The sequence below is a fragment of the Micromonospora vinacea genome, from assembly GCF_015751785.1.
GTDB classification, from domain to species: domain Bacteria; phylum Actinomycetota; class Actinomycetes; order Mycobacteriales; family Micromonosporaceae; genus Micromonospora; species Micromonospora vinacea.
This window is the reverse complement of record NZ_JADOTY010000001.1, coordinates 1,361,267-1,415,962: the sequence shown is the minus strand read 5'-3', so window position 1 is coordinate 1,415,962 and position 54,696 is coordinate 1,361,267. Positions and strand designations below refer to the sequence as shown.

62 protein-coding genes and 1 pseudogene (2 of these 63 only partly in view) are annotated in these 54,696 nt (G+C 71.3%); 30 read left to right on the top strand and 33 right to left on the bottom strand.

Going from position 1 to position 54,696, the window contains the following annotated elements; all coding sequences use genetic code 11:
- Window positions 1–427, top strand: partial view of a DUF402 domain-containing protein gene (locus IW249_RS06910; protein WP_196919989.1) — the 3' portion only. It extends 80 nt beyond the left edge of the window; the window shows 427 of its 507 coding nt (coding positions 81–507); its start codon lies off the left edge, out of view; it ends in the stop codon at window positions 425–427.
- Window positions 428–449: 22 nt separating this feature from the next.
- Here the strand turns inward: IW249_RS06910 and sigJ are convergent, their stop codons facing one another.
- Entirely contained in the window at window positions 450–1,415 is a 966-nt protein-coding gene (sigJ, locus tag IW249_RS06905) for an RNA polymerase sigma factor SigJ (protein ID WP_196919988.1), read from the bottom strand.
- 190 nt (window positions 1,416–1,605) lie between these two features.
- Between sigJ and IW249_RS06900 the strand changes: the two genes are divergently transcribed.
- From IW249_RS06900 to IW249_RS06890, 3 genes are all read left to right on the top strand, one after another.
- Window positions 1,606–2,547 (top strand): PPK2 family polyphosphate kinase, encoded by a 942-nt coding sequence (locus IW249_RS06900; RefSeq protein ID WP_196919987.1) that lies wholly within the window; start codon window positions 1,606–1,608, stop codon window positions 2,545–2,547.
- Window positions 2,548–2,674: 127 nt separating this feature from the next.
- Entirely contained in the window at window positions 2,675–3,301 is a 627-nt protein-coding gene (locus IW249_RS06895; protein ID WP_053655020.1) for a DUF47 domain-containing protein, read from the top strand.
- A gap of 10 nt (window positions 3,302–3,311) precedes the next feature.
- On the top strand, window positions 3,312–4,319 hold the full coding sequence (locus tag IW249_RS06890; protein ID WP_196924668.1) for an inorganic phosphate transporter: 1,008 nt from the start codon (window positions 3,312–3,314) through the stop codon (window positions 4,317–4,319).
- Window positions 4,320–4,377: 58 nt separating this feature from the next.
- Here the strand turns inward: IW249_RS06890 and IW249_RS06885 are convergent, their stop codons facing one another.
- Window positions 4,378–5,346 (bottom strand): Gfo/Idh/MocA family protein, encoded by a 969-nt coding sequence (locus IW249_RS06885; RefSeq protein WP_196919986.1) that lies wholly within the window; start codon window positions 5,344–5,346, stop codon window positions 4,378–4,380.
- 292 nt (window positions 5,347–5,638) lie between these two features.
- On the opposite strand from IW249_RS06885, the gene IW249_RS06880 reads away from it, so the two are divergent.
- A complete protein-coding gene (locus IW249_RS06880) occupies window positions 5,639–6,472 on the top strand; it encodes an NUDIX hydrolase (RefSeq protein WP_196919985.1) in 834 nt (277 codons plus the stop codon).
- Window positions 6,473–6,547: 75 nt separating this feature from the next.
- Here the strand turns inward: IW249_RS06880 and pstB are convergent, their stop codons facing one another.
- The 7 genes from pstB to IW249_RS06845 all read right to left on the bottom strand — a co-directional run bounded on the left by pstB (window position 6,548) and on the right by IW249_RS06845 (window position 13,674).
- Window positions 6,548–7,324, bottom strand: coding sequence for a phosphate ABC transporter ATP-binding protein PstB (gene pstB, locus IW249_RS06875; RefSeq protein ID WP_196924667.1), 777 nt, complete (start codon window positions 7,322–7,324; stop codon window positions 6,548–6,550).
- Window positions 7,325–7,341: 17 nt separating this feature from the next.
- Window positions 7,342–8,430, bottom strand: a complete 1,089-nt coding sequence (gene pstA, locus IW249_RS06870; RefSeq protein ID WP_196919984.1) for a phosphate ABC transporter permease PstA — start codon at window positions 8,428–8,430, stop codon at window positions 7,342–7,344.
- A complete protein-coding gene (gene pstC, locus IW249_RS06865) occupies window positions 8,427–9,518 on the bottom strand; it encodes a phosphate ABC transporter permease subunit PstC (protein WP_196919983.1) in 1,092 nt (363 codons plus the stop codon). Before pstC ends, pstA begins: the two co-directional genes overlap by 4 nt.
- Before the next feature lie 34 nt (window positions 9,519–9,552).
- The gene (gene pstS, locus IW249_RS06860) at window positions 9,553–10,659 is read right to left on the bottom strand and encodes a phosphate ABC transporter substrate-binding protein PstS (protein WP_196919982.1); all 1,107 of its coding nucleotides are present in this window, start codon (window positions 10,657–10,659) and stop codon (window positions 9,553–9,555) included.
- Between the two features lie 291 nt (window positions 10,660–10,950).
- Window positions 10,951–11,877, bottom strand: a complete 927-nt coding sequence (gene mshD / locus IW249_RS06855) for a mycothiol synthase (protein ID WP_196919981.1) — start codon at window positions 11,875–11,877, stop codon at window positions 10,951–10,953.
- 58 nt (window positions 11,878–11,935) lie between these two features.
- Window positions 11,936–12,799 (bottom strand): polysaccharide deacetylase family protein, encoded by an 864-nt coding sequence (locus IW249_RS06850; protein ID WP_196919980.1) that lies wholly within the window; start codon window positions 12,797–12,799, stop codon window positions 11,936–11,938.
- A 155-nt stretch (window positions 12,800–12,954) separates the two neighbouring features.
- Window positions 12,955–13,674 carry a winged helix-turn-helix transcriptional regulator gene (locus IW249_RS06845; protein WP_196924666.1) on the bottom strand — a complete coding sequence of 240 codons (720 nt, stop codon included), beginning with the start codon at window positions 13,672–13,674 and terminating at the stop codon, window positions 12,955–12,957.
- Window positions 13,675–13,915: 241 nt separating this feature from the next.
- Between IW249_RS06845 and IW249_RS06840 the strand changes: the two genes are divergently transcribed.
- The 5 genes from IW249_RS06840 to IW249_RS06825 all read left to right on the top strand — a co-directional run bounded on the left by IW249_RS06840 (window position 13,916) and on the right by IW249_RS06825 (window position 17,429).
- Window positions 13,916–14,974 carry a hypothetical protein gene (locus IW249_RS06840; protein WP_196919979.1) on the top strand — a complete coding sequence of 353 codons (1,059 nt, stop codon included), beginning with the start codon at window positions 13,916–13,918 and terminating at the stop codon, window positions 14,972–14,974.
- 105 nt (window positions 14,975–15,079) lie between these two features.
- Window positions 15,080–15,868: an LmeA family phospholipid-binding protein gene (locus IW249_RS06835; protein WP_196919978.1), complete on the top strand. Its 789-nt coding sequence runs from the start codon at window positions 15,080–15,082 to the stop codon at window positions 15,866–15,868.
- 105 nt (window positions 15,869–15,973) lie between these two features.
- Window positions 15,974–16,051: an Ms5788A family Cys-rich leader peptide gene (locus tag IW249_RS35160; RefSeq protein WP_310503780.1), complete on the top strand. Its 78-nt coding sequence runs from the start codon at window positions 15,974–15,976 to the stop codon at window positions 16,049–16,051.
- Window positions 16,052–16,257: 206 nt separating this feature from the next.
- Window positions 16,258–17,106 (top strand): sulfurtransferase, encoded by an 849-nt coding sequence (locus IW249_RS06830; RefSeq protein WP_196919977.1) that lies wholly within the window; start codon window positions 16,258–16,260, stop codon window positions 17,104–17,106.
- A gap of 2 nt (window positions 17,107–17,108) precedes the next feature.
- Window positions 17,109–17,429, top strand: a complete 321-nt coding sequence (locus tag IW249_RS06825; protein ID WP_091402852.1) for a DUF1416 domain-containing protein — start codon at window positions 17,109–17,111, stop codon at window positions 17,427–17,429.
- Between the two features lie 71 nt (window positions 17,430–17,500).
- Here the strand turns inward: IW249_RS06825 and IW249_RS06820 are convergent, their stop codons facing one another.
- Entirely contained in the window at window positions 17,501–18,250 is a 750-nt protein-coding gene (locus tag IW249_RS06820) for a PH domain-containing protein (protein WP_196919976.1), read from the bottom strand.
- Window positions 18,240–18,425 carry a hypothetical protein gene (locus tag IW249_RS06815; protein ID WP_196919975.1) on the bottom strand — a complete coding sequence of 62 codons (186 nt, stop codon included), beginning with the start codon at window positions 18,423–18,425 and terminating at the stop codon, window positions 18,240–18,242. The genes IW249_RS06820 and IW249_RS06815 overlap by 11 nt, the downstream gene beginning before the upstream one ends.
- Window positions 18,426–18,797: 372 nt before the next feature.
- Between IW249_RS06815 and IW249_RS06810 the strand changes: the two genes are divergently transcribed.
- On the top strand, window positions 18,798–19,253 hold the full coding sequence (locus IW249_RS06810) for a winged helix-turn-helix domain-containing protein (RefSeq protein ID WP_196924665.1): 456 nt from the start codon (window positions 18,798–18,800) through the stop codon (window positions 19,251–19,253).
- Between the two features lie 73 nt (window positions 19,254–19,326).
- Complete coding sequence (locus IW249_RS06805) at window positions 19,327–20,190, top strand: hypothetical protein (protein ID WP_196919974.1); 864 nt, start codon at window positions 19,327–19,329, stop codon at window positions 20,188–20,190.
- A gap of 19 nt (window positions 20,191–20,209) precedes the next feature.
- On the opposite strand, the gene IW249_RS06800 is transcribed toward IW249_RS06805, so the two are convergent.
- From IW249_RS06800 to IW249_RS06790, 3 genes are all read right to left on the bottom strand, one after another.
- Window positions 20,210–22,264: an amylo-alpha-1,6-glucosidase gene (locus IW249_RS06800; RefSeq protein WP_196919973.1), complete on the bottom strand. Its 2,055-nt coding sequence runs from the start codon at window positions 22,262–22,264 to the stop codon at window positions 20,210–20,212.
- Window positions 22,261–22,641, bottom strand: a complete 381-nt coding sequence (locus tag IW249_RS06795; protein WP_196919972.1) for an SCP2 sterol-binding domain-containing protein — start codon at window positions 22,639–22,641, stop codon at window positions 22,261–22,263. The genes IW249_RS06800 and IW249_RS06795 overlap by 4 nt, the downstream gene beginning before the upstream one ends.
- Before the next feature lie 79 nt (window positions 22,642–22,720).
- On the bottom strand, window positions 22,721–23,083 hold the full coding sequence (locus IW249_RS06790) for a DsrE family protein (RefSeq protein WP_196919971.1): 363 nt from the start codon (window positions 23,081–23,083) through the stop codon (window positions 22,721–22,723).
- Window positions 23,084–23,106: 23 nt separating this feature from the next.
- Between IW249_RS06790 and mtfM the strand changes: the two genes are divergently transcribed.
- On the top strand, window positions 23,107–23,211 hold the full coding sequence (gene mtfM / locus IW249_RS34715; protein WP_030327764.1) for a small membrane protein MtfM: 105 nt from the start codon (window positions 23,107–23,109) through the stop codon (window positions 23,209–23,211).
- Between the two features lie 2 nt (window positions 23,212–23,213).
- The gene (locus IW249_RS06785) at window positions 23,214–23,804 is read left to right on the top strand and encodes a heme-binding beta-barrel domain-containing protein (RefSeq protein WP_196924664.1); all 591 of its coding nucleotides are present in this window, start codon (window positions 23,214–23,216) and stop codon (window positions 23,802–23,804) included.
- A gap of 17 nt (window positions 23,805–23,821) precedes the next feature.
- On the opposite strand, the gene IW249_RS06780 is transcribed toward IW249_RS06785, so the two are convergent.
- A complete protein-coding gene (locus IW249_RS06780; protein ID WP_196919970.1) occupies window positions 23,822–24,700 on the bottom strand; it encodes an aminotransferase class IV in 879 nt (292 codons plus the stop codon).
- 69 nt (window positions 24,701–24,769) lie between these two features.
- Here IW249_RS06780 and IW249_RS06775 point away from each other — a divergent pair, with 69 nt between their 5' ends.
- The 4 genes from IW249_RS06775 (at window position 24,770) to IW249_RS06760 (ending at window position 28,212) form a co-directional block, all read left to right on the top strand.
- Window positions 24,770–25,198 (top strand): Fur family transcriptional regulator, encoded by a 429-nt coding sequence (locus IW249_RS06775; protein ID WP_124820328.1) that lies wholly within the window; start codon window positions 24,770–24,772, stop codon window positions 25,196–25,198.
- On the top strand, window positions 25,195–26,307 hold the full coding sequence (gene ygfZ, locus IW249_RS06770) for a CAF17-like 4Fe-4S cluster assembly/insertion protein YgfZ (protein WP_196919969.1): 1,113 nt from the start codon (window positions 25,195–25,197) through the stop codon (window positions 26,305–26,307). Before IW249_RS06775 ends, ygfZ begins: the two co-directional genes overlap by 4 nt.
- Before the next feature lie 23 nt (window positions 26,308–26,330).
- Entirely contained in the window at window positions 26,331–27,158 is an 828-nt protein-coding gene (locus IW249_RS06765) for a beta-keto acid cleavage family enzyme (RefSeq protein WP_196919968.1), read from the top strand.
- A 94-nt stretch (window positions 27,159–27,252) separates the two neighbouring features.
- Complete coding sequence (locus IW249_RS06760; RefSeq protein ID WP_196919967.1) at window positions 27,253–28,212, top strand: asparaginase; 960 nt, start codon at window positions 27,253–27,255, stop codon at window positions 28,210–28,212.
- A 7-nt stretch (window positions 28,213–28,219) separates the two neighbouring features.
- Here IW249_RS06760 and IW249_RS06755 read toward each other — a convergent pair whose 3' ends face one another.
- Window positions 28,220–29,017 (bottom strand): alpha/beta fold hydrolase, encoded by a 798-nt coding sequence (locus IW249_RS06755; protein ID WP_196919966.1) that lies wholly within the window; start codon window positions 29,015–29,017, stop codon window positions 28,220–28,222.
- Window positions 29,018–29,129: 112 nt separating this feature from the next.
- Between IW249_RS06755 and IW249_RS06750 the strand changes: the two genes are divergently transcribed.
- The 6 genes from IW249_RS06750 to IW249_RS06725 all read left to right on the top strand — a co-directional run bounded on the left by IW249_RS06750 (window position 29,130) and on the right by IW249_RS06725 (window position 33,339).
- Complete coding sequence (locus tag IW249_RS06750; protein ID WP_196919965.1) at window positions 29,130–29,717, top strand: helix-turn-helix domain-containing protein; 588 nt, start codon at window positions 29,130–29,132, stop codon at window positions 29,715–29,717.
- Window positions 29,714–30,349: a hypothetical protein gene (locus IW249_RS06745; protein ID WP_196919964.1), complete on the top strand. Its 636-nt coding sequence runs from the start codon at window positions 29,714–29,716 to the stop codon at window positions 30,347–30,349. The genes IW249_RS06750 and IW249_RS06745 overlap by 4 nt, the downstream gene beginning before the upstream one ends.
- Before the next feature lie 72 nt (window positions 30,350–30,421).
- The gene (locus IW249_RS06740) at window positions 30,422–30,736 is read left to right on the top strand and encodes a DUF2516 family protein (protein ID WP_030327754.1); all 315 of its coding nucleotides are present in this window, start codon (window positions 30,422–30,424) and stop codon (window positions 30,734–30,736) included.
- Window positions 30,733–31,620, top strand: a complete 888-nt coding sequence (locus tag IW249_RS06735; protein ID WP_196919963.1) for an alpha/beta fold hydrolase — start codon at window positions 30,733–30,735, stop codon at window positions 31,618–31,620. Before IW249_RS06740 ends, IW249_RS06735 begins: the two co-directional genes overlap by 4 nt.
- Before the next feature lie 11 nt (window positions 31,621–31,631).
- On the top strand, window positions 31,632–32,369 hold the full coding sequence (locus tag IW249_RS06730; RefSeq protein ID WP_124820337.1) for an alanyl-tRNA editing protein: 738 nt from the start codon (window positions 31,632–31,634) through the stop codon (window positions 32,367–32,369).
- Window positions 32,370–32,424: 55 nt separating this feature from the next.
- The gene (locus IW249_RS06725; RefSeq protein WP_196919962.1) at window positions 32,425–33,339 is read left to right on the top strand and encodes an SDR family oxidoreductase; all 915 of its coding nucleotides are present in this window, start codon (window positions 32,425–32,427) and stop codon (window positions 33,337–33,339) included.
- Here the strand turns inward: IW249_RS06725 and IW249_RS06720 are convergent.
- The 5 genes from IW249_RS06720 to IW249_RS06700 are packed head-to-tail and all read right to left on the bottom strand — an operon-like array spanning window position 33,330 to window position 37,895.
- Entirely contained in the window at window positions 33,330–34,298 is a 969-nt protein-coding gene (locus IW249_RS06720; RefSeq protein WP_196919961.1) for a helix-turn-helix transcriptional regulator, read from the bottom strand. The genes IW249_RS06725 and IW249_RS06720 overlap by 10 nt on opposite strands.
- A gap of 23 nt (window positions 34,299–34,321) precedes the next feature.
- Complete coding sequence (locus IW249_RS06715) at window positions 34,322–34,963, bottom strand: response regulator (RefSeq protein WP_196919960.1); 642 nt, start codon at window positions 34,961–34,963, stop codon at window positions 34,322–34,324.
- Window positions 34,960–36,228: a sensor histidine kinase gene (locus IW249_RS06710; RefSeq protein WP_231392430.1), complete on the bottom strand. Its 1,269-nt coding sequence runs from the start codon at window positions 36,226–36,228 to the stop codon at window positions 34,960–34,962. Before IW249_RS06710 ends, IW249_RS06715 begins: the two co-directional genes overlap by 4 nt.
- 11 nt (window positions 36,229–36,239) lie before the next feature.
- A complete protein-coding gene (locus IW249_RS06705) occupies window positions 36,240–36,974 on the bottom strand; it encodes an ABC transporter permease (RefSeq protein WP_196919958.1) in 735 nt (244 codons plus the stop codon).
- Window positions 36,975–36,986: 12 nt separating this feature from the next.
- A complete protein-coding gene (locus IW249_RS06700) occupies window positions 36,987–37,895 on the bottom strand; it encodes an ABC transporter ATP-binding protein (RefSeq protein WP_196919957.1) in 909 nt (302 codons plus the stop codon).
- Window positions 37,896–38,095: 200 nt separating this feature from the next.
- Here IW249_RS06700 and IW249_RS06695 point away from each other — a divergent pair, with 200 nt between their 5' ends.
- Window positions 38,096–38,887 (top strand): EI24 domain-containing protein, encoded by a 792-nt coding sequence (locus tag IW249_RS06695; protein ID WP_196919956.1) that lies wholly within the window; start codon window positions 38,096–38,098, stop codon window positions 38,885–38,887.
- 1 nt (window position 38,888) lies between these two features.
- The gene (locus IW249_RS06690; RefSeq protein ID WP_196919955.1) at window positions 38,889–39,404 is read left to right on the top strand and encodes an O-acetyl-ADP-ribose deacetylase; all 516 of its coding nucleotides are present in this window, start codon (window positions 38,889–38,891) and stop codon (window positions 39,402–39,404) included.
- A gap of 151 nt (window positions 39,405–39,555) precedes the next feature.
- Here IW249_RS06690 and IW249_RS06685 read toward each other — a convergent pair whose 3' ends face one another.
- The 8 genes from IW249_RS06685 to IW249_RS06650 form a co-directional block, all read right to left on the bottom strand.
- Entirely contained in the window at window positions 39,556–40,461 is a 906-nt protein-coding gene (locus IW249_RS06685) for a GNAT family N-acetyltransferase (RefSeq protein WP_196919954.1), read from the bottom strand.
- 1 nt (window position 40,462) lies between these two features.
- Entirely contained in the window at window positions 40,463–40,876 is a 414-nt protein-coding gene (locus tag IW249_RS06680) for a RidA family protein (protein ID WP_196919953.1), read from the bottom strand.
- Between the two features lie 234 nt (window positions 40,877–41,110).
- On the bottom strand, window positions 41,111–42,118 hold the full coding sequence (locus IW249_RS06675; RefSeq protein WP_196919952.1) for a LacI family DNA-binding transcriptional regulator: 1,008 nt from the start codon (window positions 42,116–42,118) through the stop codon (window positions 41,111–41,113).
- A gap of 19 nt (window positions 42,119–42,137) precedes the next feature.
- Window positions 42,138–43,532 carry a GH1 family beta-glucosidase gene (locus IW249_RS06670; protein WP_196924663.1) on the bottom strand — a complete coding sequence of 465 codons (1,395 nt, stop codon included), beginning with the start codon at window positions 43,530–43,532 and terminating at the stop codon, window positions 42,138–42,140.
- A gap of 50 nt (window positions 43,533–43,582) precedes the next feature.
- The gene (locus IW249_RS06665; RefSeq protein WP_196919951.1) at window positions 43,583–44,416 is read right to left on the bottom strand and encodes a carbohydrate ABC transporter permease; all 834 of its coding nucleotides are present in this window, start codon (window positions 44,414–44,416) and stop codon (window positions 43,583–43,585) included.
- Window positions 44,413–45,411 carry a carbohydrate ABC transporter permease gene (locus tag IW249_RS06660; protein WP_196919950.1) on the bottom strand — a complete coding sequence of 333 codons (999 nt, stop codon included), beginning with the start codon at window positions 45,409–45,411 and terminating at the stop codon, window positions 44,413–44,415. Before IW249_RS06660 ends, IW249_RS06665 begins: the two co-directional genes overlap by 4 nt.
- Window positions 45,412–45,481: 70 nt before the next feature.
- A complete protein-coding gene (locus IW249_RS06655) occupies window positions 45,482–46,786 on the bottom strand; it encodes an ABC transporter substrate-binding protein (RefSeq protein ID WP_196919949.1) in 1,305 nt (434 codons plus the stop codon).
- Window positions 46,787–47,002: 216 nt separating this feature from the next.
- Complete coding sequence (locus IW249_RS06650; protein WP_196919948.1) at window positions 47,003–47,761, bottom strand: maleylpyruvate isomerase family mycothiol-dependent enzyme; 759 nt, start codon at window positions 47,759–47,761, stop codon at window positions 47,003–47,005.
- Between the two features lie 69 nt (window positions 47,762–47,830).
- On the opposite strand from IW249_RS06650, the gene IW249_RS06645 reads away from it, so the two are divergent.
- Complete coding sequence (locus IW249_RS06645) at window positions 47,831–48,913, top strand: UDP-N-acetylmuramate dehydrogenase (protein WP_196919947.1); 1,083 nt, start codon at window positions 47,831–47,833, stop codon at window positions 48,911–48,913.
- A 132-nt stretch (window positions 48,914–49,045) separates the two neighbouring features.
- On the opposite strand, the gene IW249_RS06640 is transcribed toward IW249_RS06645, so the two are convergent.
- From IW249_RS06640 to IW249_RS06630, 3 genes are all read right to left on the bottom strand, one after another.
- Window positions 49,046–49,834: a class I SAM-dependent methyltransferase gene (locus tag IW249_RS06640; RefSeq protein WP_196919946.1), complete on the bottom strand. Its 789-nt coding sequence runs from the start codon at window positions 49,832–49,834 to the stop codon at window positions 49,046–49,048.
- Window positions 49,835–49,896: 62 nt separating this feature from the next.
- Window positions 49,897–50,658, bottom strand: coding sequence for an SDR family oxidoreductase (locus tag IW249_RS06635; protein WP_196919945.1), 762 nt, complete (start codon window positions 50,656–50,658; stop codon window positions 49,897–49,899).
- Between the two features lie 82 nt (window positions 50,659–50,740).
- Entirely contained in the window at window positions 50,741–50,908 is a 168-nt protein-coding gene (locus IW249_RS06630; RefSeq protein ID WP_196925105.1) for a hypothetical protein, read from the bottom strand.
- On the opposite strand from IW249_RS06630, the gene mshA reads away from it, so the two are divergent.
- The 3 genes and pseudogenes from mshA to IW249_RS35320 all read left to right on the top strand — a co-directional run.
- Window positions 50,864–52,228, top strand: a complete 1,365-nt coding sequence (gene mshA / locus IW249_RS06625; protein ID WP_196919944.1) for a D-inositol-3-phosphate glycosyltransferase — start codon at window positions 50,864–50,866, stop codon at window positions 52,226–52,228. The genes IW249_RS06630 and mshA overlap by 45 nt on opposite strands.
- A 57-nt stretch (window positions 52,229–52,285) precedes the next feature.
- Window positions 52,286–52,801 (top strand): type III secretion system chaperone family protein, encoded by a 516-nt coding sequence (locus IW249_RS06620; protein WP_091403565.1) that lies wholly within the window; start codon window positions 52,286–52,288, stop codon window positions 52,799–52,801.
- 561 nt (window positions 52,802–53,362) lie between these two features.
- Window positions 53,363–54,178, top strand: a pseudogene (locus IW249_RS35320) (hypothetical protein); the annotation flags it as partial.
- A 365-nt stretch (window positions 54,179–54,543) separates the two neighbouring features.
- Here the strand turns inward: IW249_RS35320 and IW249_RS06610 are convergent.
- A protein-coding gene (locus IW249_RS06610) for an MFS transporter (protein ID WP_196919942.1) crosses the window boundary here: on the bottom strand, window positions 54,544–54,696 show its 3' end. The gene runs 1,146 nt beyond the window's last position; 153 of the gene's 1,299 nt are visible here — the last part of the coding sequence; the start codon falls outside the window, past its right edge — the gene reads right to left on this strand; its stop codon occupies window positions 54,544–54,546.

Below are 54,696 nucleotides of genomic sequence, written 5' to 3'. Positions count from 1 at the left end.
CGAGGACGATCTCGGCATCTGGCTCGGCGTGCCCGAGGGCACCGAGTCCGTCTACCACGGCCGGCCCTCGGTGGAGAAGATCCCGTTCGTGCTGCTGGTGCCACATCGCGCCTGGTGGACGGCCATGTTCAACCCCCCGCCCCGCACCAGCGAGGTCTACTGCGACATCACCACCCCGGCCCGCTGGGAGTCCGACGACGTCGTCCACCTGATCGACCTGGACCTGGACGTCGTCCGGCGTCGGGCCACCGGCCTGGTGGAGCTGCTCGACGAGGACGAGTTCGCCGAGCACCGGGCCCGGTTCGGCTACCCGGACGACGTGGTGGCCGAGGCCGAGGCCGCGGCTCAGCGGCTGTTCGGGGCCCTGGGCGACGGCACCGAGCCGTTCGCCACCGCGTACCGCAAATGGTTGGCCCTGGTGGTCTGAGGCCGCGCCCGGTCGCGCCGGCTCACCAGCGTGGTGGCCAGCCGTCGGCGGCGTCCAGCGCCGGCAGGTCGGTCAGCTTCTCCGGGTTGAGCTGGTTGTAGATGGCGGTGATCCGGCCCTGGTCCACGGCGAACGCGGTGACCAGACGGATCGGCCGCCCGTCGCTGTGTGCCGTCTCCAGTTGGAGGCCGAGCGCGCCGTCGACGAGGACGGGCCGAGCCAGCACCCGGTCGGCGTACCGGCCGGTCCGGCCGAACAGGCCGAGCGTGAGGCGGCCCACGGCGTCCGCGCCGAGCACCGGCCGGCGGGCTGCCGGGAAGTGCCCGCCCGAGTCGCCGACGAAGACCACATCCGGAGCGAGCACCTTGAGGAGCTGGTCCAGCTCACCGGACTCGGTGGCGGCGACGAACGCCTTGAGCACCCGGCGCTGCTCGGCCGGGTCGGCGGTGTGCCTTGGCACGTCCGGCGCGCTGACCGCCCGACGGGCCCGGGAGGCGAGCTGCCGGGCGGCCACCTCGGTGGTGCCGAGCACCCCCGCGACCCGGGCGAACGGCAGCGCGAACACGTCGTGCAGCACCAGGGCGACCCGTTGCTCCGGCGCGAGCCGCTCCAGCACCACCAGCAGCGCCGTGCCGACCTGGTCGGTGCGGACCGCCCGCTCCGCCGGGTCGGGCGCGTAGCCGTCGGCCGGCGGTCGGTCGCCCAACTGGCTCACCACCGGCTCCGGCAGCCACTGCCCCGGGTACGCCTCCCGGCGGACCCGGGCCGAGCGGAGCACGTCCAGGCAGATCCGGGCGCAGGCAGTGGTCAGCCACGCGGACAGGTCACGGATCTCGGCGCGGGCCGCCGGGTCGGCCAGCGCCCCGGCGTAGCGCAGCCAGGTCTCCTGCACCGCGTCCTCGGCCTCGCTGCGGCTGCCCAGCATCCGGTGGGCCACCGCGAGCAGTCGGCCCCGCTCGGCCTCGAACTCCGTCGCCAGTTCCCGCACGACCCACCACCCCTTCCGGTCGGCGTCCCCGGCCTACATCCTCCCGCCGAGCGGGCGCGCCGGCAGCCCCGCGACGGCCCGGCGGGCCGAAACCTTCGGCGGACGGAGGTTGGGGGCGCCGGTCGGCGGGCCAGGTCCGGGGGGTGGCGCCCGGCGGGCGGAATGGCGGTGGTTGGGCGATGATCCGTGCATGAGCGAACCCCAGCAAGGGCGGATCGCGGCACCGGACGCCGGCTCCGTGCGGGACCTGCTGCGGGTCACCGCGCCGGTGGATCTCGGCGCGATCGACCCGCGGTCCATGCCCGGCCTGCCAGACGCCGCGGGCCGTGGTGAGCACCGTAAGACCTGGGCCCGGGAGCAGGTGGAACTGGTCGGCGAGGAGCTGGGCCGGCAGCAGGAGATGCTCTTCGCGATGGCGAAGACCGGGTCGGAGCGGCCGGGGCACCGGGTGCTGCTGGTGCTCCAGGCCATGGACTGCGGCGGTAAGGACGGCACGATCAAGCGGGTGGCCGGCGCGATGAACCCGCTGGGCCTGCACATCCGCTCGTTCGGGCCGCCGACCCGCCAGGAGTTGCGGCACGACTTCCTCTGGCGGATCCGCCGGGAGCTGCCGCCGCCGGGGTACGTGGGGATGTTCAACCGTTCGCACTACGAGGACGTGTTGATCGCCCGGGTCGGCTCACTGGTGCCGGAGACCACCTGGCGGGCCCGCTACGACGAGATCAACTCGTTCGAGCGGGAGTTGACTGAGGGCGGCGTCACAGTGATCAAGGTGATGCTGCACATCTCGTACGACGAGCAGGGCAAGCGCCTGCTGGACCGGCTCACCGACCCGCGCAAGCACTGGAAGTACAACCCCTCCGACATCGACTCGCGGGGGCACTGGGACCACTACCAGGCCGCGTACGCCGAGGCCCTGAGCCGGTGCGGCACGGACGCCGCGCCCTGGTTCGTGGTGCCGGCGGACCGCAAGTGGTACCGGGACTGGGCGGTGGCCCACCTGCTGCGTGAGACGTTCGACACGCTCGATCTGGGGTATCCGGCTGCCGATTTCGACGTGGCGCGGGAGCGGAAGCGCCTGTTGGCTGGGGGAGCGGGTGCGGGTGGGGCAGCCGAGATGAACGGCAGGTGAACGAGCGGTGAATGGTGCCTGGCCAGGGGTGGGCCGGCGAATTCCCCGTTCTGCCGTTTCCTAGCATTCACCGAGCGGGCGCTCTCGGGTGCCGCCACCCTTCCACCGACGCGACGAGGTCTGTGCTGTGAAGTTTTCCTTCCGCCCCACCGAGGGCGCCTTCTACGAGCTCTTCACCAGGGCCGCGCAGAACCTGGTCCGGGGTACCGCGCTGCTCAACGAGCTGGCCCTGCCGGGCGTGGACGTGCAGTCGGTCAGCGAGCGGCTGACCGAGGTCGAGCACGACAGCGACCAGATCACCCACGACCTGTACAAGAAGATCAACTCGACCTTCATCACCCCGTTCGACCGGGAGGACATCTACCGGCTCGGCTCGCTGCTGGACGACGTGATGGACCACCTGGAGGCGGTCGGCGACCTGCTCTACCTGTACGGGCTGACCGAGCTTCCGGCGCTGCCCCGCGAGCTGCACGAGATGGTCAACGTGCTCGACCAGCAGGCCAAGCTGACCGCCGACGCGATGCCCCGGCTGAAGTCGATGAAGGACCTCGAGGACTACTGGATCGAGTGCAACCGGCTGGAGAACGAGGGCGACCGGATCAACCGGCAGCTGCTCGTCCGGCTCTTCTCCGGTGAGTACGACGCGTTGACGGTGCTGAAGATGAAGGAGGTCGCCGACGAGCTGGAGGCTGCCTGCGACGCCTTCGAGCACGTGGCCAACACCGTCGAGACCATCGCGGTCAAGGAGTCCTGATCCTGTGACTGTGACACCCGAACTCATCGCCGTGCTGGCGGTGATCGGGGTAGCCCTGGCGTTCGACTACACCAACGGCTTCCACGACGCCGCCAACGCGATCGCGACAAGCGTCTCCACCCGGGCGCTGACCCCTCGGATCGCCCTCGGGCTCGCCGCGGTCGGCAACTTCATCGGCGCCCACTTCGGCGCCGGTGTGGCCAAGACCGTCGGCGACGGCCTGGTCACCCTCCCCACCGGGGTGAGCAGCCTCGGTGTGGTCTTCGCCGGGGTGCTCGGGGCGATCGCCTGGAACCTGATCACCTGGTACTTCGGGCTGCCCTCGTCGTCCTCGCACGCGCTCTTCGGCGGCCTGGTCGGCGCGACCCTGCTGTCCACCGGCGGCATCGTGCAGTGGGTCAACATCGGCGAGAAGGTGCTGTTGCCGATGGTGCTGTCGCCGATCGTCGGCCTCACCCTCGGTTACCTGCTGATGCTGGCCATCCTGTGGCTGTTCCGGAAGGGGCAGCCGGGCAAGCTCAACCGGGGCTTCCGCTGGGCGCAGACCGCCTCGGCGGCCGCCATGTCGGTCGGCCACGGCATGCAGGACGCCGCCAAGACCATGGGCATCGTGGTGCTGGCGCTCTACACCGGTGGTTTCCAGGAGAGCAAGACGCACATCCCGGGCTGGGTGTTCTGGACCTCGGCGACGATGCTGGCCCTCGGCACGTACGCCGGCGGCTGGCGGATCATCCGCACCCTCGGACGCAAGATCATCGACCTGGGGCCGCCGGAGGGCTTCGCCGCCGAGACCGTCGCCAGCGCGGTGCTGTACTTCAACGCCCTGGTGCTGAAGGCACCGATCTCCACCACCCACACCATCACCTCGGCGATCATGGGTGTGGGCGCGACCAAGCGACTCTCCGCGGTTCGCTGGAACGTGGCCGGCAACATCGTGCTCGCCTGGATCATCACGTTCCCGGCCGCCGCGTTGATCGCCTGCGTCACGTACCTGCTGGTCCGGCCGCTCTTCGGCTGAGTCTTTCTAAAAGGGCCCCCGGTCACGGCGAGACCGTGACCGGGGGCCCTTTAGCTGTTCACACGTAGCGCACGCCGATCTGCTCGCGGACCGTGTCCAGCAGGGCCATCACCTCGAGGGTCGTGGCGTGCGGCACCGCCGGGCTCTCGGTCAGGCCGGCGGCCAGGCAGCGCTGCACCTCGATCGCCTCGTACTGGTAGCCGTTGCCGGCCCCGTCGGCGACGATCGTCTCCGGCTCCGCGCCGGCCCGGTGCACTGTCACCGAACCCGGCCGGAAGAACGGCTCCGGCAGGTCGATCCGCCCCGTGGTGCCGGTGATCGAGGCGGTCTGGCCGCTCAACCCGACCATGCCGCAGCTCAGGGTCGCCAGCGCGCCGCTGTCGTAGCCGAACAGCATGCCGGTGTTCTCGTCCGTCCCCTCCGGGCCGAGCTGCGCCCAGGACCGGATGTGCTGCGGCACCCCGAGCAGCAGGTGAGCCAGGCTGATCGGATAGATCCCCAGGTCGAGCAGGGCGCCCCCGCCCAGCGCCGCGTTGCGCATCCGGTGCTCCGGCGGGAACGGCCCGGCCACCCCGAAGTCGGCGCGGACGCCGGTCACCGTGCCGATCGCCCCGTCCGCGATCAACTCGACCACCCGCAGGATCAGCGGGTTCAGCCGCATCCACATGGCCTCCATCAGGAAGACCCCGGCGGCGCGGGCAGTCTCGATCAACTCGGTGCTGGTGGTCAGGTCGAGGGTGAACGGCTTCTCCAACAGCACCGCCCGCCCGGCGGTGAGGCAGGTCATCGCCGCCTCGTAGTGCGCGGAATGCGGGGTCGCCACGTAGATCGCGTCCACCTCCGGGTCGGCGGCCAACTCCACCCAGGAACCGTAGGCGCGCTTCGCGCCGTACGTGTCGGCGAAGCGCCGGGCGCTCTCCGCGGCGCGGGAACCGACCGCCACCAACTCGGCGTCCGGCACCAGCCGGAGGTCTTCGGCGAAACGGCTGGCGATGTGGCCGGTGGCCAGGATGCCCCAACGAGTCATGCCGGAACGCTAGCCGAGCCAGGTGAACCCCCCGCTGCCCGGCCGCCGGCCGTCTCATCCGTCGGGGCCCGCCGCGCTCTTGGCCGCCCGCCGTGCTTCTGGCCCCCTGTCGCATCCCGCGGTCGCCCAACCACCCTTACCCACGTCCTTTGCTCTGCTTCAACCGGCGCAACAGTGACCGGGCGTTTTTGTTGCCTCTGTTGAAGCAGAGCAAAGGACGCGTGTGGGGGTCGCGTCTGCTGGCCCGCGTCTGCCGGCCAGCGCCGGCTGGCCGGGGAACTAGGCTCGTGGCATGACGATCGACAGTGCCGGCTTCGTCGCCCCGGCCGCTCTGGTCGAGCACGCCCGCCGGTTCCAGGCCGAGGGCGGCACTCCGGCCACGCCGCGGGTCGCGGCCACCGTGCTGCTGCTGCGTCCGACCGACGCCGACTTCGAGGTGTACGTCATCCGCCGGGTCGCCGCGATGACCTTCGGCGGGATGTACGCCTTCCCGGGCGGCGGGGTGGACCGTTCCGACTCGGAGGCGCACCTGGACTGGGCCGGCCCGACACCGGGCGAGTGGGCGGACCGGCTCGGAGTGGCCCCGCAGGCCGCGCAGGCGGTGGTCTGCGCCGCCGCGCGGGAGGTCTTCGAGGAGGCCGGCGTACTGCTCGCCGGCCCGAACCGGGAGACCGTGGTGGGCGACGTCAGCGGCGACGACTGGGAGGCGGCCCGGCAGGACCTGGAGGGCCGCCGGCTGGGCTTCGCGGCGCTGCTCGCCGACCGTCAGCTCACCCTCCGGTCGGACCTGCTGCTGCCGTGGAGCCGGTGGATCACTCCCGAGTTCGAGCCGCGCCGCTTCGACACGTACTTCTTCATTGCCCTGTTGCCGGCGGGACAACGGACCCGCGACGTCTCCGGCGAGGCCGACCACACCCTGTGGATCCGCCCGGCGGACGCGCTGGCCCGCGCGCAGGCCGGCGAGCTGACCATGCTGCCGCCGACAGTGGTCACGCTGGCCCAGGTGGCGGCGGCCGGCGACCTGGCCGGGGTGGCACGGGCGGCGGCCGACCGGGACGCCGCCAGCCCGGTCACCCCGCGCCTGGACCTGCCCCCGAACGGCGAACCCCGCTTCGTCCTGGGCTGACCGCGTGTCGGCGGCGGACATGGCACCGGCGCCCACGCCGGGAGGGCGGGGCGCCGGTGACCGGACGTGGTCGGCTCAGCCGAAGCGGCCGGTGATGTAGTCCTCGGTCTTTTTCACGCTCGGGTTGCTGAAGATCTTCTGGGTGTTGTCGTACTCGATCAACCGGCCCGGGTCGCCGGTCTTCTCGATGGAGAAGAAGGCGGTCCGGTCCGACACCCGCGCGGCCTGCTGCATGTTGTGCGTCACGATAATGATCGTGAACTTGTCCTTGAGCTGGAACATCAGGTCCTCGATCGCCAGCGTGGAGATCGGGTCCAGGGCGGAGCACGGCTCGTCCATCAGGACGACCTGCGGCTCGACCGCGATGGTCCGGGCGATGCAGAGCCGCTGCTGCTGACCGCCGGAGAGGCCCGCGCCGGGCTTGCCCAGCCGGTCCTTGACCTCGCCCCACAGGTTCGCGGCGCGCAGGGCCTTCTCGGCCGCGTCCTCCAGGATCGACTTCTTGCGGACCCCGTTGAGCTTCAGCCCGGCCACCACGTTCTCGAAGATGCTCATGGTGGGGAACGGGTTCGGCCGCTGGAAGACCATGCCGATGGTGCGCCGGACCGCTGTGACGTCCACGTCCCGGTCGTAGATGTTCTGGTCGTCGATGGTCAGGCTGCCCTCGACCCGGGCCCCCGGCAGCACCTCGTGCATCCGGTTGATCGACCGCAGGAACGTCGACTTGCCGCAACCGGACGGCCCGATGAGGGCGGTGACCGTCTTCGGCTCGACCGTCAGGTTGATGTTCTCGATCGCCTTGAAGCCGCCGTAGTACGCGGTGACGTTCGAGGCGGAGACGCGCTTGGCCATGGTGGTACCTCCGGGGTTCATCGGCTGAGCCTGTTGCGACGGGCCAGCAGCTTCGCCGCGATCGTCAGGATGAGCACGAGGGCGACCAGGGTGAGTGCCGCGGTCCACGCCCGTGCCGGGGCGTACTTCGACGCGTCGCCGGCCTGCTGGTAGACGAAGAGGGACAGCGACGACTGGTTGTTCTCGAAGGGGTTGGTGTTGATCGCGGCGCCACCGCCGGCGACCAGCAGCACCGGCGCGGTCTCGCCGGCCGCGCGGGCGATGGCGAGCATGACGCCGGTGACGATGCCGGGCAGCGCCGTCGGCAGCACCACCCGCAGGATGGTCTTCCACTTGGGTACGCCCAGCGCGTACGCGCCCTCGCGCAGGGGCGCCGGTACGAGGCGGAGCATCTCCTCGGTGGACCGGACGATGGTGGGCAGCATGAGCACGCTCAGCGCGAGCGCGGCGGCGAAGCCGGAGAAGCTGGGCCGGCCGTCGTTGAACCACGGCGACACGATCAGCACCCAGAACGCCAGCACGAAGAGGCCGGAGACGATCGACGGGATGCCGGTCATCACGTCCACGAAGAACCGGATCGCGAAGGCGAACTTGCCCCGCCCGTACTCGACGATGTAGATCGCGCAGAGAACGCCGAGCGGGACGGTGATCAGGGTGGCGATGCCGACCTGCTCCAGCGTGCCGACGATCGCGTGGTACGCGCCGCCGTTGGCGTCCCGGGCCCCGATGTTGTTCATCGAGGTCTGGAAGAAGTTGACGTCCAGCCGGTCGGCACCCTTGCTGACCAGCGTCCAGACCACCGACACGAGCGGCAGCACCGCCAGCACGAAGGCGGAGTGGATCAGTGCGCTCCAGGTGCGGTTGCGGGCCGATCGGCGCCCCTCGACCGCGTTGGCGGCGGCGAAGAGCCCGACCAGGTAGAGGATCGCGCCGAGGACGACCACGAGGACGGGGCCGCCGATGCCGGCGCCGTAGACGATCACGGCGGAGAGCGCCAGGGCCGCCACGGCGATGGCCGGGGCGGCGTACCAGGGCAGCCGCCTGGCCCGCAGCGAGTCGGGCTGGGCCGGCGGCCGGGTGCGGTGGGAGGTGGCGGTTGTGGTCATGCGGCCGACTCCGTGAACTCCCGGCGGCGGTAGATGATCGCCCGCGCCGTGATGTTGACGATCAGCGTGATGGCGAACAGCACCAGGCCGGAGGCGATGAGCGCGCCCCTGCCGGTCTCGTTCGCCTCGCCGAACGCGTTGGCGATGTTGGCGGCGATGGTGTTGCCGCCGTTCTGGATCAGGTTGAACGAGATGCCGAAGGTGATACCGAGGGTCAACGCCAGGGCGATGGTCTCGCCGAGCGCCCGGCCGAGGCCGAGCATCATCGCGGCGATGATGCCGGGGCGGCCGTAGGGGAGCACCGCGGTGCGGAGCATCTCCCAGCGGGTGGCGCCCAGGGCGAGGGCGGCTTCCTCGTTCGCCGTCGGCGTCTGGAGGAACACCTCGCGGGAGAGCGAGGTGATGATCGGCAACACCATGATCGCGAGGACCAGGGCGCCGAGCATGACGGACGCCCCGAACGGGCCGTCGCCGCCGAAGAGCGGGATCCAGCCGAAGTGCTGGTTCAGCCAGACCGAGAAGTCCCGGACGGGGCTGCTGAAGACGTCCCGTCCCCAGAGGCCGAAGACCACGCTCGGTACGGCGGCGAGCAGGTCGACCAGGAAGCCGAGCGCGGTGCCCAGCCGGCGCGGCGCGTAGTGCGAGAGGTAGAGGGCGATGCCCAGTGCCACCGGCACCGCCATGAGCAGTGCCAGCGCCGAGCTGAGCACGGTGCCGAAGGCGAGCGCACCGATGCCGAACTTCGGCTCCGTCTCGTTGGGCGACCAGCCCTCGTAGGACCAGAAGTTCTCGGTGTTGGCGCGTAGGGCCGGCACCGCCTTGACGACCAGGAAGATCGCGATGGCGGCGATGATGACCAGAACGGCGGTGCCGGCGGCCAGGGTGAGACCGCGGAAGGCCCGCTCGGCGCCGAACCTGCGGCTGCGCGGCAGCGCGCCGCCGCCGCCCAGCCCGGTGCCGCCCGGGGAACGGGTGCTGACTGGTGCCTCGGCCACACGCGCCGAGGCACCGGCGGGCCACTCGTGACTCTGGGTCACGCGCGTCCCGCCGGTGCCGGCGTCGGCCGAGCGGTGGGGGGTGTCACCCATCTGCTCGCTCGATTCGATTGCGGAGTGGTGTCGGTCAGGAGATGTTCTTGACTGCGGCCTCGACCTTGGTGCGGACGCTCTCCGGCAGCGGGGCGTAGCCCAGCTCGGTCATGGCAGCCTGGCCCTCGGTGCTGGCGGCGTAGCCCAGGAGACCCTTGACCAGCGGCAGCTTGTCGGCCGCGAGGCCCTTGCTGCAGACGATCTCGTACGTCGCCAGGACGATCGGGTAGGCCCCGGCCTCCTTGGTGTTGTAGTCGATCGACAGCTTGAGGTCGTCGCCCTGGCCCTCGACCTTGGCGCCGGCGATGGTCTTGCCGGCCGCCTCGGCGGTCAGCGCGGCGAACTCACCCGCACCGTTACCGATCTTGGACATCTTCAGGCCGGCGTTCTCGGCGAACGACCACTCCATGTAGCCGATGGAGCCGTCCGCACCCTTGACCCGGCTGGCCACGCCGTCCGAGCCCTTGGCGCCGGTGCCGCCCGGGGCCTTCCACGCCTTGGCCTTGCCGAGGGTCCAGTCGGCCTCAGCGGTCTTGGAGAGGAAGTTGGTGAAGTTGTCGGTGGTGCCCGACTCGTCCGACCGGTGGACGGTCTGGATGGTGGTCGCCGGGAGCGTGGCACCCGGGTTGTCGGCCTTGATCGCCGCGTCGTCCCACTTGGTGACCTTGCCGGCGAAGATCTTCGCCAGGGTGGCCGGCTTGAGCTGGAGGTTGTCCACGCCGCTGACGTTGTAGGCGACGGCCACCGGGCCGATCACCATCGGCAGGTGGATGGCCTTGCCACCGACGCACTTGGCGTCGGCCTGCGGCTGCTCCTCCGGCTTGAGCGCGGAGTCGGAGCCGGCGAAGTCGGCCGTCCCGGCGATGAACGCCTGGATGCCGGCGCCCGAACCGCTGGGCTCGTAGTTGATCGTGACACCCTGGCACTTCTGCTGGTACGCCTTGATCCATTCGGCCATGGCGTTCTTCTGCGCCGACGAGCCCTGGGCGTTCAGCGTGCCGGTAGCGCAGTCGACCGCGGCGGCCGAGCCCGAAGCGCTGGCGCCGGGGGTGGGCTCGTTGTTGTCCGAGCCGCATGCGCTGAGACCGAGCGTCGCAGCAAGGGCGAGGCCGGCAATCGCGCCGTACCGCTGGAGCTTCACCTGAGGGGTTTCCCTTCGCGTCTGACTTGGCGCCCCGATCCCGGGGCCCGAGGACCGGCACTGACCGGCTGACACGAAAGTTAGAAGTGCCAGGTAGCCGGTTCGCCGGTCGCAAGTGAACGCAAGGTGAACACGTACGGCCCTCGAGGTGACCGCTTGCTGAGGGTGAGTTGTCCGTTAAGTGAACCGGGGTACACCTGTCGGAAGTATGGGTATATTTCCGGTTCGTTGTTATGCCGCCGACGCCCGGCCGTTACCAGCCGGTGACCCGGTCGGAGCGACGGCCGACGGTCAGCCCAGGTGGTAGTTGATGTGCGCGGACCAGCGGGCGAAGCCCAACCGCTCGTAGAGCGCGACGGCCCCGGTGTTCGAGTCGTCCACGTAGAGCATCACCCGGTCCAGGCCGCGCTTGTCCCGCAGATGGGCCAGCCCGGCGGTGGTCAGGGCCCGGCCGAGCCCGCCGCCGTGCGCCGTCGGCTCCACCCCCAGGACGTACACCTCGCCGATCCGGGCCGAACCCGGCCGCTCGTGCACCTTGGTCCAGTGGAAACCGAGCAGCCGACCGGTCGCGGTCTCCTCGGCGAGGAGGAAGCCCTCCCTGTCGAACCACGGCTCGGCGAGGCGGACCCGCAGGTCGTCCGACGTCCACCGGCCCTGCTCGGGGTGCTCGGCGAAGGCCCGGGCGTTGAGGGCCAGCCAGGCGGCGTCGTCAACCCCGGGTCGGAACGCACGCAGCGTCACCCCGTCGGGCAGGCGCGGCTCACCCAACGGGGCGGCCAACGGCCGGCGCAACTGCCAGAGCACCCGGGCGCGGGTGAAGCCGAGATCCACGGCGAGCGCGGCGGCCGAGGGGTGGTCGCCGTGTGCCCACGCCCGCAGCGGCCCGGTGGCCGAGGCGAGTACGCCCCGGGCGAGCGCACGTCCGGTGCCCCGTCGCCGGTACCCGGGGTGCACCACCAGCTCGACCCCGATCCCGCCGACCGGGTCGGTGGTGTCCAGGTGCGCGTACCCGGTGAGGGTGCCGTCGTCGGCCCGGGCGATCAGATGCACGGCGGGGGCATCGGGGTCGCGCAGCCGGAGCAGGACGTGTTCGTCGAGCGGGTCGGCGCCGTCCGTGTCACCCGCGACGCTGACGAGGGCCAGTACGTCGGCGATCTCCGCCGACGCCAGTCGGTCGCTCCGGGTCACCTGGTCGCTGGTCGGCTCCGCGCTGCTCATTCCGCCACCGTATCCGTTGCGTGTCGTGACGCCCGGACCGTCGCCGCAAAGCCGCGGCTCAGGTCGGGTCGGTGGGGAGTGCCTCCAGCTCGAACCGGGCGGTCAGGTCGGGCAGGATCCGGCGCAGCGCCTCCACCGTGCCCTGCCGGTCCCCGCCGGCGTCGTGCAGCAGCACCACCGAGCCCGGTTCGGCCTGGCTCAGCACCGTCGCGGTGATCTTGCTGGCGCCGGGGAGTTCCCAGTCGGAGGGGTCCACCGACCAGTGCAGCGGGGTCATGCCGAGCTGCTGGGCCACCGACACGACGGGGTAGGTCCAGGCCCCGCCCGGCTGGCGGTACCAGACGATCGGGGCGTTCGGCACCGCTGCCCGGATCGCCGCGTTGGTGCGCAGGAGGTCGGAGCGGATCGCGTCGGCCGATCGGGCGCCCAGGCCGACGTCGTGGTGCCAGGAGTGGTTGCACAGGGTGTGCCCGGCGTCCACGATCGACTGGACCAGTTCGGGGTGGTTCTGCGCGTTCTCGCCGACCACGCAGAACGTGGCGCGCACGTCGTACTCGCTCAGCAGGGCGAGGACCTGCGGGGTGTAGCGGGGGTCCGGCCCGTCGTCGAAGGTCAGCGCGAGCCGTGGGGTGCCGGTGGTGGAGTGCGCGCCGAACAGGTTGTCGCCTCCGGCGTCCCGTCCGGACCCGTCCTGGCCGGCCTCGGCCGGGCCGGCGCTGCTGCTCGGGGCTGCGCCCGGCTCGCCAGTGCTGGGCTGGTCGGCGTAGTGCGGCCCGTCGGCGCTCGTGGTGGCACCGGTGGAGTGCGGAGGCGGCTGGTCGGAGACGAGGCTGCGGCCCAGCACGTACGCGGAGCCGAGCAGCCCCGCCACCACCAGTGTCACGATCCCCGCGGCCCGCGCGGTGGAGCTGCCCCGCGTCACGACGTCCGCCCGGCTTGCCGGTCACGCCGGCCCGTCGCCCCCGTGGTCAGTGCGCGCACCGTCGCCCCTTTCTCCGACAAACCCGGCAGTCAGAATAAAGCCGCCAAGCTGCGCAAAAAGGGCATATGGGAAATCGCCCGGAACCGGTCTGCGGGTCAGACCGGCAGGGGCGCGTGCTCCGCTTCGGGAAGCGACCGCGACGGGGGAACGACGAACTTGTAGCCGACCTGGCGGACGGTGCCGATCATCGACTCGTACTCCGAGCCGAGTTTGGCGCGCAGCCGCCGGACGTGCACGTCCACGGTGCGGGTGCCGCCGAAGTAGTCGTAGCCCCAGACCTCACGCAGGAGCTGGTCCCGGGTGAACACCCGACCCGGGTGCTGGGCCAGGAACTTCAGCAGCTCGAACTCCTTGTAGGTGAGGTCGAGCGGACGGCCCTTGAGTTTGGCCGCGTACGTGTCCGGGTCGATGTTCAGCTCGCCGGCCCGGATCGAGCCACCCGCACCAGCTGTCGTGTTGCTGAGTCGGCCCACCGCCAGCCTCAGCCGCGCCTCGACCTCGGCCGGCCCGGCCGAGGCGAGGATGACGTCATCGACGCCCCAGTCGGCGTTGAGGGCGATCAGACCGGCCTCGGTCACCACCGCGACCAGCGGCACGCCGAGCCCGGTGGCGTGCAACATCCGGCAGGTCGCCCGGGCCTCGCTCAGCTCCGATCGGGCGTCCACCATCACCGCGTCCGGGCTTGGGCCCGCGACCAGGGTGCGAACATCACGCGGCGCGGTGCGGACCGAGTGCGGCAGCAGGTCGAGTGCCGGCAGCACAGCCGACGGTTCACCTGCACGCGCGGTCACCAGCAGCAGGATCTCCACGATCACCTCCGTCCCGGCGGCGCACGGCCGCACGCGACCAGTCGCACTCATCAAGGAGTGCGCTGAGAAATTGCGTGGTCCCGGCGTCGCTGACGGGCGGGTAACGCGTTGAGCCTAACCGATCGCCTCGGCCGCGCCGTCAGGCCATTTCCTGTTTGTCTAGCTTGCCCCTGATCGCGACAAGGATTTTAACGTCGCTGAAACCCGTGACCGCCGTGTCGGGCGGTCGGTCTGGCACGATCGGGTCGTGTTTCCCTCCACCTCGCCCGAGGCCGGCCGCGAATCGTGGCCCGCCGGGCCCCAACCGGGCCCGGCCCCCGCACCGACGCGCGGCCAACCGCCCGCGCCGCGTACCGGTCCGGCCACCACCGACGGCGACCGCCGCGAACGGGGTGGGCCTCGCCGTGCCCGTCGCTCCGGCGAACCGGCCCGCCGATCCGAAGACGAGATCGACGAGCCGGAAGAGGAGGTCATCCCCCCGGTCGCTGTGCACCGCCAGTTGGCGCTGACCATCGCCGGCTTCGCCGCGCTGCTCGGTGTCGGCCTGGTGCTCGGCGCGCAGACGTCGGGCCCCGGTCACCGGCTGCCGTTCGCCTTCATCATCTTCGGCGTCCAACTGCTGTTCGTGCTCGCCTGGACGATGGCAATGCGTCCGCCGGCGTTGCTGGTGGTCGCCGGGATCAGCGCCGCGGTCGCGGCGCTCGCCGACATCGCCGCGGTGCAGACCGACGTCGCCGGTCTGGCCCCGCTGGGCTACCTGGCCGCTGGCGGTTTCCTCGCCGCGGTGCTCGGCCAACTGGTACGTCGGGTCGACCGGGTCCGGGTCACCGACTCCCTCGGCGCCACGCTGCTCATCGTTGTCGGGGTGGTGGCCTTCGGCACGCTGATCGTGCTCAGCCGGATCCCGGCCGGCACCCAGGCGATCACCGTCTGCCTGACCGCGAGCGGGGTGGCGCTCACCGTCGCCCGGCTCACCGACGCCGTACTGCCCTGGCCCCGGCTCGCCCCGCAGGTGCCCCGGGGCGCCGCCGGCGTGGTGGCCGGCGCGATGGTCGGCACGCTGACCAGCGCCCTCCTCGGCAGCTACCTGGTGGCCCCGTTCACGCCGACCCGGGCCGCCGTGATCGGCCTGGTCGCGGCGGTCACCGCCGTCCTCTCCGACCTCGCCGTGGGGTACGCGGAGGCGGGCCGGTTGATGGCCGGCGAACCGCCCACGATGTGGGTGGCCCGGCACATGCAGGGCCCGCTCGGCGGCTTCGCCCTGGCGGCGCCCGCCGCGTACGCCATGTGCATGCTCTTCCTCTGAGTCACGGTTGAGCGCGGAGGCGGTCGGGTACCTACGGGTGCGCCGCCCCCGCGGCGTCGGTACGAACGACCCGTCGCGGCGCGACGGGCGGAGACAGGAGGCGGCGTGGCGCAGGACTATCCGGTGAACGAGGCGCGACCCCGACGGCGTGGCCGCAAGCTGCTCATCGGGCTGTTCGTTCTGCTCCTGCTGCTGGCGGGGTTGCTGGTGGTCGCCGACCGGGTCGCGGTCGGGGTCGCCGAGCGGATGATCGGCGACCGCGTGCGCCAGGAGATCGCCAAGCAGGGCGCGCAGTCCGCAGCGCCCGAGGTGGAGGTTGGCGGAACCCCGTTCCTCACCCAGGTGCTGGACGGCCGTTACGAGCGGATCACCATCAACCTGCGGGACGTGCAGGCATCGGTCGAGGGCGACGCCGTCCGGCTCCCGGTGCTCGACGTGACCGCCCGCAACGTTCGGGCCTCGCTGGACACCCTGCGTACCGGCCAGGGTGACGTCGTGGCGGACACCGTCAACGGTGCCGGCACGATCAGCTACGAGAGTCTGGCCGCGCTGCTGAACCGCCCGGGTCTCACCCTCGGCGAGCAGAACGGCAAGCTCACCGTCAAGGCCCCGGCCGACATCCTCGGTCAGAAGCTCACCATCAGCGGCACCGCCGACGTCACTGTCGCCGACAACGGCACTGTCGCCCTGCGGTTCAACGACCTGGACGCCGCGGGTCTGCCGAACCTGCCGCTGGCCCGGGCCTTCCTGAGCAACTACGCCAAGAGCATCTCCATCGATGTGCCCCTCCCGGAGCTGCCGTTCCAGCTCGCTGTCCGGGAGGTCCGTCCACTGCCGGAAGGGCTGGCGGTCACCGCCGACGCCAAGAACGTGCCGATCAACTCCGTCAACTGACGCCGGAAGCGCTGTGGGACGCCGAAATCCTCGGCGGCCCCGGCGATTCCCGGATGGTGGTCGGCTGAGTGGCAGCACGGTCACTGGCTGGTAGGCTCCCTGGCCATGGGGACCCACCTCACCAAACGGCGCGCGGTCGACCTGTGCCGCGTGGCCACCTGCCTGTGTCGCCCCGTCATCTGACGGCGGGGCTGTCTCCGGCCGCCTGACGGCGGCCACCGGCACAGGGTTCTCGCACCCTCCGGTCATCCCACCGAACGCCCGGCAGCGGCGCCGTCGCACGATCCCGTGATCCCGTCCTTCCGCTGGGTCCCGCGCGTGGTGCGACAGATACATCAATCGATTCGCGCGCGTTGGCTCACCATCCATCCTCACCAGGGAGTGATTCGATGAGTCGCGACACCGCACTCGTTTCGGCCGAGTGGGCCGAGAAGAACCTCGACGCCCCGGGCGTCGTCTTCGTCGAGGTCGACGAGGACACCTCGGCCTACGACACCGGCCACATCGCCGGTGCCATCAAGATTGACTGGAAGACCGACCTCCAGGACCAGGTCCGCCGGGACTTCGTCAACAAGACGCAGTTCGAGGCGCTGCTCTCCGAGCGGGGCATCAGCAACGACGACACCGTGATCCTGTACGGCGGCAACAACAACTGGTTCGCCGCGTACGCCTACTGGTACTTCAAGCTCTACGGCCACCGCGACGTGAAGCTGCTCGACGGCGGCCGCAAGAAGTGGGAGCTGGACGCCCGCCCGCTCGTCACCGACGCGGTGACCCGCCCGGCGACGCAGTACGTCGCGCAGGAGCCGGACACCACCATCCGGGCCTTCCGCGACGAGGTGGTCGCCGCGATCGGCACCAAGAACCTTGTCGACGTGCGCAGCCCCGACGAGTTCGCCGGGCGCCTGCTGGCCCCCGCCCACCTGCCGCAGGAGCAGGCGCAGCGGGCCGGCCACATCCCCACCGCGATCAGCGTTCCGTGGTCCAAGGCGGCCAACGAGGACGGCACCTTCCGGTCCGACGACGAGCTGCGCAAGATCTACGGCGACGCGGGGCTCGACGACGGCAAGGAGACCATCGCGTACTGCCGGATCGGTGAGCGCTCGTCGCACACCTGGTTCGTGCTCCAGGAGTTGCTGGGTCACCGCAACGTCAAGAACTACGACGGCTCCTGGACCGAGTACGGCTCGCTGGTCGGTGTGCCGGTCGCGCTCGGCGACGAACCCGGGGAGGCCTGATCATGACTCTTCCCACCGCCGCGGGTTGCGCCGCACCTGACCAGGCCGCGCCGCTGCCGGCCAGCCTGGACCTGGAGAAGGAAACCGTCATCACCGGCATCGTCCGCTCCGCCGAGGCCGAGCCGGTGCCGGGCGCGTACGTCCGGTTGCTCGACTCGACCGGTGAGTTCACCGCCGAGGTGGTCACCTCGGCCGCCGGTCAGTTCCGGTTCTTCGCCGCGCCGGGTTCCTGGACGCTGCGGGCGTTGTCCCGGCACGGCAACGGCGACACTGCCGTCACCGCCGGCCGGGGTGTCAACGAGGTAGCCGTCACCGTCGCCTGACCCACTGCTCTGATCGACCGGGGCCGGTCACCCTCCTGGGGGTGGCTGGCCCCGGTCGTTTCTCCGCAGCGTCAGTAAGCCCGCATCCTGCTCTGGTTGTCGGCGGGGGCTGAGTCGGGCGGAACCACCTTGTAGTGCAGTTCCTCCAGCGCCCGAGCGGCGATGCCCGGAGCGTCGCGTACAGCAGCCAGCAGTTGGAGCTTGCGCCACTCCTCCCGACCTTCGCCGACTGCGTTTCGCCATCCCTCGACCGTGTCGACGGAGAACTCTTCCACCACGGCCTGCAGGACATCCTCGACACAGGGCCGAAAGCGGTGCCCGCCGAGCGGGAAGTGGAACTTGGCAAGCCGCGGTACCTCGTGCCTGCGCTTGCGGGCTTTCGGGCGTCCGCTTGGCCCGTCCTGCATGACAAAGGCGAATTCGTCGCGGTGACCATGCACGTGAAGGTGGGCACAGGGCACGCCGGGCTGGAACTCCCGGACGTACTCGTAGCGGAACAGGGGTGCCTTTTCGCCCTTGGGTGTGACATGGAGCCAGGAGGCATCCGTGGCCAGGTGTCTGCCGCTCGAATCCATGCAGCAGTTGAACTTGATTAGCAGGTCAAGGCGGTGCTTGTTGTCGATGTACAGCGGAAACGTGCCGAAATCGTCTCCCTCGACGATGCCCACCATGACGCGACCGCCGTTCCTGCCGGGCATCAGCAGCGCGGACAGGTGCTTCTCTGTCCTCACCACTCGTTGCACTCGGCTGGTGATGTCGTCGGCGAAAGCGCTGGCTCGGGCGATCAGGTCCGGAGAGACGGGAGTCCCGTCAGTCGTCATCGCCGAGCAGGTAGTCAATCGAGCGGACCATCTCGTAGACGCTGCGCTCGTCGGCGCGGAGTTCGAAGTTGCGCCCTAGGTCGTACAGCGTCTCTTTGTTCATGTGGACACGCTCCAGGAGCCGCGCTCGCCACTCTCGCAACTCCTGCTGGGTCTTGACGATGGCGGTGCCCATTGCTGGTCCTCTCGCCGTCGACGACGTCGCTGTTGGCGTCACCCTAGTGCCTCCCTCCGACGACGCGGACCGCGTTACGGATCCTCGCGTCACTAGTCCACTACCCAACGTCAATCGATGGCACCCGCCCTTCGGTTGCGCTGGTGTCGGTTCCACGACACTGGTTGTGAGTGATGCGGCGATGCGGGGCGCGAGCGGGTGCGTCCTGTGGTAATCGGGAGAAATCTTTGTGTTGCCAACAGCGCGGGCGGTCCAATCAGATCCATTGGCGTGCGTCACTATCTAGGAGTGGAGATCACGGTTGGTGCGGACGGCGACGTGTCGTCCGGTCAAAGGGTTCCGATCATCGTCTGCGTCAGTGCGGATGCCCTGATGCTTGAGCGGGTGCGGCGACAGCTCGACGGGGTTGGTCAGGTGGTGAGCTGCGAAGACCTGGTCCAGTTACGGGCACTGCTGTTCTCGTCGCCGAGTGCCCCGGCGCCGGCCGTCAGGCCGGTCCCCCCAAGGGTGGAGGCGCGGGGTCTGGTGGAGTGGGGTGAGCTGGTCGTCGACCGGGCCGGACACCAGGTCACCTGGCGTGGCGAGCCGCTCCCACTGACCCCCACCGAACGGGAGCTGCTCGTCCTGCTCATCGGCCCGCCGCTGGCGGTGTGGAGCTACGAACAGCTCTGCGCCTCCGCGCTGGGTGGTGCGGACACCGCAGCGCTCCAGTCCACGATCAAGCGGCTTCGCCGCAGGTTGCGGGGCCTGCCGGGCGGGCCGCAGGTGCACACCGTGCGAGGGGTCGGCTATCGACTCGACCCGCCGCCCCGGCGGAACGACCGCTGACCCACGGCCGCCCCCGGCCCTGCCGGACGCCTCCGCCGCCGGCCGGGCGGCGGGCGCGTGACACCATGGCCGGGTGAGCGGTGCTGTCCAGACGGGTTGGGCCTCTTCGGCCGGCCCCGCCGCGCCGGCGCCGGCCCGGTCGCGGCGGCGTTGGCTGCTGGCCGTGACAGTGGCCTGGGCCGTGTTGCTGGCCGGGCTCACCTGGGTGTCGGTGCGGGACGACCCGCCGACAGTGCGCGAACAGCGTTCCCTCGATCAGGCCGGCCCGGTGGTCGACCGGGCGGTCGGCGAATTGGCCCGCGCGGCGGGTGCCGCCGGTCTGCTGGAACTGGGCCCGGCGCGGATCGCGTCCGGCTGCCGGGTCACCCCGTTCGAGGACGGGGCGAGGCTGCGACGCGAGGTCGGGGTGCTCGCGGCCACCGGTGACGAGCGGGCCGTGCTGGCCGGCATCGCTGACCGGCTGCCGGCGAGCTGGCGCGCCGGGGTCGGGCCCGGGGTGGACGGCCCGGAGCTACGTGCCGACGCCGGAGACTTCGTGGCCGTCGAGGGTCGGCCGACAGTCGACGGCCGGGTGCGACTGGTCGTCGACACCGGTTGCCGGCCGGTCGGCGCCGGCTACACGCCGTCCCCGGCCACCGCTGCCGGCCCGGAGACCGCCGCGCTGACCGCCGCGCTGCTGGCACTCGACCGGCCGGGTGACGCCGCGTCGGAGCTGGTCACCGCGCCCTGCCCGGGCGGCGGGGTCGCCCGCACCGCGTGGTCCGCGAACGGTTCCGGCCCGGCGGCCTCGACGGCCGCACTCGCCCCGCTGGCCGGCAACGCCCCACTGCTGGACCAACCCCCGGTGTACGCGTACCGCAGCGGTGCCGTCACGGTGCTGGCCGAGATCAGCCCGGACGCCACCCGACTGGCCGCCACCGTCGGCTGCCCGGGCTGAGCAGGGCGGCCCGCTCGGGTCAGCCCTTGTCCGGCTGGTCCTCCGGTTCCCGGCTGCGGCCCAACGCGTCGACCATGCCCCACCGGCCGGGGATGTCCAGCAGCTCGACCCGGCCCATCCCCGGTGGCACGGCCGGGTCGATGATCAGGTGCTCGCCCTGCGGCTCCAACCCCAGCATCACCCGCAGCAGCAGCAGTGGGGTGCCGGTCGACCAGGCCTGCGGGCTGCACGCGGTCGGGTACTCCACCGGGTAGTCGGTGAGGTCCCGGGCGTAGCCGGCGAACGCCTCCGGCAGCCGACCCTCGAAGTAGCGGGACGCCGCCAGCATCGTGTCGCAGAGCAGCCCGGCCTCCTCCCGGAAGCCGTACCGCCACAACCCCCAGGCGATGATCGAGTTGTCGAACGGCCAGACCGTCCCCACGTGGTAGCCGATCGGGTTGTACCGCCCCTCGTCCGTGGCGAGGGTCCGCACCCCCCAGCCGGAGAACAGTCGTGGCCCGAGCAGGTGCTCGACCACTTTGCCGGCGCGCGACTCGTCCACGATGCCGCTCCACAGCAGGTGCCCGATGTTCGAGGTCAGCGCGTCCACCTGCCGGCCGTCGGCGTCCAGCGCGAGCGCGTAGTGCTCCCGGTCGGCGATCCAGAAGTCGCGGTCGAACCGCCGTTTGAGGTCGGCGGCCTGCTGCTCCAGCTCGTCGGCGAACTCCGGGTCGTTCCAGAACGTCCGAGCCAGCCGGGCGGCCCGGATCTTCGCGTCGTACGCGTAGCCCTGCAACTCGCAGGTGGCCCGGGGGAACCCGGGCAGCTGACCGTCGGCGTACGAGATGGCGTCCCAGGAGTCCTTCCAGCACTGGTTCTGCAGGCCGGTCTCCGGGTTGCGGGTCTGGTACCAGAGGTAGCCGGTGCCGAGCAGGTCACCGTACGTGTCGATCCACCGCAACGCCGCGCGGACCTGCGGCTCCAGCTTGCGGACGAGTGCGGCGTCACCGGTCCACCGCTCGTACTCGTCGAGCAGGATGATGAACAGGGGAGTCGAGTCGGCCGACCCGTAGTACGGCGAGTGGGGCTGCTCCTCGAAGCCGGCGGTCTCGCCGTACCGCAGCTCGTGCAGGATCTTGCCGGGTTCCTCGTCCCGGAAGTCGTCCACCCGGTGCCCCTGTAGTCCGGCCAGCATCAGGATGGTCGGCGGGACCAGCTCCGGCAGGAACGGCAGCACCTGCAACGAGGTGATGATGCTGTCCCGGCCGAACAGGGTCATGAACCAGGGCAGTCCGGCGGCGATCAGCCGTACGCCCAGGGCGATCGACTCGTAGCGCAGCGCGGCCAGGTCGTTGAGGCTGCGCCGGTACGCCCCGGCCAGCGGCTCGCAGTCGCAGCCGAGCTTCGGCGCCCTGTCGATCAGCTCCTGCTGTTCGGCCCGGATGGCGTCCGCGCTGCGGCTGCCGCCGTACGGGAGGGTGGCCCGGATGTCCTCGCCCCGGGCCCCGAAGACGACGCTTGACACGTGCAGCCGGGTGGTCCACCTGCCGTTGCGGGCGATCCGGATCCGGAAGGTCATTCCGGTGTGGTCGACCTGGGCCGGCGCTGTGGTGCGGACCACTGTCTCGCGGTGGAACGCCTCCCGCCGGTAGGTCAGCCGCAGCTCTTTCTCGGCGACAGTGACTGTGGTCCGGCCCCGCTTCTGCCGAGAGTTCTTGATCTCGAACAGGTCGGCGAAGTCGGCCCCCATCTCGATCCGGACGGTGCACTCGAGCTCCGCGCCGAGGTGGTTCAGCACTGTCAGCTCCTCCTCGAAGCTGCCCACGATCGCCCGGCTGCGGATCACCGACGCCTTGGCGTCCAGATAGTGCGTGGGTTCGCCGGGGGCGAGAAAGAACTTGGTGCGGTACGACTCGGCATCGTCGACGGAGAGGGCGTGCAGCCGTTCGCCGTCCAGGGTGAGCACCCAGGTGGACAGGAAGCGGGTGTCGAAGGAGAACAGCCCGGTGGGGAAGTCGTAGGACGGTTCGACGTCCCCACGCCGGTCGCTGACCAGGAAGGTGTTGCCGTCCAGAATGCTGACGAGGTCCTTCACCTGAGTCGCCCGGCTGCTCGACGGGCCGTTTCGCGGGGGTCGCGGGTGCCGGGCGGGTTCGGAAAGAACCGGCGGAAGGCGAGGAAGAGCACCACGTTCCCGCTGAACGTGCTCTCGTTGCGCAGCACCGCCGCGACCGCCTGGGCCTCGCCGCTGATCAGCCGGTCGAAGAGGGCGGCGCCGCTGTACCAGATGGCGTCGGCCGGGCCACGCCCTCGGCTGACCTGCACCGACCCGGGCCGCATCCGGACCCGCCAGTGTTCGGTGCGGTGGTCCTCGCCGAGGTCGATCTGGAGGGTGCCGTCGGCCAGGCCACCCAGCACGTCGGGAGCGCGCGACGGTAGTGCTTCGAAGAAACTCTCCGCCGCCTCGGTCACATCCGAATCGTAGGCAGCCGTCCGAGATGTCGGGTCGGTATCGGCACTCCGCTCGGATCGACCCGGCGCCGCCGTGCGGTCAGTAGACGAGCGCCTGCGCGCCCTCGGCCAACGCCTCCTCGACGAAGACCGCGGCACCGGCGATCCGGACCCCGGGGAGGACGTCGTCCGGGCCGATCTCCCGTCGGGCCGCGCACTGCGTGCAGGCGGTCACCCGGCCGCTGGTCAGGATGACGTGCAGCAACTCGGCCAGGGGCGCGGAGTGCGGCAGGTCGAACTGCTGGGCGCGACCGGGCAGCGCGAACCAGGTCGACTCACCGGTCAGCCAGAGTGAGACGTCCACCCCCGCCGCGACCGCCGTTGCGGCGACGGTGAATGCCTGCGCGCACCGCTCCGGGGCGTCCGCCCCAGCGGTGGCCTTGACGACGAGAGTGCGGGCCATGGGCCCAGCATAGGATGGCCGGGATGGTTACCGAGATCGGGTTTGTCAGCCTGCTGGTCGCTGGCCTGGGCGGGCTCGCCGGTGGCCTGGTCTACCTTGCCGTACGCATTTCGAGAGGACGCTGGTGACGCTGATGAGCGAGAACCCGCTGCAGCCGCCGTGGCTGAACGCGCCGCCGGTCGAGGAGTACCCGTTCGAGGAGAGTCACGACCTGCGGGTCGGGCCGAAGCTGCACCCCGCGCTGGATGCCCTGCTGCCGTACATCGGCCTGTGGCGCGGGCGGGGCAAGGGCGGCTTCCCCACCATCGACGACTTCGACTACGCGCAGGAGATCCGGATCAGCCACGATGGCCGACCGTTCCTGCACTACGAGTCGCGTGCCTGGATCCTCGACGAGCAGAGCAAGCCGGTCCGTCCGGCCGGTCGCGAGGTCGGCTGGTGGCGGCCGGTGCTGGTGGACGGGCGGGCGACCGACGAGTTGGAGGCGCTGCTGACCACCCCGACCGGGGTGATGGAGCTGCACCTGGGCAAGCGCACCGGCACGCAGGTCGAGTTCGCCACCGACGCGGTGATCCGGACTCCGACCGCCAAGGAGGTCACCGGCGGGCACCGGCTGTTCGGCATCGTCGAGGGCGCGCTGCTCTACGCCCAGGAGATGGCCGCCATGGGGCACGGGCTCAGCCCGCACCTGTCGGCCCGTCTCGTCCGGGTCGGCGGCTGACCTCGACGGTCGGCTGGTTAGACGGGGTAACCCAGCACTGCCTGTAGGGCGGGGGTGCGCGGGCAGCGTGCCCGACGGACCCCGTCCAGGCTGTGGACCTCGGCGGCTCCGCGCAGTGACGAGGTGAACCACACGCCGTCCGCCGCGTGCAATTCGGCGGTGGTGACCATCCGCTCGGCGGCGCTCAGGCCCAGTTCGGTGGCGTGGGCGAGCAGCCAGGCCGCTGTGGTGCCGGCGAGGATGCCGGTGCTGGCGGCCGGCACCGTGCAGAGCGTGTCGTCGGTGAGCCACACCACATTGGCGGTCGGACCTTCCAGCGCGTACCCGTCTGAGGAGATCCAGAGCACGTCGTCCACGCCGGCCCGGCGGGCCCAGCGCCGGGCGGCGCTGTTGACCGCGTACGACGTGGACTTGATGCCGGCCGGCAGCCAGCTCAGCCCGGTGCGGGCGGCGGCGGGCAGCCCCAGCGGCAGGGTGGCCACAGTGATTCCGTCCCGACGGGCGGCTCGGGAGGCCGCCGGCACCTCGGCCAGCGTGGCGTAGACAGTGGGCGGGCCGCCGGCCTCCGGGCCTCGGGTGCAGACCAGCCGAAGTGCGCCCTCCACAGGCGCTGGCCAGCCTGTTCGTACCTCGTCCAGCAGGTCGATCAGCGCGGCGGTGGGGGGCAGGGGAAGCTCGACGGCGGCGGCCGCCGTGGCCAGGCGGGCCAGGTGTTCGTCGCGCAGCCACGGCTGGCCGTCGCGCAGGTGCATGGTCTCGAAGAGCCCGTCGCCGTGCAGCACCCCGAGGTCGTCACCGCGGAGCACCGGGTCGCCGGGCGGCACCGGGCCGCGGCCCAGAACGGCGATCCGCGCGGCCGGGTCGGCCGCGACCTTCCCGACGGACGACAGCACCATGACCGTCGAGCGTAGCGGTGATCGATCGCGGTGCGGAGAACAGCCTGGTGGCCGAACTATGATCGGACGGTGTCCGAATCCTCCCTCGCGGAAATGCTGCGGGCCCGTGGGCTGCGGCTGACGGCCCAGCGGCAGCTCGTCCTCCAGGCGGTGCTCGATCTGGGCCACGCCACCCCGGAGCAGGTGCACACCGCGGTCCGGGAGGTCGCCGCCGGCGTCAACATCACCACCATCTATCGCACGCTTGAGCTGCTGGAACGGCTCGGTCTGGTCACCCACACGCACCTGTCGCACGGCTCACCGACCTATCACGCCGCCGGTGAACACCAACACGTCCACCTGGTCTGCCGGGAGTGCGGCGCGATCGACGAGATCGATCCCGAGCTGCTCCGCCCCCTCGCCGACCAGCTGGCCGCGCAGCGCGGGTTCCGGGTGGACATCGGGCACGTGTCACTCTTCGGCGTCTGCGCACGCTGCGAGAACGGGGACGAGAAATGATCGACATCGCGGGTGCGGTGGCCGTCGAGAGCATCGACGAGGCCAGCCGCGACCAGCCGGATCCGGCGCACGTCGCGGTCGGCGTGCGGGGGGTGGCCGCGCACTACGGCGACCCGCTGCGTGAGCAGCGCACCCTCGACACCGCTGTGGGTCTGGTGGACCGGTCGCATCGCGGGGTCATCGCGGTGCCCGGGGAGGACCGGGCCGGCTGGCTGCACACGATCACCTCGCAGCACCTGACTGCGCTCTCCGCGGGGGAGGGCACCGAGTTGCTGGTGCTGTCGCCGCACGGCCACGTCGAGCAGCACGCCATGGTCGCCGAGGACGGCGAGACCGCCTGGCTGGACACCGAGCCGGGGGCGACCGAGGGCCTGCTGACCTACCTGGAGAAGATGCGGTTCTTCAGCAAGGTCGAACCACGCGACGCGACGGCCGAGCGCGCGCTGTTGTCGCTGGTCGGGCCGGCGGCCATGGAGGCGCTGGGGACGCTCGGCGTGACCGGGCTGGCGGCACCGGACGTGGTCGCGGTGCCGGGTCCGAAGTTCGCGCACGGTGCCGTGCCACAGCGGGCCGGCGCTCGGTACGACGTGAAGCCGCTGCCGATCGGCGGCTGGGCCCGACGTGGTCCGCTCGGGGTGGACCTGCTGGTGCCCCGGTCGGCGATGGATCAGGTGGTGGCGGAGTTGCGTGGCGCCGGGGTGCCGGTCGCGGGGCTCTGGGCGTACGAGGCGATCCGGGTGGCCGCCCGGCAGCCCCGGGTCGGGGTGGACACCGACCACCGGACCATCCCGGCCGAGGTCGACCTGATCGCTCCGGCGGTGCACCTGGACAAGGGTTGCTACCGGGGGCAGGAGACGGTGGCGCGGGTGCACAACATGGGCCGGCCGCCGCGTCGCCTCGTACTGCTGCACCTGGACGGGGTGACCACCGACCAGCCGCCGGTGGCCGGTACGCCGGTGACCCTCGACGGCCGGGCGGTCGGCTTCGTCGGCACCGCCGTGCTGCACCACGAGTTGGGTCAGGTCGCCCTCGCGGTGCTGAAGCGGAACGTCCCGGACGACGCGGCGTTGCTGATCGGCGAGACCGCGGCGGCGATCGACCCGTCCTGAGCGGGGCGTCTAGGATCGCCGGCATGACGACAGGGACGTTGATCACGGTGGCCCCGACCGGCGCTGAGTCGGCCAAGGCGGAGGTGCCGGCGCTGCCGGTGACCCTCGACGAGTTGCTGCTCACCGCCAAGGAGTGTGAGGCGCTCGGCGCCGCCGTGATCCACGTCCACATCCGCGACGACGAGGCCCGGCCGACGCTCGACCCGGTGCGGCTGGCCGACACGGTGGCGGCGCTGCGGGAGAGCACCGACCTGATCGTGCAGCTCTCCTCCGGCGGCGCGGTGACCGACCCGGAGGCCGCCCGGCTGGCCGTGCTCGACGCCCGTCCGGACATGGCCTCCTGCACCATGGGCACTGTCAACTTCGGCGACGACGTCTTCCTCAACCGCTGGGAGTTCATCGTCGACCTGCACACCCGGATGCAGGAGCGCGGGATCGTGCCGGAGTACGAGATCTTCGACCTGGGCCACCTGTCCGCGTTGCAGCGGTTGCTCGGCAGGTACGGCCTGCCGGCCGGCGGGCACGTACACGTCGACTTCGTGATGGGCGTGCCGGGCGGTATGCCGGGCACCACCGAGACCCTGGTCGCGGCCCACCGGATGCTGCGGGACCTGCCCGAGGGCACCACCTTCTCGGCCACCGGCGTCGGTCGGAGCACCATCGCGGTGCTGCTGGCCTCGCTGTCGACCGGCGGGCACCTGCGTGTCGGCATGGAGGACACCGTGACGTACGCGAAGGGCCGCCCGGTGGAGTCCAACATGCAGCTGGTCGCTCGCGCGGTGGGTTTCGCCCAGCTCGCTCAGCGCCCGCCGCTGACCACCACCGAGGCCCGCGAGCTGCTCGGGCTGTAAGGCCGGGTCTGCCCCGCGCTCCTGTCACCCGGGCGGTGGACCTCCTGGTCACCCCGCCGCCGGGCACCCCCGGACCGTCGGTACCGTCCAGCGCGTGACGAAGACGTACGAGGGCGGCGCGCCGCTCGCCGAGGTGGTTCGGTCCGGGTTCGTGGAGGGTGTGCACCGCGGCTCGGTGGTGGTGTTGGACGCCGCCGGTGTCGCGGTGGCGTCCGCCGGGGACGTGACCTCGCCGGTCTTCCCCCGCTCGGCCAGCAAGCCGATGCAGGCGATCGGGATGATCCGGGCCGGTCTGGCCCTGACCGACCCGGCCGACGTGGCGCTGGTCTCGGCGAGTCACGCGGGCGAGGAGTTCCACCTGGCCCGGGTCGGTGCGCTGCTGGAGCGCGCCGGGCTGGACGCGTCCGCGCTGCACTGCCCGCCCGACCTGCCGGTGGGCGCTGCGGCCCGGGAGGCGGTGCTCCGCGCCGGTGGTGGCCCGAGCCGGGTGCAGATGAACTGTTCCGGCAAGCACAGCGGGATGCTGCTGACCTGCGAGGCCGCCGGTTGGTCGCGGGAGGGCTACTGGCGGCCGGAGCACCCGCTACAGCAGCGGTTGCGGGCCACCATCGAGGAGTTCACGGGTGAGCAGGCGGCGGCGGTGGGGGTCGACGGTTGCGGTGCCCCGGTCCTCGCGGTGTCGCTGACCGGCCTGGCCGGGGCGTACCTCCGGCTGGTCGACGCCGAGCCGGGCTCGGTGCCGCGCATGGTGGCCGAGGCGATGCGGGCGTACCCGGAGATCGTGGGTGGCACCCAGGCCGACGACACCCGGCTGATGCGCGGGGTGCCGGGGCTGCTGGCCAAGGTCGGTGCCGAGGGCGTGATCGCCGTGGCGTTGCCGGGCGTCGGCGCCGTCGCACTGAAGATCGACGACGGCGCCGACCGGGCTCGGATGCCGGTGCTGGTCTCCGCGCTGCGTCGGCTCGGCGTGGACGCCCCGGTGCTCACCGAGTACGCCGAGGTGCCGCTCTTCGGCGGCGGGGTCCCGGTGGGGGCGGTCCGCCCGCTCTGGTGACTGTGCTCTACCTCAGGAAGTCGAGCAACGCGGCGTTGACCGGCTCCGGACGCTCCAGCGGCAGCAGGTGCGCGGCGTCCGGCACGTCGGGCAGTCGTACCGCGCCGGGGACCTCGGCGGCGATCCGGTCGGCGAGTCGACTGATGTCCGGCACGTCCGCGGCGCCGGCGGTGACCAGGACGGGGATCTTCAGCTCGCCGAGACGGCCGATCGCTGGCGGCGTCAGCTCTCCCACCTCGACCGCGCCCAACGCCAGCTCGGCGGCGAGGGCACGCTGGTCCATCTCCTGCGCGAACGCGAGCAGCTCCCTGTCGACGTCCTCCGGCTGGCGTCCCGGGCCGACCACCCAGAACCGCACCTCACCGGCCGCGCCGGCGGCGAAGTCGTCCGGGTCGACCTCGCCGACCAGGTCGTCCCAGAGGTCGTTCGCCTCGTCGGACCACTCGTTGCCGGAGACCGCCGTGTCGAACAGCGCGAGCGCGCTCACCCGGTCGGGGTGGGCCAGCGCGGTGTCGATGGCGACCGCCCCACCGAAGGAGCAGCCCACCAGGGCGGCCCGGGGCAGGTCGAGGGCGTCCAGCAGCCCGGCCACGTCGTCGTGGTGCGCGAACGGGGCCGGCGGGAGTTCCGAGTCGCCGTAGCCGCGCAGGTCCGGGACGATCACCCGGTGCCGGGCGGCGAGCGCGGACACCTGCTCCCGCCACATCCGCCGGTCGGCGATTCCGGCGTGCAGCAGGACGACTGGCGAACCGGTGCCGGCCTCGTCGTACGCGATGCTTGCTCCATTGACTGCGATCTTGTGCACGGACGGACCGTACGGACCGGGCGAGCGGCGCGCAAACGGGATGCTGAGACCTTGCTAACTATGGTTAGCGTTTTGCTTGCAGGAGCTAGCGCGGGCGGTTAGCGTCGCTGCCATGGCCACACCCAAGGACCTTCCCGACGTCGGCGGGTTCATCCGCGATCTGCGGCGCAACGCCAAGATCTCGCTACGGCAGCTCGCCGAGCAGGCGGGGGTCAGCAACCCGTACCTCAGCCAGATCGAGCGCGGCCTGCGCAAACCCAGCGCCGAGGTGCTCCAGCAACTGGCGAGCGCGCTGCGGGTCTCCACGCCGGCGATGTACCTGCGCGCCGGTCTGCTCGACGACAAGGAAGGCCACGGGGTGCTCGCCGCCATCGCCGTGGACGCCGACCTGACGATGGCGCAGAAGCAGTCGCTCAGTCAGATCTACGAGACGTTCCGCCGGGAGAACACCCGGCTGGCCGAGGCCCAGGCCGAAGCCGAGGCCCCCCAGCCCGACCAGCCAGCGGATCAGCCCGCCAGCCAGGCCGCCGACCTGGCCAATGTGGCTGCCACCGGCCCTACCACAGTGGGCGGCACCCCGACCGAGGCCGTGCTCGAGTCGGTCGCCGTCACCGAGGCGGGCACCGCCCCCGCCCCGGGCAGCACCAGCATCCCCCAGAAGAAGAAGGCCGCCGAGGCGGCCGAAGAGGAGACGTCATGAGCGAGCCGAAGACCAACCGCATCCCCGCCCCGATCTACGCCGCAGCCGGCGCCGGTGAGCTGGCCATCGAGCAGCTGCGCAAGCTGCCGGCCGTGGTCGGTGTCCTCAGCACCCGGGTCGTCGCCGACCTGGGTGGTCGGGCCGTGCTGACCGGCTTCGAGCTGAAGCAGAAGGCAACCGAGACGCTGCGCACCGCCAACGAGACCGCCGACCTGGCGAAGCTGCGCGAGGTGGCCGACATCGACAAGCTGCGCGCCGCCGCTACCCGCAACGCCGCCCTGGTGGTCGCGGGCGCCCAGGTCGCCCAGGAGCGCGCGTTCGCCGCGTACGGCGCGCTGGTCGCCCGGGGCGAGCGGGTCGTCGGTGCCGGCGTGCTGGAGGCCGCTGAGACGGTCAATGCCGACATCGAGGCCACCGAGGCCGTGACGCCGGCCGCCACCGCGGCTGTCACCACCCCCACCGCCGCGGCCCCCGCCGACGTGCCGACCCCGGCCGACGTGGCCGAGATCGCCGAGGCCAAGCCGGCCGCGGTCAAGAAGGTCGCCCGTGCGCCGAAGGCTGCCAAGCCGGTCGAGACCCCGTCGGCGAAGCTCCCCCGGGCCACCAAGCGGACCCGCCCGGCCGCCGAGTAACTACGTCGGGTCGACGACCCCGGCGGCGTCCTTGTCGGACGTAGCCGGGGTCGTGGACATAAACTGGCCGGCATGGCCAACGCCGCGCCGATCTTCGCGTTCGAAGTCCGCTACGTGATCGAGCTGATTCTGCTCGTCTTCGCGCTGATCATCCAGGGTGTCGCGCTGGTGCACGCCGTCACGCAGCGCTCCGACGCCTTCCCCGCCATCGGCACGCTGCCCAAGGGCGGCTGGATCGCCATCCTGGCGGTCTGCCTCGTGCTCACCCTGCTCGGCTTCGGTCCGATCAGCCTCTTCGGGCTGATCGGCATCGCCGCCGCGCTCATCTACCTGCTCGACGTCCGGGTCGGTCTGCGCGACCTGAGCGACGGCAAAGGGTTCTGGTGAGAGGTTTTCGCTGGCCGCCCCCACCCGACAGCGGGCCCCGCACCTGGGGGCCCGGGCCGGGTGGACCGCGTACCGGCCGGCCGGCGCTGCCGGAACCGGAGACCGAGCTGGTCACCACCCCGCACGGCGTACGGCTGGAGCGGCTGGTCACCGGCACCGGTGATCCGGTCACCGTGTTCGCGCACGGCCTGGGCCAGGGCATCGCCACCACCCGCCCGTTCGGCAGTGGGGTGAACGGCCGCAAGCTGTTCTTCCAGTTCCGCGGGCACGGCCGCTCCGAAGCCCCGCCCGGGCCGTGGGACTACCTGGACCTTGCCCGGGACCTGCGGGCGATCGCCGACCTCGGCGGCGCCAGCCGGGCGTTCGGCGCCAGCCTCGGCGCGGGCGCCCTCTGCCGACTCCTCACGGAGAGCCCGGAGCGTTTCGACAAGCTGGTCTTCTTCCTGCCCGCGGTCCTCGACGAGCCACGCGGGCCGACCGCCCGGGAACGCGTCACCGACCTGCTGGAGGCGGTGGAGAGCGGGGTGGCCTCGGAGGTCGCCGACATCGTCACGCTGGAGTTGCCCCCGGCGGTGCGCAACACCCCGGCCGGCTGGGCGTACCTGCGGCAACGGCTCGACCAGCTGCTCCGCGACGGGCTGGCCGACGGGCTGGCAACGCTCACCGACCAGACGCCGCTGCGCCAGATCGGTGACCTGACGGCGGTCACCGCGCCGGCGCTGGTGATCGGTTGCGCGGGCGACGACCTGCACCCGGTCGAGGTCGCCGAGCGGCTCGCCGTCGCACTACCCCAGGCCACCCTGCACGTGTACGACCGGCCCGGGGTGCTCTGGTCGGAACGCGCCGATCTGCGGGACCGCATCTCCGGCTTCCTGAACGAGTAACCTGCCCTGTCATGGGCGTCACACAGCATGGCCGGACGCACCGGCTGGACCTTGCCGACCCGACAGTGCGCGAATGGACCTGCACGGTCCTGCACGCCGACGCGGAGCAGGGCATCGTGCTGGACCGTTCGGCGTTCTATCCGGGCGGCGGTGGTCAACCACCCGACCACGGCGTACTGCTCTGGCAGGGCGTACAGACCCGGATCGTCGGCACCCGCAAGGGCGACGACCCGTACCTGATCCCCGCCGAGGGTGACCCGCTCCCGCCGGTCGGCACCGCTGTCGTCGGCGCTGTGGAGGACGAGCGTCGCACCCGGCTGATGCGTACCCACTCCGGGCTGCACGTGCTCTGCGGTGTGGTGTTCCGCGACTTCGGCGCGCTCGTGACCGGAAACTCGATGGAGCCGGGCGAGGCCCGGATGGACTTCAACCTCCCCGAGGTGCCCCCGGACTTCAAGAGCCGCATCGAGGAGCTGGTCAACGCCGAGGTGGCCGCCGACCGCTCGGTCGCCACCCGGGTGCTGCCGCGCACCGAGGCGCTGGCCCTGCCGGACATCATCCGCACCCAGTCCAACCTCATCCCGCCGGATGAGCAGGAGGTCCGGATCGTCGACATCGTCGGGCTGGACGTGCAGGCCGACGGCGGCACCCACGTCGCCTCCACCGCCCAGATCGGCAAGGTGCAGGTGGTCAAGGTGGAGAGCAAGGGTCGGGCCAACCGCCGGGTCCGGGTCCGACTGGTGGACTAGATCGATCAACGAATTCGGACGTCGGTTGTCAGGTATTCCTGACAACGTCGCAGGCATGACGCAACCGCTCACCGGAAAGATCGCGCTCGTCGCCGGTGCCACCCGTGGGGCCGGGCGGCAGATCGCCGTTCAGCTCGGCGCGGCCGGTGCCACTGTCTACGCCACCGGTCGCAGCACCCGGGCCGGCCGCTCCGAGATGGACCGACCGGAAACCATCGAGGAAACCGCCGAGCTGGTCAGCGCGGCCGGCGGCACCGGCATCGCCGTCCAGGTCGATCACCTGGTGCCCGAGCAGGTCCGCGACCTGGTCGCCCGGATCGACGCCGAGCAGGGCCAACTCGACGTGCTGGTGAACGACATCTGGGGCGGCGACCCGCTGGTCACCTGGAACAAGCCGGTCTGGGAGCAGCCGCTCGACGCCGGCTTCCGTACCCTGCGACTGGCCGTCGACACGCACATCATCACCAGCCACTTCGCCCTGCCGCTGCTGATCCGCAAGCCCGGCGGACTGGTGGTGGAGATGGGCGACGGCACCACTGCGTACAACGACGAGAACTACCGGCTGTCGGTCTTCTACGACCTGGCCAAGGTCTCGGTCAACCGGCTCGCCTTCAGCCAGGCGCACGAGCTGAAGCCGCACGGCTGCACGGCCGTGGCGCTCACCCCCGGCTGGATCCGCTCCGAGGCGATGCTGGAGCACTTCGGCGTGACAGAGGAGAACTGGCGCGACGGCGCCGCCACCGACCCGAACTTCCTCATCTCGGAGACCCCGGCCTTCGTCGGCCGGGCGGTGGCCGCGCTCGCCGCCGACGAGGAGAAGGCCCGCTGGAGCGGCAAATCTGTCGACGCCGGCACGCTGTCCAAGGTGTACGGGTTCACCGACCTCGACGGCAGCCAACCCGAGGGTTTCCGCTACATCACCGAGGTGGTCGACGCCGGCAAACCGGCGGACGTGACCGGCTACCGGTAGAGCGCGGAGAGCCGGTCGGCGCTGTCCGCGAACAACTGCCGCAGCTCGGGTGGGTCGATGACCTCGACCTCGGGGCCGAGCCCCAACAGTTGGTGGTACGCCACCTGGACCGACTCGACGGGCAGCCGCGCCACCACCCAGCCCTGCCCGTCGGGTGGGCTGGCGGCGGCGACCAGTTCGTCGTACACGAAGGGGGCATCGACCAGGTGCCGGAGCTGGCGCAGGCCGGCGGGGCTCAGCCGGACGGCGACCTCGGCCCGCAGCATGGTCCGCAGGAACGACCCGGCCTGCTCGCGCCAGTGCCCGGCCAGGTCGAAGCCCTCGTCGCGATCGAAGTGCTCGTCGCCCACCTCGACAGCGGTGACCCGGTCCACCCGGTAGGTGCGCACGTTCTCGCCGACCCGGCCGACCAGATACCAGACCCCGCTCTTGAGGACCAGGCCGTACGGCTGGGCCCGGCGGGTCACCTCCCGGTCGCCGCGTCGGTAGCGCAGCTCCACCACCCGGTCCGCCCAGACCGCCCGGGCCAGTTCGGGCAGCCAGAGCGGTGGCGCGGTCTCCCGGAACCAGCCCGGTACGTCCAGGTGGAACCGCTGCCCGGCGCGGGCCGGCGCGTCGCGCAGGGCGGGTGGCAGCGCGGCGAGCACCTTCAGCTCTGCGGACGCGACGGCGTCGGCGAGCCCCATCTCGCCTGCCGGCCCGGGCAGCCCGGCGAGGAAGAGCGCCTCCGCCTCGTCGCGGGTCAGCCCGGTCAGTCGGGTGCGGTACCCGCCGAGCAGGCGGTACCCGCCGGCCCGCCCCCGGTCGGCGTAGACCGGCACGCCCGCCGCGGAGAGCGCCAGGACGTCCCGGTAGACGGTCCGCTCGGAAACCTCCAGCTCCCGCGCCAGCTCGCTCGCTGTCATCGACCCGCGCGCCTGCAACAGCAACAGCAACGAGATCAGTCGGGACGCGCGCACCCACCCATCCTGCCCGGTGCCGTTCACCGCCCGCCGGGCGTCAGCAACCCCCGGTCGTACGCGGTGGCCACAGCGGCAGCCCGGTCGTTGACCCCGAGCTTGGCGTACACGTGCAGCAGGTGCGTCTTGACGGTGGCCTCGCTGATGAACAGGCGGGTCGCCGCCTCCCGGTTGGAGGCACCCCGGGCCACCAGGGTGAGCACCTCCAGTTCCCGTTGACTGAGCGGCTCCTCGGCGGGAGCGCGCAGCCGACCCATCAGCCGGCCGGCGACGCTCGGCGCGAGCACCGACTCACCCCGGGCCGCCGCCCGGACCGCGCGAACCAGATCCTCCCGAGGGGTGTCCTTGAGCAGGTAACCGGTCGCACCGGCCTCGATCGCCGGCAGCACGTCCGCGTCCGTGTCGTAGGTGGTGAGCACCAGCACCCGGGCGGCGCTGCCGGCGCGGGCCAGCCTGCCGATGGCGGTCACCCCGTCCATCCCGGGCATCCGTAGGTCCATCAGCACCACGTCCGGCCGCAGCGTCGCGACCAGGACCAACGCCTCCGAACCGTCCGCCGCCTCACCCACCACCTCGAAATCGGGGTCACCGGTGAACATCCCCCGCAGGCCATCCCGCACGACCGGGTGGTCGTCGACGATCAGCAGTCGTACCGGGGCGGTCAACCGGCACCTCCGGGTAGCGCGGGGACGGACGCCGAGATGGCGGTGCCGCTGCCCGGCTCGGATTCGACTGCCAACTCGCCACCGACCCGGGTCACCCGCTGCCGCATGGCGGTCAACCCGTACCCGCCACCTGACTCGCGGGGCACCGGCCGGTCGGTGATGTCGAAGCCGGCCCCGTCGTCACGGACGTCGAGCGTGACCACGTCCGCCATGTACGACAGGGTCAGCCCGACCCGTGACGCGGCGGCGTGCCGGGCCACGTTGGACAGCGCCTCCTGGGCGGCCCGCAGCAGTGTCACCTCCACCTCCGGGTGCAACGGGCGGGGCGTGCCGGTGGTGGCCACGTCGGCCCGTACCCCGTTGAGGGCCGACCAGCGGCCGCCCAGCTCGACCAGGGCGTCGGGTAGCCGGGCCGTCTCCAACGGTTCCGGGCGGACCGCCTGTACCGAGCGGCGGGCCTCGGTGAGGCTCTCCCGGGCCAGCGCGAGCGCGTTGTCGACGTGCCGACGCCAGTCGGCGGACCGGTCGCGGCTCTGCTCGGCCGCCTCCAGTTGGGTGATGATGCCGGTCAACCCCTGCGCCAGGGTGTCGTGGATCTCCCGCGCCATCCGTTGCCGCTCGTCCAGCACGCCGGCCTCCCGGGCCTGGGTGAGCAGTTGGGCGTGCAGCCCGGCGTTCTCCCTGGCCGTCTCGGTGAGTTGGTGATTGGCTTCGCCGAGTTCCGCCACCAACCGCTTGCGTTTCGCGTCCTCCTGTTCGGCGACCATCGCGAACCAGCTCACCGAGCCGGCCACCACCAGGTTGAACAGCACCAGCACCAGCCAGAGCGGCCAGTGCGACACCGCAACCGACAGACCTCCGCCCTGAGACGTGGCGACCAGGGCGGCCGTGGTGACCACACCGGCGACCCGCCAGCGCCCGGGCAGCACCGGAAAGGCGTGGATGTAGCCGATCCAGGCGAAGAAGCCGTACCACGGACTGGCGGCCACCAGTGCGGCGGCGAACGTGAGCAGCCCGGCGTAGTAGACCGCCATCAGCCCACGCCGGCTCTGCCAGTTGGGGTGCACTGTGACGAACCAGGCGACCCAGCATCCGGCTGCCACGGCGACGGCGAGGGTGGGCAGCGCGCCGAGATGGTGGGGTGCCGGTGCGACGAGGGCCAGCAGGGTGCCCAGGGCCAGCCCGCCGAAGGGGAACACCCGGTAGAGGGTCGCCTCGCGCTCCCGCCAACTGGTCAGACGGTCGCGCCCACCGTTGCAGGTCATCGCATCTCCGCTCACTCCCAGCGGAACAGTTTCGCCGCGCCGGCGCCGGCCGCCACGGCGATCACCGCCATTATCCCCAGGTGCAGCGGCTGGGGCGGGGTGCCGGTCCAGGCGTCGAGGAGCGCCTGCACCCCGGGCGGCGTGTAGTCGCCGATCCGCGCCACGACGTCCGGGAGCAGGAACCGGGGCAGGTAGACCCCGCCGAAGAACATGGTGACCAGGAACAGCGGCACCGCCAGGGCCTGTGCCGCCTTCGTCGTGCGGGCCACGGCGGCGACCAGCAGGCCGAGCGCCAGCAGCGCCGCAGTGCCGAGGATGAACGCCAGCGTGAAGCCGAGCGGGTGCCGGGGGAGCGGCACCCCGAACGCCAGCCGGGCAACGACGATGAGGAGCAGTGCGCTGGCCAGGATCCCGGCCAGGGCCAGCACCAGTTGGGCGGCGAGCAGGGCCGCCGGATGCGCCGGGGTGGTCGCCAGCCGACGTAGCACGCCGCGTTCCCGGTAGGTGGCCAGCACGGCGGGCAGGGTGTTCACCCCGACCATGGCGAGGGTGACCACCAGCAGCGACGGGGCGAAGTAGCTGACGAAGGTCTGCCCGTCGAATGTCGGATCCGGCTTACGGAGCGAGGGGACCAGCCCGAGCACCACCAGGATCAGTGTGGGCAGCCCGACGGTGACGAGCAGCGTCGGCAGGTCCCGCAGATAGAGCCGCGCCTCGACCTTCAGGATCTGGCGGAAGGCGTGCATTGTGGCTCCCTCTCAGTTGGCGGGCCGGTGCCCGGTCAGCTCGACGAAGGCGTCGTCGAGGGTGGACTGCTCCAGCCGCAGGTCCGCGGCGACGATCTGGTGACGGGCGAGCACCGAGGTGACCGCGTGCAGCAACTCACCGGTGCCGGTCACCACCACCTGGCTGCCGGTGCGGTGCACGGCGGACACCTCGGGCAGGTCGGTGAGGAGCCGGTCGTCGACCGGGGCCGACGGCCGGAACCGGATCCGCTGCTCCGGCGCCACCGTCGACACCAGGCCCGCCGGGCTGTCCAGGGCGACCACCCGACCCCGGTCGATCACCGCGACCCGGTCGCAGAGCCGCTCGGCCTCCTCCATGAAATGGGTGACCAGCACGATCGTCACCCCGCTGTCGCGGACCTGTTCGATCAGACCCCAGGTGTCCCGGCGGGCCTGCGGGTCCAGCCCGGTGGTCAGCTCGTCGAGGATGGCGATCTCCGGGTTGCCGACCAGGGCCAGCGCGATGGAGAGCCGCTGCTTCTGACCGCCGGAGAGCTTCTTGTACGCGGTGTTCCGCTTCTCGCCGAGACCCAGCTTGTCGATCAACCCGGCCGGGTCGGCGGGGTCGCTGTAGAACGAGGCGTACAACTCCAGCGCCTCGGCCACCCGCAACCGGTCCGGCAGTTGACTCTCCTGGAGTTGCACCCCGACCCGCTGGCGTAGCTGGGCCGCGTCCCGGCGGGGGTCGAGCCCGAGGACCGACACCCCGCCCCCGTCGGGGACGCGGAGCCCGGCGACGCACTCCACAGTGGTGGTCTTGCCGGCGCCGTTCGGACCGAGGACGCCGAAGATCTCCCCGGCCTCCACGGTGAGCGACACGTCGTCCACCGCCACCAGGTCGCCGTACCGTTTCTTCAGGTGGGTCACCTCGATGACCGGCATCGTGTCGCCTTCCGCCGCCGCTGACTTCGTACCCCTCAAGGGTCGTCGGGGTGACGCGGCGGCGAATCGACCGGTCGGCGACGGGTACCGGCGTCCCCGGTGGATCGCTGCCGTCCGTCAACCGGTTGATGCGTACGCGGCGAGCCGCTGCTAGCGCTCCGCCCGGCGGATTCGATCACGGCTGGTTAGGCTGCTCGATCGTGGATGCCAGCAGAATCGCCAGCCCGGTGACCGGGGCCGTCGGACGCTTCCTCGTCGGGGCTGGGCTGCTCCTGCGCGGGCTGGGCCTCTACGTTCGCAGCCCGGGGCTGATGCTGCTCGGCATCGTGCCGGCGCTGATCTCCGGCGTACTCTTCCTGGCCGCGCTCGCCACGCTCGTGTACTTCGTGGACGATCTCGCCGCGCTGGTCACCCCGTTCGCCGACGACTGGTCGAGCACCGGCCGCAGCCTGGTCCGGGTGATCGCCGGGCTGGCCTTCCTGGGGGTCGGCGGCCTGCTCGGCGTGCTCACCTTCACCGCTGTCACCCTGGTCATCGGCGACCCGTTCTACGAGAAGATCTCGGAGCAGGTCGAGCAGCGGTACGGCGGCACGCCGGACGCTGTGGACGTGCCCTTCTGGTCGTCACTGCGCCGCAGCCTCGCCGACTCGGTACGCCTGGTGGCGCTCACGGCGCTGGTCGGCATCCCGCTCTTCCTCGCCGGCTTCATTCCGGTGGTCGGCCAGACGGTCGTCCCGGTCATCGGGGCCGCCGTGGGCGGCTGGTTCCTCGCCGTGGAGCTCGTCGGCGCGCCGTTCTACCGCCGCGGGATGCGGCTGCCGCAGCGCCGGACGATCCTGAAGGCCGACCGGCCGACCGCGCTCGGCTTCGGCGTGGCCGTCTTCCTCTGCTTCCTGATCCCGCTCGGCGCCGTGCTGATCATGCCGGCCGCGGTCGCCGGTGCCACGCTGCTGGCCCGCCGCTCGATGGGCCAGTCGATAGAGGAGAGCTGACATGGAGATCACCCTGGTCGAGGGGGACATCACCACCCAGCGGGCGGACGCCATCGTGAACGCCGCGAACTCGTCCCTGCTCGGCGGCGGTGGGGTCGACGGTGCCATCCACCGGCGCGGAGGGCCGGCAATCCTGGCCGAGTGCCGGGCGCTGCGGGCGTCCCGCTACGGCAGGGGTCTGCCCACCGGCCAGGCGGTGGCGACCACGGCCGGGGAACTGCCGGCCCGCTGGGTGATCCACACCGTCGGGCCGGTCTGGTCGGCCACCGAGGACCGGTCGGCGCTGCTGGGCGACTGCTACGCCAACAGCCTCCGGGTGGCCGACGAACTGGGCGCTGGCACCGTGGCCTTCCCGCTGATCTCCGCCGGCATCTACGGCTGGCCGGTCGACGACGCTGTCGGTCAGGCGCTGGCGGTGCTGCGCGGGGCCACCCCGGCCACCGTCACCGAAGCCCGCCTGGTGCTCTTCGGCCCCGACACGTATGCCACCGCACGTCAGGTCTTCGAGAATCCGTAGTCAACCCGCGCTGAGGGGTCGATCATGGAGTTGTGCTGGGTGACAAAGTGCTCCTGCCGTAAGAAATTGGGCACCATAAGTCCATGATCGACGAGGTTGAGCCGCGCACTTCTCGCGATCTTGCACTTTCTGCGGGCGGGCGCGGGTCAGGTCAGGTCAGGACCGTCAGGTCGGCCAGGCAGGTCCACTGGGATGCCACCGGTCGGTAGCCCAGTCGGGCGTTGACCGCGAGCATCGGCCCGTTCGCCGCGTCGTTCGAGGTGTACGCGACGCGCACGCCGTTCGCGGCAGCCTGGTGCAGCGCCGCTGTCTTGGCCAGCCGGGCCAAACCTCGACCTCGGTATGCCGGGATGGTGCCGGTGTAGTCCGACCACATCCGGTCCCCGTCGCGCTTGACCAGACTGAAGGCGACCACCTCCCCGTCAACCACGGCAGCGATGCTGGCTGTCTTGTCCAGGCCGAGGTTGTCCCAGACGTCGTACTGCCAACTCTGGTAGCTCTTGCTGTCGACCGGCACGTCGCCCGGCTCGTCGGCGGCAGAGGCCACGTCTGCCGCGTACAGCAGGTGCGGATCCAGGTCGGCGATCGGGCGCAGCCGTACGCCCGGGGGTGGATCGGGTAGCACGGGTGCCGGGTTCAGATCGAGCGCCGAGTAGCGCACCTCGCGGCTGGGCTCGTAGCCGTGCCGGCTGGCGAACGGCAGCGCCTCCGGTTGTGCCGTGGCACGCACCCGGCGGACTCCCAGCGGGCGGAGGTAGTCGGTCGCGGCCGCCAGTAGCCCAGTGCCGATGCCGCGTCGCCGATGCTCGGGGTGCACGTGCAGCAGGTTGATCCCACCGACGTTCGCCACCGATGTCGTGCCGATTTGTTCGGCGGACACCCAGCCGACCACCTGGTGGTCGACCTCCGCCACGAAGGCGGTCCAGGCTTCCTCCGGCGGGGGCTCGGCGATCATCTTCCGGGTCGACTCGACCCCGCGCACCAGATACGGAAAGACCATCGCCCGCAGGGCCACCACGGCCGGGGCGTCGTCCGGCTGCGCCACACGAATGCGCATGTCAGGCCCCCATCCGTACGGCCGCGACGGCCTCGACCTCGACCAGTTGGTCGGTGTAGCCGAGCACTGCCACCCCGAGCAGGGTGCTCGGCGGGTCGTGGTCACCGAAGAAGTCCCGCACCACCTCCCAGACGGTCACCAGGTCAGCCTGCTGCGACGACGCCACGTAGACAGTGGTCTTGACGACGTCGGTCAACCGCGCCCCGGCCGCGTCGAGGGCGGTCGCCAGGTTCGTCATCACCTGCCGGGCCTGCGCGGCGTGATCACCCGGCGCGACAGTGCGCCCCTCGGTGTCCAGCGGGCACGCCCCGGCGGTGAACACCAACCGGGCAGGTGCGTCGACGGTGGCCGCGTACGCGTACTCGGCCGCGTCGGAGAGGGCGGGGACGTGCAGCAGCGAGACAGGATCCGGCATGTCGGCGAGGCTAACCAGGATCGCCCGCCCGAGCGACGCATTAACGACACGTCCCCGCAGGCGCGACCGGGCACCAGGCAGCAACTTCAGGGTTATAGGGGCCTCCGGGCGCCGTGAGGCCACTATTTCCCTGAAGTTGCGCGGATCTTGCGGGTGCGGGTGCGGGTGCGGGTGCGGGTGCGGGCCCGGGCCCGGCGCGGTCCGCGCGGCGGCGCGGACCGCGCGGAGGCGCGGTCAGGCGGAGGCGCGGCGGATCAGCTCGGTGGGGAGCATGATCGCCTGCTCGATGGTCTCCCCGGCGGCCAGTCGGAGCAGTTGGCGGGTCATCCGGCGGCCGAGTTCCACGATCGGTTGCCGGACGGTGGTCAGCGGCGGTTCGGTGTAGGCGGCGGTTTCGATGTCGTCGAAGCCGACCACCGCCACGTCGTCCGGCACCCGCCGACCAGCCTCGCGCAACGTCCGCAGGGCGGCGTGCGCCATCAGGTCGGAGGCGGCGAAGACGCCGTCCAGGTCGGGATGCTCGGTGAGCAGGAGGCGCATCGCCGCCGACCCGGATTCCCGGGTGAAGTCACCGATGGCGATCAGCTCGGGCAGCCCCGCGTCGGCGACGGTGCTGCGGTAGCCGCTGAGCCGTTCGATCCCAGCGACCATGTCCTGTGGCCCGGCGATGGTCGCGATCCGTCGACGACCGCTGTCGATCATGTGCCGGACGGCTGCTGTCACCCCGGCCACGTGGTCGACGTCGACGTACGGGACGGGCACGTCGCCGAGTGGGCGACCGCTGACCACCACCGGGATGCCGAGTCGGGCCAGCGTGCCGGGCAGCGGGTCGGCGCCGTGCAGCGATGCGAAGAGCACGCCGTCGACGTGCCGGCCGGTGGTGTACCGCTCGACCCGGTGGTGCCCGGCCGGGGAGCCGGCGAGCATCAGCACCAGTTGCTTGTCGGCGGCCTCCAACTCCTGGCTGACGCCTCGGATGATGCCGGGGAAGACCTGGTCGTCGGAGAAGACCCGGGTGGCCGCCTCCGGCATGACCAGGGCGATCGAGTCGGTGCGCTGGGTGACCAGGCTGCGGGCGGCCAGGTTGGGGACGTACCCCAGCTCGGCGACCGCCCGGGTGACCGCCTCGCGGATCGGTTCGGCGACGGTGGTGGAGCCGTTGACCACCCGGGACACGGTGGCGCGGGACACACCGGCCCGCGCTGCCACCGCTTCGAGCGTCGGCCGCTGCGCCGTCGTCATCGCGCCTTCCCCCCGCTCGTCACAGCCCGTTCCGGGAGATCACCTCCTGGTACCACCGGGCGCTGGCCTTCGGTGTGCGCCGCTGGGTCAGGTAGTCGACGTGCACGATCCCGAACCGCTTGCGGTAACCCTCCGCCCACTCGAAGTTGTCCAGGAATGACCATACGAGATAACCGCGCAGGTCCACGCCCCGGGAGATCGCCTCGTGCGCGGCGCGGAGGTGCCCGTCGAGGTAGGCGATGCGATCGGCGTCGATCACCTGCGCCGGACCGTCGGGCGAGTCGGCGCCCGGCTTGTCGGGGAACGCCCCACCGTTCTCGGTGATCAGCAGCGGCACCCCGGGGTAGTCGGTGGCGATTCGCTCCAGCAACCGGGTGAGCCCGGCCGGTTCGATCATCCAGCCCATGTCGGTGAGCGGCCCGGCCGGCGGCAGGAAGTGCACAGCGCCCTCGGTGCCCGGATACGCGCCGTTGCCGGCGCCGTCGGGCCGACCGGCCACGTAACTCGGGGCGTAGTAGTTGATGCCGAGCAGGTCGATCGGGGCGGCGATCAGCTTCTCGTCGCCGTCGCGGATGAACGTCGGTTCGACGATCCGGGCCACGTGCTCCCGGACGTCGTCCGGGTAGCCGCCGGCCAGCAGCGGGTCGAGGAAGATCCGGTTGTGCAGGCCGTCGACAAGGCGGACCGCTGCGGCGTCGGCCGCGCTCTCCGGGTCGGCCGGGCGTACGTCGGCCGGGTTGACGGTGACGCCCACGCTGCGCGCGCCGGCCGCCCGCAGCGCCCGCGCCGCCAGGCCGTGCCCCAACAGCAGATGGTGTACGGCGGTGAAGGCCGCCGCCGGGTCCTGTTCGCCCGGCGCGTGCAGGCCGTTCGCGTAACCGAGGTACGCCGAGCACCACGGCTCGTTGAGCGTGGTCCACACGTCGATGCGGTCGCCGAGGCGGGCGTACACAGCTGTGGCGTAGGTGGCGAAGTGCTCGGCGGTGTCCCGGTTGGTCCAGCCACCCCGGTCTCCGAGGGACTGCGGCAGGTCCCAGTGGTAGAGCGTGACGATCGGGTCGATTCCCCGATCGAGCAGCGCGTCGGTGAGCCGGTCGTAGAAGTCCAGCCCACGCGGGTTGGCAGGGCCTGTGCCGTCGGGCTGGATCCGCGGCCAGGCGACCGAGAACCGGTACGCCCGCAGGCCCAGCTCGGCCATCAGCGCCACGTCGTCGGTGTACCGGTGGTAGTGGTCGCAGGCGACGTCGCCGGTGTGGCCCTGGTACACCTTGCCCGGCGTGCGGCTGAAGGTGTCCCAGATGGATGGACCGCGGCCGTCGTCGCGGGCCGCACCCTCGATCTGGTACGCGGCGGTGGCCGCCCCCCAGAGAAAGTGCTCGGGAAACCGGAGTTCGTCGACGCCACCGCTTCGCAGCGTCGTCGACGCCTCGTTGCTGTGCCTGCTGGTTCGCTCGCTTCGCTCGCTCACGCCTTGACCGCACCTTCCATGATCCCGCCGATGATCTGCCGGCCGAACAACACGAAGACCAGTAGCAGGGGCAGCGTCGCGATGGCCGTTCCGGTGAACACCTGCGACATGTCCTGGTAATACCCGTCCGACAGTGCTCGTAGGGAGAGTTGCACTGTCGGATTCGCCGGATCGTTCAATACAGCGTACGGCCAGAGGAAGTCGTTCCAGGTGGTCATGAAGGTGAGCAGACCGAGGACGGCGGCGGCGGGGCGCAGGGCGGGCAGGACGACGTGCCACCAGATCCGGGCGGTGCCACAGCCGTCCATCCGGGCGGCCTCGATCAGTTCGTCGCTGATGGCCTGGCCGGCGTACTGCCGCATCATGAACACCCCGAACCCGGTGACCAGCACCGGGACGATGACCGCGGGCAGCCGGTCGTTCCAGTGCAGCTTGGTCATGAGCAGGTAGAGCGGGATCACGCCGAGCTGCGTCGGCACCATCATGGTCGCGATGATCACCAGCAGCATGGCGTTGCGGCCACGGAACCTGAGCTTGGCGAAGGCGAACCCGGCCAGGCTGGAGAAGAACACCACGGAGACGGTCACAGTGGTCGCGACGACCGCCGAGTTGATCAGGCCGGTCAGGAAGTACGCGTCGGTGTTGTCGAACAGGCGGGCGATGTTCGCGCCCAGGTTGCCGCCGGGGGTGACCGGGGGTGGCAGTTGGCCCATCGCGTCGTTGCTGCGGCTGGCGACGACGAACATCCACCAGATCGGGAAGACCGACAGGCCGGCGGCGACGACCAGGGCGAGGTAGGTGAGCGGGCTGGCCCGCCAGAGCCGGCTCATCGGGTGGTTCCTTTCCGGGCGTTGGGGCGCGCTCCGCCGCCGAGTCGACGCAGGATCAGCACGTTGACCGCCGCGACGATCGCGATGAGCGCGAAGAGCAGCCAGGCCACGGCCGAGCCGTACCCGAAGTTGTAGTGCGGGGCGAAGGCGTTCTCGAACATGTACATGGTCAGGGTCTGCGACTCGCGCAGCGGTCCGCCGCGGATCGGGTTGGTGCCGGAGTGGAACATCCGGGGCTCGGTGAAGAGTTGCAGGCCGCCGATGGTGGCGATGATGGTGCAGAAGATGATCGTCGGCTTGAGCAGCGGCACGGTGACCGACCAGAACTGTCGGACCCGGCTGGCGCCGTCGATTGCCGCCGCCTCGTACAGGTCGCGGGGGATGGCCTGCATCGCGGCCAGCAGGATCAGCGCGTTGTAGCCGGTCCACCGCCAGTCGACCATGGCGGAGATGGCCACCCAGGACGCCAGCCGGTTGGATTTCCACTCGATCGCGTCCAGCCCGACCAGGTCGAGCAGCCAGTTGATCATGCCGAACTCGCGCCCGAAGAGCACCCCGAACACGATCGCCACGGCGGCCGTCGAGGTGACGTTCGGGACGAGCACCGCCATCCGCCAACCGGTGCGGGCCCGCAGCCCTCGGTTCAGGAGGTTGGCCAGCCAGAGCGCGGCGAGCAGTTGCGGCACCGTGGAGATCACGAAGATGCCCAGCGTGTTGACCAGCGCGTGCCAGAAGTCGGTGTCGGCGAGCAGCCGGGTGTAGTTCTCCGCGCCGACGAAGGGGTGGTCGGCGCCGAGCAGGTCCCAGTCGTGCAGCGACACCCAGAAGGTGTACGCCAGCGGGTACGCCCCGAAGACGCCGAAGATCAGGAAGAACGGGGCGATGTAGAGGTACGGCGAGAAGCGGGTGTCGAACCGACTGAGCCGACCCGAGGATTGGCGGGGGTTACCGGTTGCCGGTGTGGCCGGTGGACGGGCGTCGAGCTGGACGGTCATGCCCGAGGACTCCTTTCCGTAGCGGCGGGCGGGACCTCTGCTCCGAGGCCCGCCCGCACGCTCGCTCGGGCTACTTGGCGGCGGCCTTCTTCGCGTTGTTCACCGCGTCGGTCCAGCCCTGCGCGGGGTTGCGCTGACCCAGCTCCACGGTCCGTACGGCGTTCTCCACCTCGGTCCGTACGGCCTGGTTCTTCGGGCCCATGTAGACCGGCTTCAGGCTCTTCGCGCCGGTGCCGAAGATGGCGCCGACCGGTGCCCCCGAGAAGTACGCGTTGGTGGCGCCGGTGATCGCCGGGTCGTCGAGCGCCTGCGGGGACGAGGGCAGCGGACCCTTGGCCTTGAACGCCCCGATCTGCCCCTTGGCGCTGGTCAGGAACTTGGCCAGCTCGATCGCCTCGGCCTGGTGCTTGCTCTGCTTGGGCACGGCGAGGTGCGAGCCGCCCCAGTTACCGCCGTTGCCGGGCACCCGGGCGATGTCCCACTTGCCCTGGGCGTCGGTGCCGGCGTTGGCCTCGATGACACCGGTCATCCAGGCGGGGCAGGCGATGGTGGCGAACTTCGACTGCTTGAAGGCGGAGACCCACTCCTCCGACCAGGAACCGTACTTTCCGGAGAGGCCCGAGTCGATGATGTCCATTGTGGTGTCCCACGCCTGCCGTACCGATGGGTTGCTGTCGACGACGAGGTTGCCGCTGGTGTCGTAGTAGCTGTAGCCGGTCGTGTTGCCGGCGGTCTGCAGCAGGATGGTGTTGAAGGTGTTTGTCGCCCCGTCGAGGAAGGACGCGCCGGTCTTCGCCGCGGTGAACCGCTCGCCGGTGGTGATGTAGTCCGGCCAGGTGGGCCAGAGCTTGGAAACCGCGTCCCGCTCGGTGGGCAGGCCGGCCTTCTCGAAGAGGTCCTTGCGGTAGCAGATGGCGATGCCGCCGACGTCGGTGCCGAGGCCGATGAGCTGCTTGCCGTCGGCGGTCAGGCCGGCGTTCCACTTCCACTCCAGGAAGTTGCCCTTGAGGTCGGCGGCGCCGTGGTCCAGCAGGTTGACGAAGTTCGCCGGATTGGCCTTGTACTCGACCAGCAGGCCCTCTTCGATGGCCACCACGTCGCCGGCGCCTCGGCCGGCGGCGAGCCACTGGGTCAGCTTCGGCGAGTACTCGTCGAGGTTGGTGCCGGTGCCGCGCTCGACGATCTTCACGTCGGGGTTCGCGGCCATGTACTCCTGGTAGAGCTGCTCGTAGCCGAACTGGCCGAAGACGTCGACGGTCAGGGTGATCTTTCCGTCGCCCGGCTCGTCGCCGCCACCGCAGCCAGCGGTGACGAGCAGGGCTGTGGCGGCGGCGAGGGCCACCGCGGCGAGGCGGCGGCGCGGGAAGACAGCCATGGTTATCGACCTCTCTCAAGGCGGGTGGGTGATGGCGAATGGCTAAGAGAGCGCTCTCACGACACTGTGGTGGGTGGCCAACCCACTGTCAAGAGAGCGCTCTCTCAGCGTTGCGTTCCCGTGATGAACGCTCGCCGGGGCGCAGCACGACGGATCCCCGTACGCGACGAGGGCGCCACCCCCGCCGGGGTGACGCCCTCGTTCGTTCTGAATCGGTCAGCCGGTGCGCAGGCCGTCCAACAGGGCGCGGTCGCCGACCACGTCCAGCGTCTCGAAGCTCACCCGCCCCCAGACCGCCAGCAACAGGTCGCTCGCGGTGCCACTGACCTGGGCGCGGGCGTGGTGATCGTCGTGGTCGAAGATGGTCGCGGTGTCGAGCAGCGCCACCCCCTCGCCGCGCAGCCGCAGATACCACTCCTGGGCCGCGTCGGTCGCGCAGAGCTGCACCACCCCGTGCCAGTCACCCGGCACCTGCCTCCGACCCGCCGGCAGCCAGGTGTCCAGCACCTCACTCACCCCGTCGGCTGCGAGCTTCGCCTCCACCGGGTCACCAGCCCCGATGGCGAGCTGGGCGTCCCAGCGGTGCACAGCCGTCTCGTGCGCCATCCGACGCGGCCAGAAACCGGCCTTCTTCGGCTGCGGGGCCCAGTTCCACGCCGGTGCCTCCGGGTCGAGCCCGTCGAAGAGGGTCATCACCCGGTCGTAACCCTGCTGCCACAGCTGGAGCGCGTTCACGCCCGGGTCGGCCTCAGGCTGCTCCCGCCGAGGCGGTTGGCTGGTCTGGCCGGAACCGGCGAACGACGACACCCAGTGGTAGATGCCGGCCATGTGCAGTGTGAGGTCGTTGACCGTCCAGCCCGGACAGGACAGCACCGGTGTCTCCGGCGGCGCCTCGGCCACCGCCGCCGCGAAAGCCGGACCCTCCGTCCGGAGCGCCCCGATCCAGAAATCCTTGCTGCCCTGCAGTCTGCTCATCGCCATCCTCCCGGGGGTGCCGGGCGACCAGTGGGTGCCACGGCTACTTGTCAGCCTAAGGTGAAGGGCGTGCCAGACGCCTCCGCCCAGCCGACAACCGACGCCGATCGTGCCATCCCCGGTCCACTCGCCGGCTACACCACCCTGCGAACGGGTGGGCCGGCCGAGCGGATCGTCGCCGCCAGCAGTGCCGATGAGCTCGTCCAGGCGGTGCGGACCGCGACGGAGCCGGTCCTGATCCTGGCCGGGGGCAGCAACGTGGTGATCGGCGACGACGGCTTCCCCGGCACCGTCGTCCTGGTGCGCTCCCGTGGCGTGCGGGTCATCGCCGAGGACGCCACCTCGGTCACCGTACGGGTCGACGCCGGCGAGCCGTGGGACGACCTGGTCGCCACCACGGTCGCCAACGGCTGGGCCGGGCTGGAGTGCCTCTCCGGCATCCCCGGCTCGACCGGTGCCACCCCGATCCAGAACGTCGGCGCGTACGGCCAGGAGGTCGCCGAGACCATCACCGGCGTCGAGGTGTACGACCGGGTCGAGGGCACCCGCCAGGTCATCCCCGCCGCCGACTGCGGCTTCGCCTACCGGGGCAGCATCTTCAAGTACATGGACCGCTGGGTGGTGCTCTCGGTCGACTTCCGGCTCACCCGGTCGCCGCTCTCCGGGCCGGTGCGCTACGCGGAGCTGGCCAGAGCCCTCGGTGTCGAGGTGGGCGACCAGGTGCCGCTGGCGGACGCCCGATCGGTGGTGCTGCGGCTCCGTGCGGGCAAGGGGATGGTGCTCGACGCCAACGACCCGGACACTCGCTCGGTCGGCTCCTTCTTCACCAACCCGGTGCTCGACCGGGCGACGTACGAGCAGCTCCTGGAACGTTCCGCCGAGGTGGGCGACCCGCCCGCCTGGCCCGGGGCGGACGGCCTGGTCAAGGTGAGCGCCGCCTGGCTGATCGACAAGGCCGGCTTCGCCAAGGGCCACCCCGGCGAGGGTGGGGTGGCCATCTCCAGCAAGCACACCCTGGCGCTGACCAACCGCAGCGGCACCGCCCACACCGCCGACCTGCTCACCCTGGCTCGCACCATCCGCGACCAGGTCCACGCCCGCTTCGGCGTGACCCTGCACCCCGAACCAGTCCTCATCAACTGCACCCTCTAACCCCCACCCACCCACGCTCGCCCCCTCTGCTCCCGCGATCTTGCAGTTTCTGTGGGGGCAAAAGAGATGAAAGGGTGCGAATCGTCGACCGAAAACGCAAGATCGGCGTGCGGGGGCGGGGCGGGGCGGGGGTCAGGGGAGGGGCCAGGGGACGGTTAGTTCGCCCTGGCGCCAGCGGGTGGGGTTGTCGAGGATGGGCCAGCCGGTCTCGCGGAGGCTGGTCACCGCGCGCAGCCAGCGTTGGCGGGGGCCGAAGGTGGCGTACGGGGCGGCGGCCTGCCAGGCGTCGTCCAGGGCGCGGATCAGGGCGTGCACCGGCTCACCGGGAACGTTGCGGTGTATCAGCGCCTTGGGCAGCCGCTCGGCCAACTCGGCGGGACTGCCCAGCGTGGTGAGCTTCGCTGCCACTGTCAGCGTCCGGGGGCCCTCGGCGTCGATCAGCAACCAGCTGGCGAGCCGCCCCAACTCGTCACACGTGCCCTCGACGAGCGCCCCACCGGGGGCGAGCGCGGCGGTCATCGTCTGCCACGCCTCGGCCACCTCGCTCTCGTCGTACTGTCGCAGCACGTTGAACGCGCGGACCAGCACCGGCCGGAGCCCGGCCAACTCGAACCCACCCCGGGCGAACGTCAGCCCGGGTGGGTCGGCGGCCGGCGCCGCGGCGGCCACCCGGGCAGCGTCGATCTCCAACCCGACCAGCCGTACGTCCGGACGGACCCCGGCTGCCAGTCGGGCGCGCAACTCCACAGCGGTCACCGGGGTGGCGCCGTAACCGAGGTCGACCACCAGGGGGTCATCCGCCGCCAACAGCCGGTCGGCGCAGGTGGCGACGATCCAGTTGTCCACCCGACGGAGCCGGTTCGGATTCGTCGTGCCGCGGGTGACCACGCCGAACGGCCGGCGCCGCGCCGCAGGGCTCATGTCGACCTCCGGGCCAATCTCCGTTCGCGACTGCGGGGCTCGAAAACCCGGCTCATTCCTCGCTAGACCCGGTGCACCTTGTGCTGCGCGGCCTGTGCCCGGGGCCGGACCACCAGCCGGTCGATGTTGACGTGCTCCGGGCGGGTGGCGCACCAGGCGATGCAGTCGGCGACGTCCTCGGCGACCAGGGGCCCCGGCACTCCGGCGTAGACGGCGGCCGCCCGTTCCGCGTCGCCCTCGAAGCGGACCAGCCCGAACTCCTCGGTCTTCACCATGCCCGGGTCGATCTCGATGACCCGCAGCGGCCGGCCACACAACTCCAGGCGCAGTGTGCCGGCGATGGCGGTCTGCGCGTGCTTCGCTGCGGTGTAGCCGCCCCCACCCTCGTAGACGGTCAGCCCGGCGGTGGAGGAGACCACCACGATGGTGCCGGAACCGGAGGCCTCCAGCGCCGGCAGCAGCGCCTGGGTGACCCGGAGGGTGCCGAGCACGTTCACGTCGTACATCCACTGCCAGTCGGCGACCGAGCCGGACTCCACCGGGTCCAGTCCGCGCGCACCGCCGGCGTTGTTGACCAGCAGGGTGACCGGCCCGGGTGCCTGGGCGGCGGCCTCGGCCAGCCGGGCCACCGACTCGTCCGAGGTGATGTCGCAGGTCACGGCGGTGGCCTGCCCGCCGGCGGCGGTGATCTCGGCGACCAGCTCGGTGAGCCGGTCGGCGCGGCGGGCGGCGGCGAGCACGTGGAAGCCCTCGGCGGCGAGCCGGCGGGCGGTGGCCGCGCCGATCCCGCTGGACGCTCCGGTGACGATGGCGACTGAGGTCATCCCGACATTGTCACAGCGGGCGTACGACCCGCCCCGACCGGGCGTACGGCGGCCATTGGTGGGCGTCCGGTGATGAGGTCCGTCACGCCGAGGTGCCGCGCCGGGGAATTTCCGAAGCCCGATGGGGAAGATGACATCCGGCGTACAGGTTGACCGAGAAGCGCCGGTCGTGCGAGACGGCATCAACCGTGAAGAAGGAGCGGATGTGGCGGAAATGCACACCGGTGTCGGGCGTCAGCGAGGTGCCCAACCGTGGCCCCGGCCTCGCCGAATCGCGACCCTGTCGGTACACACCTCCCCCCTGCACCAGCCCGGCACGGGTGATGCCGGCGGAATGAACGTCTACATCCTCGAAGTCGCCCGGCGTCTCGCCGAGGCCAACGTGGAGGTGGAGATCTTCACCCGGGCCACCTCCGGCGACCTCCCCCCGGTGGTCGAGATGGCGCCCGGCGTGCAGGTCCGGCACATCACCTCCGGCCCCCTGGAGGGTCTCACCAAGGAGGAGCTGCCCGGTCAGCTCTGCGCCTTCACGGCCGGGGTGCTGCGCGCGGAAGCGTCCCGCCCGCCCGGCCACTACGACCTGATCCACTCGCACTACTGGCTCTCCGGCCAGGTTGGCTGGCTGGCCAAGGAGCGCTGGGGGGTGCCGCTGGTGCACACCGCGCACACCCTGGCGAAGGTCAAGAACGCCCAGCTCGCGGCCGGTGACCGGCCGGAGCCCAAGGCCCGGGTCATCGGCGAGGAACAGGTCGTCGCCGAGGCGGACCGGCTGGTCGCCAACACCCGGGTCGAGGCCAGCGACCTGCTCGACCGGTACGACGCCGACCCGACCCGGGTTTCCGTGGTGCAGCCGGGCGTCGACCTGGCCCGGTTCCGGCCCGCGCCGGGCGACCGGTCCGCGGCCGCCCGCCAGGCCCGTCGCCGGCTGGGGCTTCCGGTCGACGGGTACGTGGTTGCCTTCGTCGGTCGGATCCAGCCACTCAAGGCCCCCGACGTGCTGATCCGCGCGATCGCCGCGTTGCGGGAGCGCGACCCGGCGCTGGCCGATCAGGTGACAGTGGTGATCTGCGGCGGGCCCAGCGGCAGTGGGCTGGACCGGCCGACCGCCCTGATCGAGCTGACCGCCAAGCTCGGGGTCAGCGACGGGGTGCGGTTCCTGCCGCCGCTGACCGGGGACGACCTTCCGGCCCTGTACCGGGCGGCGGATCTGGTCGCGGTGCCGTCGCACAACGAATCGTTCGGGCTGGTCGCCCTGGAGGCGCAGGCCTGCGGTACGCCGGTGCTGGCCGCCGCCGTCGGAGGGCTGGTCACCGCCGTCCGGGACCAGGTCAGCGGCGTACTGATCGACGGGCACGACCCGGTCGACTGGGCCCGGGCGTTGGGCAGTCTGCTGCCGAACCGGGCGCTCCGGTCGGTGCTGGCCCGAGGTGCCGAGCAGCACGCACGGCACTTCTCCTGGGACCGTACGGTCGCTGGCCTGCTCGGGGTCTACGGCGAGGCGATCGCCGGACACCGCGCCCGGCTCGCGGCCGACCTGGCGGGTGACCCGGCGCTCTCCTGTTCCTGGTGACCCGGGGCGCCCGTCGTCGCCCGGTGCGGGGGCCGAGTCGGTCGTAGAGTGGGTCCGGTGAGCCCGAAGAGCGATCTTGCGACCCTGATCGAGTCGGTCTGCGCCGAGCGGGACCTGGCCTGGGAGTCGACCGGCCCCGGCTCGTACGCGGTGACGTTGCCGGGCACCCACAAGCTCAAGACGATCTGCAACCTGATCGTCGGCGAGCACGCGCTGCGGATCGAGGCGTTCGTGATGCGCCAGCCGGACGAGCGCCGCGAGGAGCTGTGGGCCTGGTTGTTGCAGCGCAACGCCCGGATGTACGGCGTCTCCTTCTCCACCGACGCCGTCGGCGACGTGTACCTGACCGGTCGGGTCAACCCGGCCGGTGTGGACGCCGACGAGTTGGACCGACTGTTCGGCGCGGTGCTCACGTACGCCGACGAGTCGTTCGACACGATGCTGGAGATCGGCTTCGGCAGTTCGATCCGGCGCGAGTACGAGTGGCGGGTCAAGCGGGGCGAGTCGACAGCCAACCTTGCCGCCTTCGCCCACCTCTTCGAGCCCTCCGGCGCCGGCCCCGACCCAGCCTGACTCAACACCCCGCGCCCGCGGACTTGTGGTAGATCACCATGTCCCGGGCAGGAGGAGCGCGCCGATCTCGCGTTTTCTGTTGTCGACATGAGTGGATATGCCCCTTCTGTCGCGACAGAAATCGCAAGATCGCGGAGCAGGCGAGGCAGTGGTGTCGCCGACGTGGTTCGGAGTGCTCCTGACGGGTATGCCGCACCGCGCGGTGCGGCAAGGGACCCCCGCGCGCCGATGACGGAGTGCCAAGGAGCGGAGCGTCCCATGGCTCAGCGGAACAGCTCAGGTCGCGGCGCGACTGCGACCAGGACGAAGCGACAGGCCGGCAACCAGACGCCGGCAACGCCCGGAGTCTCCGAGTCGGAGATCTCCCGGATGCGGGTGGACGACATCCGCGGGCAGTTGCGCAAACGGGGGGTCTCCGGGATCTCCGCACTGCGCAAGCCCGACCTGGTGAAACAGTTGGTGCGCTCGATGCGGGCCGGCGCGGGTCGGAGCAGTACCGGCCCGTCGGGCCGGGCCACCGGCAGCCGGTCGTCGGCGGGTCGCGCCGCCGCCACCAAGAAGTCGGCGGCCAGGCCGGCGTCGAGCCGCGCGAAGGCCGCGCCGGCGAACAAGAGCGCGCCCGCGAAGCGGGCTGCCGCAACGAAGGCGACCGCCACGCGGAAGTCGACGGCGGCGGCGAAGAGGGCACCGGCGAAGAAGGCGACCGCCGCGAAGAAGGCACCAGCGAAGAAGGCTCCAGCGAAGAAGGCGAGCGCCGCGAAGAAGACGACAGCGGCCGCACGCAAGACCACGGCCGCGAGCAGGACGACCGCCGCCCGTAAGACTGCGGCGGCCCGTAAGACCACGACGGCCCGTAAGACAGCGACGGCGCGTACGGCGCCCGCGCGGAAGGCGCCGGCGAAGAAGGCACCGGCGCGACCGGCGGCGAAGCGCGCGGCGCCGGCCAGGAGTGCGGCGGCGAAGCGCACGTTTACGCCGTCGACCGGTGGCGGGACGACGGCCGGTGGGATTCGGACCGGACGGGGTACGGGTCGGTCGGTCCGTAGCTCGCAGGTGATCTCGTCGATCGCGGACCGGCCGGAGCGGCCGGGGCGGAGTCTGATCACGGCGAACCATGAGGTGATCCAGCGCTGGGCCCGGGAGCGCGGGGCGAAGCCGGCGACCATCGCGGGCACCGAGCGGGATGGCCGGGCGGGTGTGTTGACCTTCAACATTCCCGGATATCGGGAAAGCAGCCGGATCCGCGAGATCACCTGGGATGACTGGTTCCACACCTTTGACCTGCGGCGGCTGAACCTGATTTATCAGGAACAGATGCGGGACGGCCGGCAGAGCAACTTCTTCCGGACCGAGTCACCCGATCGGGAGGACGGTTGAGGTGTTTGCGGGAATGGCCGACGGGTACCCGGCTGTTGCCAACGGACGAGGCCGGAGCAGCGGATACTCGCCAGTTGTGACCGGCGAGACAGCCGTTCTGGGTTGAATCCAGAATCCGGGCGAACTAGCTTTATTGCACCGCGCCACGTTTGGAAACGTTCGGGGGAGCGGCGGATCGATCAGATCCGCGCACCAGACGAGGCGCGAGGGGACGGGTGGATTAACCGTTGGGGGACGGTTCCCACCTGTTTGGACCGGCGGCGTGAGCGGGCGATGCTTACGGGGGTGAGTGTTGCCCGCCGCCGCCGGCCCCACCGGCGGGCGCCCACCATGACCTCAGGGACATGGTGGGCGCTTTGCGTGGTTTACCCGGTCGGTACGCGGTCTGCGGAGGTCGTCGGTTCCGGGTTGGTGATCCGGCGGCGCAGCGCGGCGACGTGCCGCTCGCGGGGTGGTCCGGCGAGCAGGTGCCCGAGCGCGGCCAGCAGCCCCAGCCCGCCCACGATCAGCCAGTGCCG

Coding starts and splice junctions, on each gene's coding strand:
- IW249_RS06900 (WP_196919987.1), top strand. CDS start 1,606: ATGAGCGAACCCCAGCAAGGGCGGATCGCGGCACCGGACGCCGGCTCC.
- IW249_RS06885 (WP_196919986.1), bottom strand. CDS start 5,346: ATGACTCGTTGGGGCATCCTGGCCACCGGCCACATCGCCAGCCGTTTC.
- IW249_RS06880 (WP_196919985.1), top strand. CDS start 5,639: ATGACGATCGACAGTGCCGGCTTCGTCGCCCCGGCCGCTCTGGTCGAG.
- pstB (WP_196924667.1), bottom strand. CDS start 7,324: ATGGCCAAGCGCGTCTCCGCCTCGAACGTCACCGCGTACTACGGCGGC.
- pstA (WP_196919984.1), bottom strand. CDS start 8,430: ATGACCACAACCGCCACCTCCCACCGCACCCGGCCGCCGGCCCAGCCC.
- pstC (WP_196919983.1), bottom strand. CDS start 9,518: ATGGGTGACACCCCCCACCGCTCGGCCGACGCCGGCACCGGCGGGACG.
- mshD (WP_196919981.1), bottom strand. CDS start 11,877: ATGAGCAGCGCGGAGCCGACCAGCGACCAGGTGACCCGGAGCGACCGA.
- IW249_RS35160 (WP_310503780.1), top strand. CDS start 15,974: ATGGGGACCCACCTCACCAAACGGCGCGCGGTCGACCTGTGCCGCGTG.
- IW249_RS06830 (WP_196919977.1), top strand. CDS start 16,258: ATGAGTCGCGACACCGCACTCGTTTCGGCCGAGTGGGCCGAGAAGAAC.
- IW249_RS06825 (WP_091402852.1), top strand. CDS start 17,109: ATGACTCTTCCCACCGCCGCGGGTTGCGCCGCACCTGACCAGGCCGCG.
- IW249_RS06820 (WP_196919976.1), bottom strand. CDS start 18,250: ATGACGACTGACGGGACTCCCGTCTCTCCGGACCTGATCGCCCGAGCC.
- IW249_RS06815 (WP_196919975.1), bottom strand. CDS start 18,425: ATGGGCACCGCCATCGTCAAGACCCAGCAGGAGTTGCGAGAGTGGCGA.
- IW249_RS06810 (WP_196924665.1), top strand. CDS start 18,798: ATGCTTGAGCGGGTGCGGCGACAGCTCGACGGGGTTGGTCAGGTGGTG.
- IW249_RS06790 (WP_196919971.1), bottom strand. CDS start 23,083: ATGGCCCGCACTCTCGTCGTCAAGGCCACCGCTGGGGCGGACGCCCCG.
- mtfM (WP_030327764.1), top strand. CDS start 23,107: ATGGTTACCGAGATCGGGTTTGTCAGCCTGCTGGTCGCTGGCCTGGGC.
- IW249_RS06780 (WP_196919970.1), bottom strand. CDS start 24,700: ATGGTGCTGTCGTCCGTCGGGAAGGTCGCGGCCGACCCGGCCGCGCGG.
- ygfZ (WP_196919969.1), top strand. CDS start 25,195: ATGATCGACATCGCGGGTGCGGTGGCCGTCGAGAGCATCGACGAGGCC.
- IW249_RS06765 (WP_196919968.1), top strand. CDS start 26,331: ATGACGACAGGGACGTTGATCACGGTGGCCCCGACCGGCGCTGAGTCG.
- IW249_RS06750 (WP_196919965.1), top strand. CDS start 29,130: ATGGCCACACCCAAGGACCTTCCCGACGTCGGCGGGTTCATCCGCGAT.
- IW249_RS06745 (WP_196919964.1), top strand. CDS start 29,714: ATGAGCGAGCCGAAGACCAACCGCATCCCCGCCCCGATCTACGCCGCA.
- IW249_RS06740 (WP_030327754.1), top strand. CDS start 30,422: ATGGCCAACGCCGCGCCGATCTTCGCGTTCGAAGTCCGCTACGTGATC.
- IW249_RS06730 (WP_124820337.1), top strand. CDS start 31,632: ATGGGCGTCACACAGCATGGCCGGACGCACCGGCTGGACCTTGCCGAC.
- IW249_RS06725 (WP_196919962.1), top strand. CDS start 32,425: ATGACGCAACCGCTCACCGGAAAGATCGCGCTCGTCGCCGGTGCCACC.
- IW249_RS06710 (WP_231392430.1), bottom strand. CDS start 36,228: ATGACCTGCAACGGTGGGCGCGACCGTCTGACCAGTTGGCGGGAGCGC.
- IW249_RS06705 (WP_196919958.1), bottom strand. CDS start 36,974: ATGCACGCCTTCCGCCAGATCCTGAAGGTCGAGGCGCGGCTCTATCTG.
- IW249_RS06700 (WP_196919957.1), bottom strand. CDS start 37,895: ATGCCGGTCATCGAGGTGACCCACCTGAAGAAACGGTACGGCGACCTG.
- IW249_RS06690 (WP_196919955.1), top strand. CDS start 38,889: ATGGAGATCACCCTGGTCGAGGGGGACATCACCACCCAGCGGGCGGAC.
- IW249_RS06685 (WP_196919954.1), bottom strand. CDS start 40,461: ATGCGCATTCGTGTGGCGCAGCCGGACGACGCCCCGGCCGTGGTGGCC.
- IW249_RS06680 (WP_196919953.1), bottom strand. CDS start 40,876: ATGCCGGATCCTGTCTCGCTGCTGCACGTCCCCGCCCTCTCCGACGCG.
- IW249_RS06675 (WP_196919952.1), bottom strand. CDS start 42,118: ATGACGACGGCGCAGCGGCCGACGCTCGAAGCGGTGGCAGCGCGGGCC.
- IW249_RS06665 (WP_196919951.1), bottom strand. CDS start 44,416: ATGAGCCGGCTCTGGCGGGCCAGCCCGCTCACCTACCTCGCCCTGGTC.
- IW249_RS06660 (WP_196919950.1), bottom strand. CDS start 45,411: ATGACCGTCCAGCTCGACGCCCGTCCACCGGCCACACCGGCAACCGGT.
- IW249_RS06655 (WP_196919949.1), bottom strand. CDS start 46,786: ATGGCTGTCTTCCCGCGCCGCCGCCTCGCCGCGGTGGCCCTCGCCGCC.
- IW249_RS06650 (WP_196919948.1), bottom strand. CDS start 47,761: ATGAGCAGACTGCAGGGCAGCAAGGATTTCTGGATCGGGGCGCTCCGG.
- IW249_RS06640 (WP_196919946.1), bottom strand. CDS start 49,834: ATGAGCCCTGCGGCGCGGCGCCGGCCGTTCGGCGTGGTCACCCGCGGC.
- IW249_RS06635 (WP_196919945.1), bottom strand. CDS start 50,658: ATGACCTCAGTCGCCATCGTCACCGGAGCGTCCAGCGGGATCGGCGCG.